Below are 55,352 nucleotides of genomic sequence, written 5' to 3' on the forward strand. Positions count from 1 at the left end.
TCGACCCCGGGGGGTCAGACGCTGCCCGACCGTCTCCCCTCGGGCGACCCTCGCGACCTCGTCGTCCTGCTCGACGAGCAGCACCTCCCCGTCGGGACCGCTCCCCGCGAGGACGTGCACGGCACTCACACCCCGTTGCACCTGGCCTTCTCCTGCTGGCTCCTGGACGGCGCGGGCCGGGTGCTGATGACCCGCCGCGCCCTGGGCAAGCGCTCCTGGCCGGGCGTGTGGACCAACTCCTTCTGCGGCCACCCCCGCCCCGACGAGGCGGTGGTGGCCGCCGTACGCCGCCACGGCCGCGCCGAGCTCGGCCTCGAGGTCACGGGCGTCACCCCGCTCCTGCCCGACTTCTCCTACCGCGCGGTCGACGCCTCGGGGGTGGTGGAGAACGAGTTCTGTCCCGTCTTCCGCGCCTTCGCCGCCGCGCCCCCCGAGCCCGACCCCGACGAGGTGGTCGAGCACGCCTGGGTCGAGGTGGACGACCTGCGGACCGCGCTCGCCGCCGCCCCGTGGGCGCTCAGCCCGTGGCTGCGCGAGCAGGCGGCCGCCCTCGACGCCGCCGACTCGTGGTCCGCGCTGATCGCCCCCCGCACCGAGCCCGACCCGGACCCGGACCCGCCCACCCAGGAGACCGACCGATGACCGTCCAGCGCGAGATCGACCGCCTCCTGAGACCGGCCCGGCAGCTCCAGGGGCTTCCCCGCGACCGGGCCGCGCTGGCCGCCGCCCTCGACCTGGGCAGCCAGGGCGGGAAGCGGTTCCGCCCGTGGATGCTCACCAGCGTGCACGAGGCGCTCGCCCGCGACGAGGTGACCGCCTCGCGCTCCGCCGTGGTCGACCGGGTCGCGGCGGCCGTCGAGCTGCTGCACACCGCCTTCGTGATCCATGACGACGTGATCGACAACGACGACACCCGGCGGGGGCGGCCGAGCGTGCCGGGCTGGTTCCGGGCCGACGCCCGCGCCCTCCCCGGCGAGCGCCGGGCGGGGGACGACGGCACCGCGGGCGACGACGTCTACGCCCGCGCCGGCGCGGTGCTGACCGGGGACCTGGCCCTCGCGGCCTCGGTCCGCGCGGTCGCCACCTGCGGGGCCGAGCCGGCGGTGGTGACCCGGCTGCTGGACCTCCTCGACACCACCCTCCTCGTCTCGGCCGCCGGAGAGCTGGCCGACGTCCGGCTCGCCCACGGCGCCGGTGCCAGCGCCCCGGAGGAGGCGCTGGTCGAGGCGCTGGAGATGGCGGAGTACAAGACGGCCGCCTACTCCTTCGTGCTCCCGATGCAGGCCGGCGCCGTGCTGGCCGGCGCCGAGGAGCACGTCGTACGGGCCCTCGGCGAGGTCGGGCGGCGTCTGGGCATCGCCTTCCAGCTCCTCGACGACCTGCAGGGGGTCTTCGGGGCGGGCGAGGTGACCGGCAAGGACCCGCTCGGCGACCTGCGCGAGGGCAAGCGCACCCCCCTGGTGGTGCACGCCGCGCGGAGCCCGCACTGGCCGCGGGTGGCACGCCACCTCGGCGACCCGGCATTGACCGAGGCACAGGCCGCCGAGATCCGCAGCGCCCTGGTCGAGGCAGGCTCGCGCGACTTCGTGGAGTCGCTGGCGGCGGAGCACCTGGACGCGGCCCGCGCCCAGGCCAGCGCCTTCGACCTCCACGAGCGCCTGGTCGACCCGCTGGTGCAGGCGTGGTCGCCCCGGCCCGCCGCACCGCACGCTCACCCGCCGACCGTGGCGGTGGCAGCCGCGGGGGCGGCATGAGCGCCGCGACGAACCCACCGCTCCCGCACGGACCCGGGCCGGACGGCGCAGGCGGCCCGCCCGCGCCGTACGAGCTCTACGACCAGGTCGCCGAGGCCACCTCGGCGCTGGTGATCAAGCGCTACTCGACCTCCTTCGGGATGGCCTCGCGCCTGCTCACCGAGCCGGTCCGCACCCACGTGTGCAACGTCTACGCCCTGGTGCGGGTCGCCGACGAGATCGTGGACGCGCCCCGCCCCGACGGGCGCCGCGCCCACCAGGCGCTGCTGCTCGACGGGCTGCAGGCCGACGTGCACGACGCGCTGCGCACCGGGCACAGCGCCAACCTGGTGGTCCACGCCTTCGCCCGCACGGCCCGCACCTGCGGCGTCGGGCCCGAGCTGATCGACCCGTTCTTCGCCTCGATGCGCACCGACCTCTTCCGCGAGGAGCACGACGAGGAGAGCTTCGCGGAGTACGTCTACGGGTCGGCCGAGGTCGTGGGTCTGATGTGCCTGCGCGCCTTCCTGGTCGGGCGTCCCGGTGCCGAGCGGGAGTACCTCGAGCTCCGCGGCGGCGCCCGCCGCCTCGGCGCCGCCTTCCAGAAGGTCAACTTCCTGCGCGACCTGGCCTCCGACTGCGACGAGCTGGGGCGCAGCTACTTCCCCGGCCTCGACGTGGAGGCCTTCGACGCGGCCGACCGCGACCGGCTCCTCGACGACATCGACGCCGACCTCACGGCGGCCGCCGCCGTGGTGCACCGGCTGCCCACCGGGAGCCGGCGTGCCGTCGCCGCCGCCCACGCGCTCTTCGCCGAGCTCTCCCGCCGGCTCCGCCAGACCCCGCCCGAGGAGATCCGCACCCGCCGGATCCGGGTGCCCGGGGCGCGCAAGGCGCAGGTGATCGCCCGCGCGGTGGCGAGGGGCGTCTCGTGACCGAGCCCCTCGCAGCCGGCGGCGCCGAGAGCGCCCCGGACCGCCGGCGCGTCGCGGTGGTCGGCGGCGGCATCGCCGGGCTGGCCACCGCCGCCCTGCTGGCCGACGACGGCTGGTCGGTCGACCTCTTCGAGCAGCGCGACGAGGTGGGCGGCCGGGCGGGCAGCTGGAGCAAGGACGGGTTCCGCTTCGACACCGGCCCGTCGTGGTACCTGATGCCCGAGGTCTTCGACCACTTCTTCCGGCTGCTCGGCACCAGCGCCGAGGAGCAGCTCGACCTGACGCTGCTGGATCCGGGCTACCGGGTCTTCTTCGAGGGGTACGACGAGCCGCTGGAGATCCACACCGACCGGGACCGGAACCTCGCCACCTTCGACTCCGTGGAGCCGGGCGCGGGCAAGCGGCTCGCGGAGTACCTGGCGTCGGCCTCGGACGCCTACCGGATGGCGGTCGACCACTTCCTCTACACCAGCTTCGACTCCCCGCGCTCCCTGCTCCACCCCGAGGTGCTCCGGCGCACCCCGACGCTGCTCGGGCTGCTCGGCCGGTCGCTGGAGTCGCACGTCGCCGCCCGCTTCACCGACCCGCGGCTGCGCCAGGTGCTGGGCTACCCCGCCGTCTTCCTCGGCTCCTCCCCGGCCAGGACCCCGTCGATGTACCACCTGATGAGCTCCCTCGACCTCGCCGACGGGGTGCTCTACCCCCAGGGCGGCTTCAGCCGGCTGATCGAGGCGATCGCCGACCTGGCGCGGGACCGGGGCGTCCGGATCCACACGGGGGCGACGGTGACCTCGCTCGACACCGCACCGGCCGGACGCCGCGGGCGGACCCGGGCCCGGGTCTGCGGGGTCGCCTGGCGCGACGCCTCCGGGGCGGAGCACCGCCAGCCCGCCGACGTCGTGGTCGGGGCGGCAGACCTCCACCACCTGGAGACCGAGCTGCTCCCCCGCGACCTGCAGACCTACCCGGAGTCCTGGTGGCGACGGCGCGACCCCGGTCCCGGCGCGGTCCTGGTCTACCTCGGCGTGGCGGGCGCGCTGCCGGAGCTGGAGCACCACACGATGTTCTTCACCAGCGACTGGGACCGGAACTTCGGCGACGTCCTCGGCCGCCCAGGGCGGGTCCCGGACCCGGCCTCCTCCTACGTCTGCCGCCCCTCGGCCACCGACCCCTCGGTGGCCCCCGAGGGCAGCGAGAACCTCTTCATCCTCGTCCCCGTCCCGGCCGACCCCGGGCTGGGACGCGGTGGCACCGACGGGGCCGGCGACGCGGGAGTGGAGAAGGTGGCCGACGCCGCGATCGCCCAGGTCGCGGAGTGGGCGGGCGTCCCCGACCTCGCGGAGCGGATCGTGGTACGCCGCACGGTCGGCCCCGGCGACTTCGCCGCCGACCTCAACGCGTGGTCCGGCGGCATGCTCGGCCCCGGCCACACGCTGCGGCAGAGCGCCTTCCTGCGGGCCCGCAACGCCTCCCGCCGGGTCGAGGGGCTGCTCTACGCCGGCTCGAGCACCATCCCGGGCGTCGGGCTGCCGATGTGCCTGATCAGCGCCGAGCTGGTGCTCAAGCGACTGCGCGGCGACCGCTCGACGGGACCGTCGGCCGAGCCGGACGCGCTTCCCCGGCCCCGGCACCGGGGCCGGCCGCGGGGGGCCGTGTGAGCCTGCTCTACCTGGGTTTCGTGGTCGTCTCCACCCTCTGCATGGGCCTGGTCGACCACCGCTGGCGGCTCTTCCTCTTCCACCGGCCGCGGGTGGCCCTGGCCGCGGTGGCCGCCGGCTTCGTCCTCTTCCTGGTCTGGGACCTGGTGGCGATCGAGCTGGCGCACTACAGCAAGGGCGACTCCCCCGCGATGACCGGCCTCGAGGTGGCCCCCGAGCTCCCCGTCGAGGAGCTCTTCTTCATCGTCTTCCTCAGCTATCTCACCGGGGTGCTGCACGGGCTCTTCCGGATGCTGCTCACCCCCCGCACCCCGGAGGGCCCCGGGGTCTCCAGCCACCAGGAGGGCGCGCCGTGACCTACCTGGGACTGGCCGGCCTCTTCCTGGCCGCGACGCTGCCGGTGCTCCTGCTGGCGGTCCTGCTCCGCCGCCCCGACCGCTACTGGTGGGCCGCCACCGCGGCGACCGCCCTCGCGCTGGTGGTCCTCACCGCCGTCTTCGACTCGCTGATGATCGCCGCCGACCTCTTCCGCTTCGACGAGAGCTCCCTCTCCGGGGTGCACGTGGGTCTGGCGCCGCTGGAGGACTTCGCCTGGCCGCTGGCGGCGGCGGCCGTGGTGCCGTCGGTGGTGCTGCTGCTCTCCCCCGGCCGCCGGGGCTCGCGCGGAGGCCGGGTCGCCCAGCTGCTCGCCTCCTCGCGCCCCCTGTCGTGGGTCAACACCGCCTTCCCGTTCGGTGCCGCCTACCTGCTCGCCGGCGGCGGCCTCGACGCGGCGTTCTGGCTCGGCTGCCTGTGGTTCCTGGTCCCCTACAACCTGCTGATGTACGGCGTGAACGACGTCTTCGACTACGAGTCCGACCTGCGCAACCCCCGCAAGGGCGGCGTGGAGGGGGTGGTCCTGGACCGGGGGCTGCACCGCGCCACGCTGTGGGCCGCGGGGCTCTCCAACCTGCCGTTCGTGGTGGCGCTGCTGGTGCTCGGGTCGCCGACCTCGGCACTGGTGCTGGCGGTGAGCGTCTTCGCGGTGGTCGCCTACTCCGCGCCCGGGCTGCGCTTCAAGGAGCGGCCGTTCCTCGACTCGGTGACCTCGAGCACCCACTTCGTCAGCCCGGCCGCCTTCGGTCTCGCGCTGGCGGCCGCCCGCGGCGCCGACGTCACCCTGGACGGGACCGTGCTCGCCGCCCTTGGCGGGTTCTTCGCGTGGGGTGTGGGGTCGCACGCCTTCGGGGCCGTGCAGGACGTCGTCGCCGACCGCGCGGGCGGGATCGGCTCGATCGGCACGGTGATGGGCGCCCGGACCACCACCTGGTTCGCCCTCGGGGCCTACCTGCTGGCGGGCCTGCTGCTCCTGCTGCTGCCCTGGCCCGCGCTGCTCTCCGCGGCGCTGGTGCTGCCGTACGTCGCCAACGTGGCGCCGTACCTGTCGATCACCGACGAGGAGTGCGAGCGGGCGAACGCCGGGTGGCGCCGCTTCCTCCTGCTCAACTTCCTCACCGGCTTCCTGGTCACCCAGCTGATGATCTGGATCGCGCTGCGCTGAGCCGGCGCTCCCGCAGGCTGGCCTGCCACCGCTCCCACGGCGGCTGCACCGCCCAGTTGAGCCGGAGCGTGGTGACGGCGCGCGCCATCCGGCGGCGCAGCTGCGGCAGCCCGCGCACCGACCGCCCGGAGACGCCGACCCTCATCCCGGGCACGAAGCGGATGAGGGCGCGGGGGCCGAGGACGAAGGCCAGGTCGAGGTCGTCGTGCACGTCGGCGGTGGTGTGCACCCCGGCGCGGACGCGCTCCCAGGCGCGGCGGCGCACCGCCATGCTCGAGCCCCACAGCGGCAGGTGCCCCAGGGCCAGGTGGGTGAGCGCGAAGTAGGAGCCGAGGTAGACCAGGCCGGCGAGCTGGCGCAGCCCCGGGGGGAGGTCGTGGAACCGTCCCCCACCGGTGACGGCGTCGACCCGCGGGTCCGCCATCGCCCGCGCGACCTGGGCCACCCAGTCGGGGCCGGGGCGGGAGTCGGCGTCGAGCCGCCCGATGACCTCGCCCCGAGCGGCGTCGTAGCCGGCGGCGGCGGCGGGCGGGATTCCCGCCCGCGGCTCGACCACCACCCGGGCGCCGTGCGCCCGGGCCACGGCCGCGGAGTCGTCGCTCGACCCGTTGTCGACCACCACGACCTCCAGGGGCGGCACCGTCTGGTCCGCCAGCAGGCGCAGGCACGCGGCCAGCTCGACGGCGTCGTCGCGCACCGGGATGACGACCGAGACCGTGGGCCGGCTCACCGGGCACCTCGTCGCGTCGTGAGCCCGCCGGCACGCGGGAGGGTCCGCGCCACCAGCAGGCCGGCGACCACGGCACCCAGGACGCCGGCGGCGAGGTCGCCGACGGTGTCGTCGTACCCGACCTGGATCCGGGGGTCGATCCAGGTGTGCCCGACCCACTCCCCGATCTCCCAGAGGCCCGCCAGCGCGGCTGCCAGCGCGGCGGTGACGACCACCGCCCCCAGTCGCGGACGGGCCATCGTGTCACCGGCCCGCTCGGGGGACGGGAGGGCGCCGACCCGCACCAGCAGCTGCCAGCAGAGCACGCCGATCAGGCCGGTGGCCAGGGCGTGGACGACGAGGTCCAGACCCATGACGGTGACGTACCAGTCCAGCTGGGCGGCCCACGCCCCGACGAGCAGCACCAGGCAGAAGAGGGCGTCCAACCAGGCCGGCGTGCCCAGCGCGCGGGGCAGCATTACCCCGCCGAGCACGAGGAAGAAGAGGGCGAAGCCGAGCCAGCCGTAGAGCACCGTTCCGGCGACCACGCTCACCAGGGTCGCCAGCCGCACCAGGTCCGGAGCGGTCAGGGGCATGGGACGAGCCTAGAGGGTGAACTGGCTCACCCCCTCAGTGCCGGGCCACGCCTGGAAGCGGCGGGCGCGACACGCCCGACTCGTTGACGATTGGACAACGACGGGGGGGTGTGTGTTGTCGTGGGCGGGTCGCGGCGGTGCAGCTGAGCTCCCGAAATCGTCGAGGCGCCTCCCCATCGCGAGGCGCCCGCGCCGTGACCTCGATGCCCGGCAAGGCGGCGTCGCGTCCGAGCGCCAGGGCATCCCCCGTCACCGGCGCAGAGCCCGAATGAGGAAACACTTGCGCGCACACATCCGCACCACCCCGTCGCGTCGCGGCTTCGGCCGCGTCGTCCCCGGCGTCGTCGCAACCGGCACGGCCGCCCTGGCGCTCACCCTGTCGACGGGCCTGGTCCCCGGCACCGTCCAGGCCGCGCACGCCGCGCCGGACCTGGCCGACGGCCAGGTCGCCGTGACCGTCGACGTCCCCCAGCGGCCGCTCTTCCAGGTGGCCGCCGACTCCCGCACGTGGCCGGCCGAGATCCTCGAGGGCTCCGGCATCGAGGTCGACGGCAACGACCTGGTCAAGGTGGTCCGCAAGGGCCGCTTCGTCAGCGGCACCGGCAAGAAGGTCCGCCAGGGCGACCGCGTCAAGCTGATCGACGTCCGCAAGCGCACCCAGGTCAAGCGGGTGCGCATCAAGCCCCGCACCGTCGAGGTCTCGACCACCAAGATCGACCCCGGCAAGCGCAAGGTCGTCCAGCAGGGCAAGCCGGGCGTGCAGCGCGTCAAGGCGCGCCGTACGACGCACAACGGCAAGCTCGTCGAGTACGACGTCGTGCAGCGGACCACCCTGAAGAAGGCGACCCCGCGGCGCGTGCTGGTCGGCCGGAAGGCGACCACGGTGCCCGGCACCGGCGGCCTCAACTGGGCGGCGCTGGCCCGCTGCGAGTCGGGCGGCAACCCCCGCGCCGTGAACCCGGCCGGCTACTACGGGCTCTACCAGTTCAACGTCGGCACCTGGAACAGCGTCGGCGGCTCCGGCATGCCGCACCTCGCCTCGCCGGCCGAGCAGACCTACCGGGCCAAGCTCCTCCACCAGTCGCGCGGCGCCCAGCCGTGGCCGTACTGCGGCCGCTTCCTCTGAGCCGCCTCGCCTCGCGGACGTCATACGGAGGGCGGGCGTGCGCCGCCCCTTCGTATGACGCCCCGCAGGGGCTCGGATAGTCCTGCCCCGCGGAGGTGGGTGGGGCGTTCGAAGGGTTCGTGGGGCATGCAGGCCCCACGAACCCTGTGGTTCCCCGCCCAGGCGGGGAAACCGGCGAGAAACGCCGCCAGGTCAGGTCCCCGGGACCCCGTGGACGGCGACGGTGAGCAGCACCGCGGCGTCCTCGACGGCCTCGAGGTCGTGGCGGGTCGGGGGGATGAGCAGGTACTCCCCCGGCCCGCCCTCCCACGTCTGGTCGCCGGCGTGCAGCCGGACCCGGCCGTGCAGCACCTGGAGCGTGGCCTCTCCCGGGCTGTCGTGCTCGCCGAGCCGGTGATCGGCCAGCAGCGCGATCAACGTCTGGCGCAACGCGTGCTCGTGCCCGCCGTGCAGGGTGTGGGCGCTGCGGCCGGGTCCGCTCTCACGAGCCTTGGCGAGATGCTGGTCGACGAGCTCGGTCAGGGACGTGCTCTCCATGGATACTCCGTCGGATCGGGGTGGCTGTCCTGCCCACGTACCCCATCTCAGGCTGAGGACTCAGACCTCAGGCTCGGCGCCCGCCCCCAGCACGGCGGCGGCCACCTGGAGCGCCTGTACCCGGATCTCCGGGATCGCGGTGCTCTCCCACAGCTCGCCCCGGCGCAGCGCGCCCAGCACCCATACCGGCAGCGCGCCGTCGACGCCGAGCAGCTGTCCCTCGCGACTCCGCAGGCCCAGGCCGAGCTCGTCGGTGCCGGCGACGGGGTCGCCGCCGCCCACACCGAGCAGGCTGTCCAGGACCGGGTTGCCGAGGGTCCGCAGGTCCTGCCGCGGTCCGGTGCAGTTGACGACCCAGCCGACCCGGAGTCGCTCCCCGTCGGCGACGGTGACGACGAGCGCGTCGCCGTCGGCGTCGACGGCCGTGATCTTCCCGGCCCGCACCTCCAGCCGGCCCGCGGCGCGGTGCTGGGCCAGGGCGGTGTCGCTGGCGGGCGGGATGCGGTGGCGGTGCACCCCCCACTCACCGGCCACGTCGCGCAGGAACGACCGGCGGTCCGCGACGGCGAGGCGGTTCCACAGCTCCGCCACCCGGTAGCGGATGCCGTCGATCGCGGGTCGCCAGTCGCCGTTGAGCTGGGCGACCGCGGAGACGTGGGCGTGGGCGGCGGCGCGGATCTCGGGCAGCGTCGTCCCCCAGGCCCGCACGTCGGGGACGACCTCACCCAGGTAGGAGGAGGCGTGCGGCTGGGGCAGCCGTCCGTTGCGGGAGAGGGCGACGACCCGTCGCCCGGGCGCCGTGGCGAGGACGCTGAGCGCCACGTCGACCATGGTCAGGCCGGTCCCGACGACGAGCACGTCGCCCCCGCCGTCGCCCCCGCCGTCGCCAGCGGCCGCCAGCTCCGCCAGCATCGGGTCGAGGGCACCCGGGCGCCAGGGGTCGGCGATGTAGCGGGGCTCACCGGAGAGGTCGCGCGGGGCCCAGGCGTCACCCACGCTGGGCAGGCCGGTGGCCAGCACCGCCCGGTCGGCGTGGAGCTCGGCGCCGTCGTCGGTGGTGACGGTGACGCCCTGGGGCGTCGGTACGACGGCCTGAGCGAGGCGGTGCACGTGCGAGACGGCCACCCGGTCACCGGCCGCGGCCAACGCCTGCAGCCAGCGCTGGCGCAGGTAGCGCGCCCACTCGCGGCGGGGAGCGAACCAGTAGCTGGCGTCGTCACCCGCGACCAGACCCTGCTCGGCGCACCAGGTGGCGAAGTCGAAGCGGTCGTCGGGGTCGCACGACATCCCGGCGGCGGGCACGTTGAGCAGGTGCTGGGGGTCGGTGGTGGAGAACGCGGCACCGGCGACGAGCTGTGGAGAGGGGTCGACGAAGGTGATCGCGAGCCCGCCCGCGCCGGAGGCGCCCTGTCGCACCAGGTTGAGGGCGACCAGCGTGCCGGCGGCGCCGGCACCCACGATCGCGATCCGCAGCGCACCGTCTGCAGGGGACATCACCGGCTCCTCACCGAGCAGCCGCCGGAGGAGTCACGGCGAGAACTCACGTTAGTACACATTGTTAATGCAGTTTAGGGTGTCGCACTCGAGGACGTGAATCCGGGAGCCCCGCGCCGAGGTCCGGCGGGCGGGCCACCCCTGAGGGAGCCGGCCGGGGCTGGAATGCCGACAGGGCCCCGCCGGACGAGTCCGGCGGGCCCTGCTCAGGAGCCGGCTACTTCTTGACCTTCTTGGCCTGGGTCTTCGTGACCAGCTTCGGGTAGCCCGGCGCGGTGACCGTCACCTTCGCCTGGATCTTCTTGCCGGCGTACTTCTTGGCGATCTTGAACTTCGACTTGGTCGCCTTCTTGATCTTCTTGCCGTTGACGAACCACTGGATCTTCACCTTGGCGCTCGAGGGCGTCACGGTGCCGACGACGACCTTCAGGGTGCGACCGACCTTGGCCGAGCCCTTCGCGGCCGGGACGCCACCCGGCGTACCGAGCCCGATGGCCGGCGCCGGCGCGGGCGCGGTGGGCGCGGGGACCGGCTGCGCGGGGACCTGAGGCTCGGGGCCCGGCGTGAGCACGACCGGCGGAGCCGGGGCGGGCGGGGCCGGGACGGGCTCGTCGGTGGCGGGGGGCGGGGTGTAGTCGTCCTCCTCCTCGTCGAGCATGACGTTGATGTCGGCCGTGGTGTCGCCGGTCGTGACGGTCACGTCCGTGGCGGTCTGCACGGTGGCGGCGTCGAGGTAGTACTCGGTCTTGTGGGAGTGGTGCTCGAACTCGAGACGGACCGTGCCGGCCAGCAGCTTCGGGATGTCGTAGCGACCGTCCTCGTCGGTGTAGTCGCTGTACTCCCCACCGGTGGTACGCGGCTGCCACGAGCCCCCGACCAGGTCGTAGACGGTCACGCTCGCGCCGCGCAGCGGGTCGCCCCACGCGTCGGTCACCTGTCCGGTGACCGACGCGGCGAGGTCGAGCTCGAAGTCCTCCAGGGCGACGTCGGCGCGCTCGACGACATCGATGTCGTCGGCCTGCTCCACGGTCGGCGCGTTCGAGTAGTACTCCGTGGCGTAGACGCCGCTCCAGTCCTGGAAGCCGAGACGGTAGGTGTCGTCGGCCAGGTTGTCGAAGGTGTAGTCACCCTCGTCGTTCACGAACGCCCAGTCGAAGCCGTCCCAGCTCTCGGTGCGCGCGTCCCACCGGTAGAGGTACAGGGAGTCCTCGATGGGGTGACCCTCCACCACCGTCAGGTGGCCGGAGATGCTGCCTCCCTCGACGAGCTCGACGTTGTTGTCGACCTCCGCGACCCCACCCTCGGCCACGGTGATGTCCTCGGCGTGCTCGACGTCGAGCACGTCGTCGTAGTACTCCTCCACCAGGTTCTGGTGGCTGAACCCCAACCGGTAGGTGCCGGCCTTGAGGCCGTTCACGTCGTAGGTGCCGTCAGGCCGGACGTAGACGGCGGACTCGTTCTGCCACTCCGAGTAGTCGTCGCCCCCGACGTCGACGAACGCCTCCACCCTGACGTCCTCCGGCGCGAAGCCGTCCGGCACGGTGACGGTGCCCCGGATGTGCGCCGACTCCTCGAGCTCGGCGTCGATGTCCACGACGGGTACGCCGTCCGGCACGACGACGTACGTGGCGTCGGCCCGCCGGGCCACGTCCTCGTAGTACTCGCCCGCCAGGTCGTGGGTGTCGTCGAGCACGTCGCCGAACTCGACCACGTAGTCGTCGGCCGGCAGGTCGTCGATGGTGTAGGTGCCATCGGGCCGGCTCACCGCGTAGTAGTAGTCGCTCTGGTCCGTGCTGGCCCACACCTCGACGGACTCGAGGGGCTCGCCCAGGGGGCCGGTGACGGCGCCGCTGATCGAGCCTCCCGGCGCGGCGGACGCACCGGGCGCGATCAGCACGGTCGCGGCCGAGGCGAGGAAGAGTGATGTTGAGGCAACGAGCAACTTGCGTGGCGACGGGCGCACAAGACCTCCAGGTCCATAGCCGCCAGCACGTCCAGCGGTCCTTCAGCAGGCTGTCACCGAAGCACCGCCAGCGAGGGCGAACAGCGGAACTCCTGCTCCTGGTGCCCCAACGTCCCAGGTGGGGAGAGACGCGAGGAGCCACGTGGGGAGCCACCTGAGGAGCGCAGCGTGCCGGGACGGCCTGGGAGTCACCCTCGCCCCGGCTCTGACAGAATGACGCCGCGGCCGTGGGGTTGTCCGGGGGTTCGTCGGACGAGGATCCCCACGTCCCGGGCCTCTAGCTCAATTGGTAGAGCACCGGACTTTTAATCCGTTGGTTCAGGGTTCGAGCCCCTGGAGGCCTACCACTCCTGCCGCCCGTCTCCTCCGGACACCACCTCCGTGTCCTGGGGTTACTGAAGAGTTCTCAAGTGGGGGCTTGGGGGAGGAAACGCGTGGTCTTCCTGTGGATCGCCGCTCCGTAGCGTTTCTTCCATCAACCGGGCTGGTCGGCACAAAGCTGGCAGTCAAGAACCCCAGGAGCAGAAGATCATGCGCAACACCAAGAAGGTCCTCGTCCCGCTCGCCACCCTCCTCGCCGCCGGCGCCATCGCAGTGGGCTCGGGCGCCTCCTTCAACTCGACCTCCAGCAACACCATCAGCTCGGTCACCTCCGGCACCCTGACCCAGGAGAACTCGAAGCAGGGCCAGGCGATCTTCGACCTGACGGAGATGAAGCCCGGCGACACCCTCAACGGCTCGCTGACCCTGACCAACACCGGGTCGCTCGATGCCCGGTTCGGCCTCACCGAGGTCTCCTCGAACAACGGCTTCACCGGTGAGAACCTCACCCTGACGATCAAGAACACCACGACCGGCACCCAGGTCTTCACCGGCACTTTCGGCGCTCTCATCGACGGGGAGAAGCAGGGCCTCGGCGTCATCGAGGACGGCGACTCCAACACCTTCGTCTTCACCGTGGCCCTCGCCCAGGCCACCGGCAACGACGACCAGGGCAAGTCCGCCAACGCCGTCTACGCGTGGGACTCCGTCCAGCTGGACGGCCAGACCACCGACCAGTGATCCCCGCTCCGGGCTCCCAGCAGGGTTGATACGGCGGGGCGCCCCTGGGCGCCCCGCCACCCCCCTGTGCGGCCCCGGGCCGACACACCGCACCCAGCACTCGGCACCCCAGACCAGGAGTCACCGTGAACACGCTCGTCAAGGCCCTCCGCAGGCCGGTGCGACTGCTCAACACGCTGCTGCTGGTCGCCGTGATGGCCGGGTGCGCCGCCTATCTCGTCCCGTCGTTCTTCGGCTACGAGCGCTACATCATCACCGGCGGCTCCATGGCCGGCACCATCGAGAAGGGCTCCGTCGTCTTCGAGAAGGAGGTGCCGGTGGACGAGCTGGCCGTCGGCGACGTCATCACCTACGTCCCCCCGGCCGACAGCGGCGTGACCACCCTGGTCACCCACCGCATCAGCGCCGTCGGGACCGACGAGAAGGGCGTCCCGGTGTACCGCACCAAGGGCGACGCCAACCCCGACGTCGACCCCTGGAAGTTCAGCCTCCTGGCTGACACCCAGCCCGTGGTCGCCTACGACATCCCCTACCTCGGCTACCCCTTCATCTACCTCGCCGACCCCGCCAACCGGATGCTCGTCATCGGCATCCCGGCCGCCGGCATCGCCCTGATGGCCCTGCGCGACCTGGTCCGCGCGCTCCGTCGCACGGACGACGACCCCGCAGACCACGACCCCCGGGACAGCCGGGACGACGCTTCCCCCGCGTGCGACGGCGCGTGCTGCGACGAGACGCGGCCCTCCGCCCCCAGCACGGCCGCGTAGCAAACCGGGGAGCTCCTGAGGCCCTTCTGTGGAAGAGCGGTGGCGGAGTGCGCGATAGCGTCGAACCGACGCGACACCTCACCGCGCCCCACCCCACCCGCACCCGGTCCACCCGAGAGGAGGACGCCCGATGAAGAGCCCACGGTTCCTGAACCTGGTCGGCGTCGTCCTGCTCGCCGGCGCCCTGACCATCGCGTTCCCCGGTCTCTCCTCCGCGGTCTTCACCGCGAGCACCCAGAGCACCGCCAAGGTCAGCGCGGCGAACGACTGGACCCCGCCGACGGTCTCCGTCACCAGCCCCGGCGCCTTCGTCCGCGGTGCCGTCCCCGTGGTGAGCACCGCCCACGACACCAGGTCCGGCGTGGCGAAGGTGACCGTGGAGCGCCAGGCCCCGGGCACCACCGGCTGGTCGCTGCTCTGCACCGCGACCGCCGCTCCGTACTCCTGCTCCTGGCCGACCGCCCAGGGCGTCGACGGGCAGCACGCGCTGCGCGCCACCGCGCTCGACCGTGCGGGCTACCAGGCCACCTCGGCCGTGGTCCGCTCCACGGTGGACAACACCGCGCCGACGGTGACCATGGTCGATCCGGGCAGCCTGCTGACCGGCCGCGAGACCTTCTCCGCCCGCGCCACGGACACCACCTCCGGAGTCGCGCGGGTCGTCTTCCAGTACGCCCCCACCGGCACCACCGCCTTCCAGGACCTGTGCACCGCCGCCACCGCCCCGGCCACCGGCACCACCTGGAGCTGCGCCGCCACCGTCGCGATGGGCGAGGGACGCTACGACCTCCGCGCCGTCGCCACCGACCGGGCAGGCAACCTGAAGACCTCCGCCTCGCTCGCCAACCGGACCGTCGACGACGGTCCCGCCCTGGCCGGAGCCGACATCCAGACCGCGAACGGCGCCGGTGCCCTCCACCAGATCGACCGCGGCGACGTCGTCACCTACACGTTCAACCGCCGGGTCGACCTCGCCAGCATCACGTCCGGCTGGGACGGCAGCCCCCGTACCGTCCCGGTGAAGTTCGGCCTCGGCTTCATCACCGACGACACGATGGAGCCGGTCGGCGTCCACCTCGGCCGGGTCAACCTCGACATGAACTACGTCCAGCTCCTGCCGTTCACCCTGAACGCCACCATGACGGCCACCACGGACACCTCCACCGGTCGCCCCCGGACCGTGGTCACCCTCACCCTCGACGAGGAGCCGCCGTCGGGCCGGGTCCGGACGGTGGACCAGAGCAGCAGGCTCGTGTGGACCCCCTCCGGCTCCGTCACCGACCTGCTCGGCAACCGCTCGTCGACCTCCGACGTCGCCGAGCTCGGCCCCTCCGACAAGGACTTCTGATGACCAGCCACCACCCCACCCTGGCCTCACGGCTCGCGGCCGTGGCGATCCTGCTCGTCGGGCTGCTCCTGGTGCCTCCGATGCTGGCCGGGCCGACCACCACCGTCCTCCTGCTGGAGGGGATCGGTCTCGTCGTGTCCGTGGTCGCCGCCGTCGCGATCTGGCTCACCAACTCGTTCGAGTCGCGATTCTTCGCGGTGCTGCTCTCCCTCGCGGTCCTGGGTGGCGTCGTGCTGACCCTCACCCTGGGCATGCCCGGTGCCTCCGGACCGGAGGACCTGAACGTCGCCCGCATCCTGCTGGTGACGGCCTGCGTGCTCGGCCTCGTGCTGCTGGTCGTGGACTCCCGCATGCGCCGGGCCCAGCGGCAGTCGACGCGCCGCCCGTACTCTCTGTGACCATGCCCACCCACGTGCTCCTCGTCGAGGACGACGACAAGATCGCCGCGCCCCTGGTCCGCACCCTCGAGCGCGAGGGCTACCACGTGGAGCGGCTCGCCGAGGGCCTCCCCGCGCTCCCCCGCCTCGCCAGCGGCGAGATCGACCTGCTCCTGCTCGACCTGGGCCTCCCCGACGCCGACGGGCTCGACGTCTGCCGCCGGGCCCGCGAGGAGGGCTTCGGCGGCGGGATCATCATCCTGACCGCCCGTGACGGCGAGCTCGACCGGGTCGTCGGTCTCGACGTCGGCGCCGACGACTACCTGGCCAAGCCCTTCGGCCTCGCCGAGCTCCTCGCCCGGGCCCGCGCCCTGCTGCGCCGCAGCGGCCACGGCTCCGAGACGGCACCCGCGCAGCCCGCCGCGCAGGCCCCCGGCTTCCGCGTCGACGTGCAGGCCCGGCGCATCTGGCTCGCCGACGGCGAGCTCGCGGCGACCTCCAAGGAGTTCGACGTGCTGGCCATGCTCGACGCCACCCGCGGTGCCGTGGTGGGGCGCGAGCAGCTGATCAGCCAGGTCTGGGACGAGAACTGGTTCGGCTCCACCAAGACGCTGGACGCCACCGTCGGCCGCCTGCGGCAGAAGCTCGAGGAGGCCTCCGCCCCGGTGGAGATCACCACGGTGCGCGGAGTCGGGTTCCGGCTCGAGGACCGCCCGTATGCGTGAACGGCTCATCGCCGGCTTCGTCGGACTGACGGTCGCGGTGGTCCTCCTCTACGGGGTCCCGCGCGCCTACCTCGTGGCCGACATGGTCCGGGAGCAGGAGACGAGGATGCTCACCCGCTCCGCGGAGCTCTTCGGCCTCGTCATCGCCGAGCGGTCGGCTCACGGCGAGCCGATCGACGAGGAGTTCCTCGACGAGCACCGGCTGCCGGACATCACCATCGACTACGTCGACCCCGCGGGCCGGAGCTTCAGCGCCGGACCGGTGAGGACCGACGACGACATCACCTCGACCCAGCCCGTCCCCAGCGGCGGCACTCTGACGTTCTCGCGCTCCGACGCGCTGGTCGACGAGCGGATCTCCCAGGCCCTGCTGCCACTGGCGCTGATCGGTCTGGGCCTGATCTCGGGTGCCGGGGCGATCGCGTACTTCCTGGCCCGCCGTCTCTCCCGGCCGTTCGGCGAGCTCGCCCTCGCCGCCGAGCACCTGGGCCGCGGCCGGTTCGACGTGCACTTCCCCCACTACCGCATCCCGGAGGCCGAGGCGATCGGCGAGGCGCTGCGCCGGGGCTCCACCCAGCTCGACGAGCTGGTGCAGCGCGAGCGCGAGTTCGCCGCCAACGCCTCGCACCAGCTGCGCACCCCGATCACCGCGCTGCGCCTCCAGCTGGAGGACCTCTCCATGTGGCCCGAGACCCCGAGGCAGGTCGCCGACGAGCTGACCAGCTACCTCTCCGAGCTCGACCGGTTGAGCAGCTCGATCACCGAGATCCTGGAGCTGGCCCGCGGGCGCCGCCTGGGGGACGCCGTCGAGCTCGACCTCGACGTCCTGCTGGAGGACGTGGCGGACCGCTGGCGGCGCCAGGTGGAGGAGCAGGGCCACACCCTGGTCCACGAGAAGTCCGGCCCCACCCCGGTCAAGGTGGTGCCGGGCCCGGTGATCCAGGTGCTCGACGTGCTCATCGAGAACGCCTGCTCCCACGGCCGCGGCCGGATCACGCTGAGCCTGCGGGACCGGGGAGACTTCCACCAGCTGCTGGTCTCCGACGAGGGGCCGCGGACCATCGACGACCGCGTCTTCCGCCGGGGCGAGACCTCGTCCAAGGGGGAGGGCCAGGGGCTCGGCCTGGCCATCGCCGCGGATCTCGCCTCCTCCCTCGGCGGACACCTCGCGCTCGTCGACCAGCCCACGACCACCTTCGGGCTCGCATTGTCCAAGAGCGCGGGCTGACCCGCGCCTAGACTCCGCGCATGCACGGGTACCAGCACGAGGACCTCTCCCCCGACGAGCTCGCGCGCCGCGAGGCGCTCTACGGCCCGTTCACCCAGAGCGTGCGCGAGCTGGCCGACGCCACCTTGCGCACCACCGTCGCCGAGGAGGAGATCCGTCGCGCCCAGGCGGAGATCGAGGAGATCACCGCGCGGCTGCGCACCAGCCGGCTCGACGGCCCGTTCGGCGTCCACTACAGCAGCGACGGCACCACCCGCGCGTGGGGCAACGCGGTCGTGGGCCTGCGGAACCCGGTGGCCCCGCCGCTGGGCTTCGCCCGCGACCCCGAGGGCCGCGCCACCTCGGAGTTCGAGCTCGGGGCCACCTACGAGGGCCCGCCCGGGTTGGTGCACGGCGGCGTCAGCGCCCTCATCCTGGACCAGGCGCTCGGGGAGGCGTGCGGTGCCGGCGGACGGCCCGGGATGACCGGAGGACTCACCATCCGCTACAAGCGCCCCACCCGGCTCGGCACGCTGCGCTGCGAGGCGTGGATCGCCGAGCGCGACGGCTACAAGACGGTGGCGCGAGGCACCATCGGCGACCACGACGGTCCCACGGTGGAGGCCGAGGGCGTCTTCATCGTGCCGAAGTGGGCACGCGGGCTCTTCGACGCTGCGAACGCCGAGCGGCCCGACCGCTTCGAGTAGGGCCTCAGACCCTCGTCCGGCTGGGCGAGGCGACGCCGCGCTCCCCGTCGTCGGTGAGTCGCGCCTCCTCGCGGGCCTGCTCCTCGAGCTCGCTGCGCCGCCGCTCCTCGGCCTCGCGCCGCGAGGCGTCGTAGTCGCCCGGGTCGGAGACCAGGCCGGCCGCCCCGCGCTCGAGCCGGGCGAGCGCGGTGCGCGCGAAGATCTGCTGCTCGGTGGTGGTCCGCTCCTGGCGACCGCGGCCCACGAAGGAGATCGCCCAGTGCAGCAGCGCGGTGAGTCGGTTCTTGAAGCCGGTGATGTAGAAGAGGTGGACGAAGAGCCACATCAGCCACGCCAGCACCCCGGTCAGCCGGAGCCGACCGACCATCGCGACGGCGTTGAAGCGGCTGATGATCGCCATCGACCCCTTGTCGAAGTACCTGAACGGCCCCTGCGGCGCCTTGCCGCGCAGCCGCCCGTCGATCTCCTTGGCGGCGTACTTGGCACCCTGGATGGCCACCTGGGCGACACCCGGGAGGTTGTCCAGCGAGATCATGTCGCCGACCACGAAGACCTCGGGGTGACCGGGCAGCGTGAGGTCGGGGTTGACCTGGATCCGCCCGGCGCGGTCGAGGCCGGCGCCGGTCTGCTCGGAGAGCTGCTTGCCCAGCGGGGAGGCCTGCACGCCGGCCGCCCAGATCTTGGTGACCGCGTCGAGCTGGTGGGTGCGGCCGTCCTTGTACTTCAGCACCAGCCCGCGCTCGTCGACGTCAGTGACCATCGCGCCGAGCATGACCTCGACCCCGAGATCCTCGAGCTCGCGGCGGGCGTTGTCGCCCAGCTTGGCGCCGAACGGCGGCAGCACCTGCGGGGCGGCGTCGACCAGGATCACCCGGGCCTGCCGGGTGTTGATGGAGCGGAAGTCCTTGCGCAGGGTGCGGTGCGCCAGCTCGGCGATCTGGCCGGCCATCTCCACCCCCGTCGGGCCGGCACCCACCACCACGAAGGTGAGCAGGTGGTCGACCGACTCACCCCGCTTGGCGCCCAGCTCGGCGAGCTCGAAGGCGCCGAAGATGCGGCCTCGCAGCTCGAGGGCGTCGTCGATGCTCTTCATCCCGGGCGCGTGCTCGGCGAAGTGGTCGTTGCCGAAGTAGGACTGGGCGGCGCCGGCGGCCACGATCAGGGAGTCGTACGGCGTGACCGACTGGCGGCCGAGCACCTGGGAGGTGACGGTGCGGGCGGTCAGGTCGATGTCGGTGACCTCGCCGAGCAGCACCTGGGCGTTGCGCTGACCGGCGAGGACCTCGCGGGTCGGCGGTGCGATCTCGCCCTCGGAGAGGATGCCGGTCGCCACCTGGTAGAGCAGGGGCTGGAAGAGGTGGTGGGTGGTCTTGGCCACCAACGTGATGTCGACGTCGGAGCGACGCAGCGCCTTGGCACCGAAGAGCCCGCCGAACCCGGAGCCGATCACCACGACCCGGTGGCGGTGGTCGGACGCGCTCTCGGCGGAGGCGTGGGCGGGAGACTCGTGGGTGGACACGGCGTGACCTTCCTGGGGAGGTGTTGAGACACGGACGTACCCATTGTCCCGCGCGAGGGCCCGCCACCGAAACGTGGGACGAGTCTCGTCGCTCACAGCGGACGGAGAGCACAGCCGTTATGTTGAAACTTGCAACACGGGGTTTCCACTCTCGATGTTTGCGCGGCACGCAACACGGGTAAGCGCGCCATGCTTGGCTCCACACCACTCCCTGCTGCCCCTCGAGGATCCACCACTTGCCCCTGAACAAGGATGCACTGCCTCTTGACTCGGCACCGAGCGCCGTCGCGGACGCTCGGCGCTGGGTTCTCGGGCTGTGCAGCGAGCTGGGGCGCGACGACCTCCTCGACTGTGCCGAGCTGGGTGTCTCCGAGCTCGTGACCAACGCGATCCTGCACGGGCAGGCACCGATCAACGTGCGCGTGCGGGGCACCCGGGAGCATCCCCGGATCGAGGTCTTCGACGGATCCCGTCGACCACCGGTGATGGGCGAACCCGCGATGGACAACGCCGGTGACACCGACCTCGACGAGTTCCTCACCACCTTCGGCCGGGGCCTCTCCATGGTGGCGATGTCGTCGGTGGCCTGGGGGGCCTCCATCGAGCGGGACGGCAAGGTCGTCTGGTTCGAGCCGGCGTCGACCCTCCAGGAGGGCGGGGCGCGCGAGGGCGTCATCGACATGGTCGACGACCTCGACACGCCGTGGCGGCCGCTGCCCGACTCGGTCACCGTGCAGCTGCTCGACGTCGACCTCAAGCTCTTCCTGAGCGTGCTCACCCAGTACAACAACCTGCGCCGCGAGCTGCGGCTCCTCGCGCTCGCCCACGAGGCCGACTACCCGCTGGCCCGCGACCTCTCGCACATGTTCTCCACCTTCGAGCGCCAGTTCCCTCCCGCGATGCTCGAGCGGGTCGGCACCACCCTGCGCTCGGGCGACCGCCGCGCCGACCTCACGTTCGAGGCCTCTCCGGAGTCGGCCCAGATCTTCGGCACCATGCTGGAGATGTTCGACCTGGCCGACGCCTTCTGCCGGGCCCAGCGGCTCCTCTCCCTGGCCCGGTCCGCCGAGCAGCGGAACCTGCAGGAGTGGCTCCTCGACCAGTTCACGCGGCAGATGCGGGGCGAGGCGCCGGTCCCGTGGACCGCTCAGATCGCCCCCGCCGCCAACAGCCACGTCTCCTGACCCGACTCGGGGGCTGGCCCTCTCCACCGCGGCCCACGTCGTGGCGGGCAGCGTCGTGGCGGGCCGTGCTCAGGCGTAGCCGAGCTCGTGGAGCCTGACGTCGTCGATGCCGAAGTGGTGGGCGACCTCGTGCACCACGGTGATCCGGATCTCCTCGACGAGCTCAGCCTCGTCGACGCACATGTCCAGCAACGGGCCGCGGAAGAGCAGGATCCGGTCGGGCAGGGCGGCGGCGTGGTTGGCCGGCCGCTCGGTCAGCGCCACCCCGTCGTAGTAGCCGAGCAGGTCGGGGTCGTCGTCCGGCGGCTCGTCCTCCACCAGGACCACCACGTTGTCGATCAGCGCGGTCAGCTCGGCGGGGATCTCGTCCAGCGCCTGCTCCACCAACGAGTCGAACACGTCACGGGAGACCTGCATGCCACCCACCCTACGCGGGACGACAGATGCCCCGGACCAGATGGTCCGGGGCATCGATGGCGACCCTGACGAGACTCGAACTCGCGACCTCCGCCGTGACAGGGCGGCGCGCTAACCAACTGCGCTACAGGGCCATGCTGTGTAGTTTTCGCCTCCTTGCGGAAGCGGGGAAACTCTAACCCATCCCCCGGTGGGACTCACAATCGAGGCCGACCCGGGGTCTGGACCGCACCCCCAACGGGATTCGAACCCGTGCTACCGCCGTGAAAGGGCGACGTCCTAGGCCGCTAGACGATGGGGGCCAGCGCGCGCACGCCATCCTAGGGCGCACTCCCGGGCCTGCCCAAATGTCGCCCCCCTGGTTTGCGCGGGGCGCGAGGCCCTGTTGTAGGCTTCCCTGCGCTTGGGCAGGTAGCTCAGTTGGTACGAGCGTCCGCCTGAAAAGTGGAAGGTCGGCGGTTCGACCCCGCCCCTGCCCACAAGCACACGAAGCGCCCGGTTCACGTCCCGAACCGGGCGCTTCGTCGTCCCGGGCGACCAGCCGGCCGGCGTCGCTGCCATGATGACCGCGTGCTGCCGCCCCTGGAGATCGTCGCGCGGGAACGACCGTTCGCACTCGTCTCACCCGCCACCTCGCAGCAGCGCTTCACCGCCGGCACCTCCTCGCGGTTCGCCACCCCGCGTCCCGCGCCCTACGTCGCCGTCCAGGCCGAGCTGCGCGACCCCGGGCACCGGGCGGAGCGGGTGGAGCTGAGCATCGACTCCGGCGGCACGCGGCTGTGCGGGTGGTACGCACCCGACACCGGTGACGTCGGGCTGGACGTCACCGACCGGGCGCTGCGCCTGACCACCCACCGCAGCCGCCGCCACGGCAGGGTCGCCTGGCGGCCCTCCGCCCTGGCCCTCACCCTGACCGGCCTCCACCTGACCCTCTTCTGCCTGGAGGACGACCGCTGGACGGCCCGGGCCCGGGTGGACCTGACCGGACGTCTCGACACCCACGACGAGACGTGGCTGGGCGCGATCCGCCTGGGGCACCGCTCCGACAGCGCCCTGGTGACCCGGATCCGCAGCGGGGGCTTCGGCCACCTCGGCCTGCGCGACGTGCGCCTGGTCACCGAGGCCGACGGCCGACCCGTGCGCCACCGTGGCGACTGGCTGCTGACCGCGACCTCGGCCGGGCCGGGGTTCTTCGACACCGCCCACACCAGCGTGTGGCGGCTGGCCCCCGACTCGTCGCACCTCACCCACAGCGCCGACCTCTACTTCCGGCGCCCGGACCGGCCCGGGGTCTTCGGCGACCACGCGGTCCACCTGGTGCGCGACGGCGCCCGGTGGCTGGTGGCCACCAGCACCTGGGGCGACTTCGACCGCGAGCGGAACCCGTCGGTGCGGTGCACCCTCGCCGAGACCGAGGCCGACGTCATCGACGGCGAGCACGTGCTCGACACCCGCGAGCTCCCGCTGCCCACCGACGGACTCACCTCGGTGGGAGTCTGGGACCCGCACCTGCTGCGCGACGGCGACGAGTGGCTGGTCGGCTACGCCAGCGCCCGGAAGTTCTTCCGGTTCCACCCGTGCCTGGCGACGGGGCCCTCCCTGGACCGCCTCACCCTGCGGGCCGCGGCCACCGACCGACGAGCCACCGAGGGGGTGACGCTGCTGCGTCTCGACGGCCGCGACGGGCCGGTCCGGGTGCTGGCCAGCGACGGCCGCGACAACCGGCGCGAGCACCGTGCCCGCTTCCCGGTCTTCGACCTCGACCTCACCGAGATCGGCGAGCTCGACGCGCCCTACCCGACGAACCTCCCGTGGCCCACCCTGGTGCCGGGCGAGCGGGGCTGGCGGATGGTGACCTTCAACGGGCAGGGGGCCGGGGGGCCGCTGCTCGGCTACGGCACCCACGGGGACGTGGTGGTCATGGCGGAGTCCGGGCCCCGGCGCACCCACCGTGAGGAGCGGAGCTGAGCCGCCACTAGGCTGGTGACGCAGGCCACACCACCCGCGTGGCCCGCGACCGCCAGCGCCACACCACCCCCGTGGCCACGACAGACCGGCCCAGCCGGAGGAAGTGGGCAGCACCGTGAGCAAGCGCGTGACCAGCACCGATCCCGCCCCCGCCTCCCCCGGCCTCGGCCTCGGCCTCGGGGGCAGCCTCGACGTCTTCGCCGAGGGCAGCGCGCACGAGCAGGTCGTCTTCTGCCACGACCCCGCCTCCGGCCTCCGTGCGGTGATCGCGCTCCACTCCACGGTCCTGGGACCCGGCCTGGGCGGCACCCGCTTCCACCCCTACGCCTCGACCGACGACGCGGTCCGCGACGCGCTGGCCCTCTCCCGCGGCATGACCTACAAGAACGCCCTGGCCGGGCTCGACCACGGCGGCGGCAAGGCGGTGATCATCGGCGACCCCCGCACGGGCAAGTCCGAGGCGCTGCTGCGGGCCTACGGGCGCTTCGTGCAGTCGCTGCACGGCCGCTACCTGACCGCCTGCGACGTGGGCACCACCTCCGAGGACATGGACCTCATCGCCCGGGAGTGCGACTTCGTCACCGGCCGCACCGTCGCCCACGGCGGGGCGGGCGACTCGTCGGTGCTCACGGCGTACGGCGTCTTCCAGGGCATGCGTGCCAGCGCCGAGCACGCCTGGGGCTCCCCCTCCCTGGCCGGCCGGACCGTCGGCATCGCCGGGGTCGGCAAGGTCGGCCGCCACCTCGTCGCCCACCTGCTCGAGGACGGGGCCGAGGTGGTGGTCACCGACGTGTGGGCCCCCGCCGTCGACCGGATCCGGCAGGAGCACCCCCAGGTGCGGGTCGTGGCCTCCACCGCGGCGCTGGTCGTCGAGGAGCTCGACGTCTACGCCCCGTGCGCCCTCGGCGGCGCGCTGGACGACGAGGTGGTCGAGGTACTCCGGGCGCGTGTGGTCTGCGGCGCGGCCAACAACCAGCTCGCCCACCCGGGGGTGGAGAAGTCGCTCCAGGAGCGCGGCATCCTGTACGCCCCCGACTACTGCGTGAACTCCGGCGGGGTGATCCAGGTCGCCGACGAGCTCGAGGGCTTCTCCTTCGAGCGCGCCAAGCAGCGCGCCACTGGCATCTACGACACCACCCGCTCGGTCTTCGAGCTCGCCGCACGCGACGGCGTGCCGCCGGCGGTGGCCGCCGACCGGCTGGCCGAACGACGCATGCGCGACGTCGGCCGCCTGGGCGGCATCCACCTGCCCTGACCGACGGGTCAGCGACCCGCCGCGCCCTCCTGACCGCTCAGCGACCGACGGAGGGCGTCAGTCAGTCGCGTCGCGGCGGGTCCGCGTAGTCGGACCAGTCGTCGAGGTAGTCCGCCTCCGCCTCGTCCGTGCTGGCGGTGCTACTGCTGTCCGGTTCACCATGCAGCTCCTTCGCCAACGCCCCGAAGTCCGTCTCGTGAGTCCGGTACTTCAGGTCGCGGGCGACCTTCGTCTGCTTGGCCTTCGCTCGGCCGCGCCCCATAGGGTCCGACCCCCTCGCACGCTTGGCCGGGGCTCTTGGCGCATACGCCGCGGCGCCCGGTCTCTTGACTGGATACTCGTGGGGATCACGCTACCCGGTGGTGGGGGCATCTCGCACACCCGCCCCGGCGTTTGAGCGCGGCCGAGGGCGAAAGTTCGCTGCCAGCGCAATCCCGGGGGCGCCTCACCAGCCGGGGTGCTGTCCCTCCATCAGGACTCGGCCCGCCTCGCCCGAGCCCTGGGCGGCCCGCACGTCGCCCGCGATCCAGGCGCGCACCCCGTGCTGCGCCAGGGTGGCCACCGCCGCGTCCACGTCGTCGGGGTGGACCAGCGCGATCATCCCGACGCCGCAGTTGAGGGTCGCCTCGAGGTCGGCCTGCGAGACCTGGCCCACCCGGCGCACCAGGTCGAAGACCGGCTGGGGGGTCCAGGTGGAGCGGTCGACCCGGGCCACCAGCTCCTCGGGCATCACCCGCTCCAGGTTGGCGGCGAGACCGCCGCCCGTGACGTGGGACATGGCGTGGGTCCGCGTCGCGCCGGCCAGGTCGAGACAGGCCTTGGCATAGATCCGGGTGGGGGTGAGCAGCTCCTCGCCCAGGGCGCGCCCCAGCTCGGGGACCTCCCGGTCGAGCTGCCATCCCGCGCCGCCGTCGGCCGGGGCGCCCAGCAGCACGTGCCGCACCAACGAGTACCCGTTGGAGTGGAGACCCGAGGCCTCCATGGCGACCACCACGTCGCCGGGGCGCACCCGGCCCGGGCCCAGCAGCAGGTCGGCCTCCACCACCCCCGTGGTGGCCCCCGCGACGTCGTACTCGTCGGGTGCCAGCAGGCCCGGGTGCTCCGCGGTCTCCCCGCCGATCAGCGCGCAGCCGGCCTCCACGCACGCCTCGGCGATGCCCTTGACGATCGCGGCGATCCGCTCAGGCACCACGCGCCCGGTCGCGATGTAGTCGGTCATGAAGAGCGGCTCGGCACCGCAGACGACCAGGTCGTCGACGACCATGCCCACCAGGTCGTAGCCGATCGTGTCGTGGACGTCCATCGCCTGGGCGATCGCCACCTTGGTGCCGACCCCGTCGGTGGAGGTCGCGAGCAGCGGACGGGTGTAGCGGGTCAGCGCGGAGGCGTCGAAGAGGCCGGCGAAGCCGCCGAGCCCGCCGATCATCTCCGGTCGCCGGGCCTTCTCCACCCACGCCTTCATCAGGTCGATCGCGCGGTCGGCCGCCTCGATGGAGACGCCGGCGGCGGCGTAGGCGTTCTGCCCGGGGGTGGGCTGGGCGTCGGTCACGGCGTACTCCTGGCGGACGGGGCTGGGCAGAGGAGGGGGCTGGGAGTCACGGGTGGCGCAGGGAGTCGGCCGCGCCGGCTCCGCTCAACGACGCCGAGAGCCCGTCGACGTCGGTCGGGCCGGCGATCGCGAAGCCGCCGCAGCTGTCCGCCGCGTTCTCGAGCACGCCCTTGCCGCGCAGCGCCGGGGCGGGCAGCGGGATCGGGTAGTGACCGTCGAAGCAGGCGCGGCAGAGGTCGTCCTTGGGCACCGTGGTCGCCTCGACGAGGGTGTCGAGCCCGATGTAGCCCAGGGAGTCGGCGTCGATGGAGCGCTGGATCTCGTCGGTGGTCAGCCCGTTGGCGATCAGCTCGGCCCGGCTGGCGAAGTCGATCCCGTAGAAGCAGGGCCACTTCACCGGCGGGGACGAGATCCGCACGTGGACCTCGCGGGCGCCCGCCTCCCGCAGCATCCGGATCAGGGCCCGCTGGGTGTTGCCGCGGACGATGGAGTCGTCGACGACGACCAGGCGCTTGCCCTCGATGACGTCGCGCAGCGGGTTGAGCTTGAGCCGGATGCCGAGCTGGCGGATGGTCTGCGAGGGCTGGATGAACGTCCGGCCGACGTAGGAGTTCTTGACCAGGCCGACCCCGTACGGGATGCCGGACTCCTCGGCGTACCCGATGGCGGCCGGGGTGCCCGACTCCGGCACCGGCATCACCAGGTCGGCCTCCGCGGGGAACTCGCGGGCCAGCCGCCGGCCGATGTCGACCCGCACGCTGTGCACCCGCTGGTCGTTCATCAGGGTGTCGGGACGGGCCAGGTAGACGAACTCGAAGAGGCAGTGCTTGGGAGCGGCCTCGGCGAACCTGCGCGTGCGGAGCCCGCCCTCGTCGACGACGATCAGCTCGCCCGGCTCGATTTCGCGGATGAACGAGGCGCCCACGATGTCCAGGGCTGCGGTCTCCGAGGCGACCACCCAGCCGCGCTCCAGCCGGCCGAGCACCAGCGGCCGCACACCCTGGGGGTCGCGGGCGGCGTAGAGGGTGTGCTCGTCCATCCAGACGAACGAGAAGGCGCCCTTGACCTGGGGCAGCAGCTCCATCGCCCGCTCCTCGACGGTGGAGTCGGGGTGGTGGGCCAGCAGGGCGGTGACCACGCTGGTGTCGTTGGTCGAGACCGGGACCCGGACGTCGAGCAGCCCCTCCAGCTCGCCGGCGGTCACCATCTCGGCGAGCTCGGCGGTGTTGATCAGGTTGCCGTTGTGGGCCAGCGCGATCGAGCCGCTCTCGGTCGGGTGGAAGGTCGGCTGCGCGTTGTGCCAGGTGCTGGCCCCGGTGGTGGAGTAGCGGGCGTGGCCGATGGCCAGGTGGCCGCGGAGGGACTCCAGCGTCGACTCGTCGAAGACCTGGGAGACCAGGCCCATGTCCTTGTAGACGAGGATCTGGCGACCGTTGCTCACCGCGATGCCGGCCGACTCCTGGCCGCGGTGCTGCAGCGCGTAGATGCCGAAGTAGGTGAGCTTGGCGACGTCCTCGCCCGGCGCCCAGACCCCGAAGACGCCACACGCGTCCTGGGGACCCGGCTCCTGCGGGTCGAGGGCCTGGGAGAGACGACCGTCCCCACCCTTGCGCGTGCTGCTGGACTGGGCCACGGGAGCCAGTGTACGGCGGGTCGGAGGTGTCTCACGACACAGCGCCATCTTGCGATCAACGGGGTTGGGAACGGCCCCTGAGGGGCACAACAAGGCCTGGCGATCAATGTCGGTAATCGACCGCCCGCTCTCGGGAAGCGCACTTACTATGAAGTAGGCATCATCGCAAGAGCCGTACCCATGGCGCCGAGACCGGGAGAGCCAGCCGCATGAGCGAGACACACGCTGAGGCCGTGTTCGTCGACGCCCTGCAGAACATCGCCGTCGGCGTGACCGAGGTGGTCGGCTTCGAGGTCGCAGCCATCAGCGTGGCGCGCGAGGACCGGACCCTGGAGATGGTCGCCGTCGCCGGCAGCACCGAGGCGCGCGAGCAGCTGCTGGGTCACCGCACCCCGATCGACGAGATCGAGCTGGAGCTGGCGACCTCCGAGGAGTGGGGCGCGCTGCGCTTCGTCCCGCAGGAGCGGATGAGCCTCGACATCGAGACCCTCGGCTGGGTGCCGGACCTGGCGGTCCCGAAGGACCCCGAGATGTGGCACCCGCTCGACCTGCTGATGGCGCCCATCTACGACGACGAGGGCGTCCTGCGCGGCCTGCTCTCGGTCGACCTGCCGCTCGACCGCCGTCGTCCGGGCCCGGAGAAGCGCGAGGAGCTGCGCCGCTACGCCGAGCAGACCCGGCGCGCCGTCCTCACCGCCTTCGAGCGCGCCGAGCTCGCCGAGCAGGTGCGGCTCGCCGACGCGGCCCGGATGATCGTGCGGGAGGTGAGCTCGGAGCTCTCCATGGACCGGATCATCGAGGTCTCCCAGCCCGCGCTGACCACCGCCTTCAACTCCTTCGGCATGTGGATCCAGACCTTCGACGAGGACGGCGAGGGCAGCGGCGCGGTCTACGCCTCCAACGGCGCCGAGATCCGGCTCGAGGACGAGCTGAAGGAGATCGCCCGCGCCTCGGCGCGGATGCTGTGGAAGGTCCAGGACGTCGCCGTGCTCAACGACGTCATCCCGGCACTGGGGGTGATGACGCCCGAGCAGGAGCAGCACATCACCGACTTCATGCGGACCATCGACGTCACCTCGATGCTCTTCGTGCCCCTGGGCGCCGGCCCCGAGTGCCTGGGCAACCTGGTGCTGACCCGGCGCGGCGGGCGGCTGGACTGGTCGCCCATCGAGAAGCAGGCCGCCCTCGACATCGGGCACGACCTGGGTCGCGCGCTGCTCAACGCGCGCACCTTCGAGCGCGAGCGGCGGCTCATCGACGAGCTCCGCGAGCTCAACGGCTACAAGAGCCGGCTGATCGCCACCATCGCCCACGAGCTGAAGAACCCGCTGACCTCGATCCTCGGCCACGTGGAGATGCTGGAGTCGGTGCCCGGCCTGGACGGCCAGGTGCGCAGCTCCATCTCCTCGATGGAGCGCGGAGCGGTGCGGATGCAGCGGCTCATCGACGACCTGCTGCTCCTCGCCCAGGTCGGCGACCCGCACGTGGAGTTCAAGCCGGTGCCGGTCAACGTGACCGACATCGTGCACGACGTGCTCGACCTGCTCCGGGTGACCCTGGAGCGCAAGGAGCTCAAGGTCGTCGTCGACGCGCCGCGGGAGCCGGTGCTGGCCCTGGCCGAGGAGTCGGGGCTCGACCGGATCTGCGCCAACCTGATCAGCAACGCCGCCAAGTACACCCCCGAGGGCGGCACGGTCACGGTCTCGCTGGAGGCCAAGCGCCGCATCGTCGAGCTCAAGGTCTCCGACACCGGCCTCGGCATCTCCGAGCAGGACCAGGAGCAGCTCTTCCAGGAGTTCTTCCGCTCCACCAACCCGACCGCGGTCGCGCAGCCCGGCACCGGGCTGGGCCTGACGATCGTGCAGCGGATCGTGGAGCGCCACCGGGGCCGGATCACCTTCGACTCCACCCTCGGCCAGGGCACCACCTTCACCGTCACCCTGCCGCTGGCCCGCTGAGGCGTCGCCGCGGCATGGGCCCGGCGGCAGGGCGCCGGGGCCCGCTCAGTCGGCGAGCTTGGCGAGCAGCAGCGCCTCGGCCAGGACCACGCGCTCGAACTCGGCCAGGTGCAGGCCCTCGTTGGCGCCGTGCGCGCGGGTGTCGGGGTCCTCGACGCCGGTGACCAGCACGCTGGCCTCCGGGAAGGTCTCCAGGAACTCGGCGATGAACGGGATCGAGCCGCCCACGCCCATGTCCACCGGGGCGGTGCCGTCCCACGCCTCGGCGAAGGCGGCGCGGGCCGCGTCGTACGCCGGACCGGTCGCGTCGATCTGGGTCGCCTCGCCGGTGTCGACCACGGTGAAGGTGAGCTCGGCACCCCACGGCACGTGACGCTCCACGTGGGCACGCAGGCACTCGACCGCGTTGGCGCTGGTGTCGCCCGGCGCGATCCGCAGGCTGATCTTGGCGCGCGCGGCGGGGACGAGCGTGTTGGAGGCGCCGTCGACCTGGGGCGCGTCGAGCCCGGTGATGCTCAGCGCCGGCTTGGTCCACAGGCGCTCCACGACCGAGCCCGAGCCGATCCACCCGATGCCCGGGACGGCGCCCGACTCGGCGCGCAGCCTCTCCTCGGGATAGTCGACGTCGGCCGCCGGGCCGGAGTGCAGCCCCTCGACGGCGACGTTGCCCTCGTCGTCGTGGAGGCTGGCGATCACCCGCGAGAGGGCGATCAGCGAGTCGGGGACGAGGCCGCCCCACATGCCGGAGTGGACCGCGTGGGTCAGGGTGCGGACCTCGATGTCGGCGCGGACCAGGCCGCGCAGGCTGGTGGTGAGCGCCGGCACGCCGACGTCCCAGTTGCCCGAGTCGGCGATCACGATCACGTCGGCCGCCAGCTCGTCGGCGTGCTCGCGCAGCAGCGGCACCAGGGTCTCGGAGCCGACCTCCTCCTCGCCCTCGATGAAGACGACCACGTTGACCGGGAGGTCGTCGCCGAAGATCCGCAGCGCGGCCAGGTGGGCGACGATGCCGGCCTTGTCGTCGGCGGCGCCGCGGGCGTAGAGCCGGCCGTCGCGCTCGGTCGGCTCCCACGGCGGGGAGTCCCACTCGGCGTGGTCGTTCTCGGGCTGCACGTCGTGGTGGGCGTAGAGCAGCACGGTCGGGGCGCCCTCGGGCCCGGCCTTGTGAGCGATCACCGCGGGGCCGCCGTGGTCGATCCGGACGATCCGGGCCTCGCAGCCCTCGGCCGCGAAGAGCGCCCGCACCGCCTCCGCGCTCCGCTCGACCTCGGCCGCGCGGGCCGGGTCGGCGCTGACCGACTGGATCCTGACCAGGTCCTCCAGATCGCGGCGGAGACCGGGCAGGACCTGCTGGACCTTGTCACGCAGCTGAGCACTCATGGCGCCCACGATACGGTCAGGGCAGCTGCTCGAGCTCGGTGGTCTGCTCGGTCCCCTCGAAGCCCAGTGACCGGTAGAGCCGGATCGCGTCGTCGGCGTCGTCGGCGACGATGACCAGCGTCCGGGCGCCCAGCTCGGTCAGCCCGTAGGTGCCGACGCGGTGCACCAGGGTGCCGGCCAGGCCCTGCCGGCGGAAGTCGGGGTGGGTCTCCACCACCTGGTAGCGGGCGAGGTCGTCCACCGCCCGGTAGACCGCGGCCGTGGCCACCAGCCGGTCGTCGAGGAAGGCTCCCCAGCGCTGGCCGAGTCCCTGCCGCTCGAGGGCGCGCTCGGCGGCGACGCGGCCGCGGGCGTAGGGCTCGACGGTGCGGCGCGACAGCTCCGTGACCGCGAGGGTGAGCGCGACCCGCTGCTCCCAGTCGTCGTCGGAGGCGAGCGGGCGCAGCACGGCGTCGGCGTGCGGGTGGGGCGGCGGCACCAGGGCGGTGGCGGTGAGCGCGACGGAGGTGCTCGCGGTCATCCCGGCCTCCACGAACTCAGCCAGGACCGGGTCGTCGCCGAGCGGCTCGGTGAGGTCGAAGGTGATCGCGCGGTGCCGGGAGCGCGGGAACTCGGTGAAGCAGGCACCCATCACCTCGCGCGCCCCGCCGGGGACCGGCAGGCTGCGCAGCAGCAGGAAGTTGCCCCAGTGGAAGTCGGGGTTGGCCGGTGTGCGGACCACCAGGTGGGTGCCCCGGTCCTCGACCTCGCTGCCGCCCTGCTCGAGGAGGGCCAGCTCGGTGCGGAGGTGCAGGGAGCGCACGGAGAGCACGGCCCGGGACGGCCGGCTCCCGGTGGCCGGCTCAGTGGCGGTCGTCGACATGGCTCAATCCTCCACCAGGGGCAGGTAGGGCGCGAGGTCGGCCCGCTGCCCACTCGCACGCAGGGAGCCCGCCGCCTCGGCGTCCGCCCAGTGGAGCCTCCCGGTCGCGAGCGCCACCCAGGTGCCGGCGTCCATCTCGACCACCGCGGGCGGGGTGCCGCGGGTGTGCCGGACGCCCGGGATCACCTGCGCGGCGGCGTACGGCGGGACCCGCACCTCGACGGAGTTGCCGGGCGCCCGCTCGCTCAGGACCGCCAGGAAGTGCTTGGTGAGCAGCTTGAGGTCGGCCGGCGCCGGCTCACCGGCCTCCCCGGCTTCGTCGATCGCGCTCATCGCCCGGGCCAGCTCCGCCGGGTCCGCTCGTCTCAGTCTCGGCGCCACCCGCCGCACGATAGCCCGGCGCGCGACAGCCCGGTGCGCGACAGCCCGGTGCGCGAGCCCGGAGGGGCGACCGGTGGAGGATGGCCCGGTGACCGCCTTCCTCGCCTGGACCTCCGAGCCGCCCGACGAGCTCGACGGACCGTGGCTGGAGGCCCGGCCGATCGCGCCGGGGCTGCTGGCGATCGAGAGCACCGAGTCGCTCTCGGTCGTCTACCACGCGCTGAAGTGGTCCCTGCCCCAGGACGCGGCCCTCATCGTCGTGCCGGTCCCCCAGACCCCCAAGTCACGCGGGATGACACCCGGCACCACGACCTGGTTCCGGGAGCGGACGACGCCGCCCGACAGGCCAGGCTCCTCGTCGTGATCACGGCGGTCGGCGGAGCCGTCGTCAGCTCGCCCACGGCATCAGCACGCCCTCCCGGACCAGCATCCGCTCCACCCGCTCCCGCTCCAGCTCCCGCTCGGGACCGGGCGGCAGGTCGCTGAGCCGCTCCTCGAGGTCGAGGGCCCGGCAGGCGGTGACCAGCACGTCGTCGTACGCCGCGACCCACCCACGCATCCGGGCCACCGGCATCCCCCGCGGCGCCTGCCTGATCTGGGTGCGGATCCGTTGGGCGTCGGCGGCGATCCGCTCGATCGGCGGACCGGCCGGCTCGACCGGCTCGGGCTCGGCGAGGTGGAGTGCGCGGCCCGCCCGGAGCAGCCGGTCGCGGTGCTTCGACCAGTCGGGCAGCACCCAGAGGGCGACCAGGACGGTGGCCACCACACCGATCTGGACGACGAGCCCTGCGTCCGTGCCGAACTCCATCCCACGATGATCGCCGCTTGTGCGGCCGCCCGACAAGACACGCTCAACGCTGCCGGTGAGCAGGCCGATCCGCAGCGCCGGCGAGACGCTCGTGGTCCAGGAGCACGGTCGGGGTGCGGCACCATGCACTGCCCGACGGCAGTGGCGGAGCTCTGCGGAAGGGGTTCGAATGTGTGTCCACATAGTGGCAGGAACGGGCTGTTCTGAGCGTAAGTTGTCGGTGGCGCCTGGTTGACTTGTCACATCGGTCGGAGCCCGGTTCGGGGTGGCTCCGGTCGCTGGTGACGGGGGGTTCGGGATGTACGTCGACGACACAGTGGGTGCGGGGACGGGGACGCATCCGATCAGCCGTGCCTGCCTCGTGATCTCGGCCGCGTTGGACGCCACCGTCGAGGTCGATCCGATGTACCTGTCTACGGTCGCGCACCGGGAAGCGTTGTTGGAGCTGACCCGGTTGGGTGACCGGTTGGAGTCGTTGCGGATGCGGGTCCTGCACACCGCCGGTGCACCTGGTGGCATCGCTGAAGCGGACGGGGCCCGGTCACCCGCGGCCTGGTTGGCGGCACGGACCCGGTCGGGGTTCGGACCCGCCCGGGCCGCGGAGAAGCTCGCCGACGCCCTGACCACCCGCTGGCAGCTCGTGTCCGTGGCCCTGGAGGACGGGCGGGTCACCCTCCCGCAGGCGCGGGTGATCGCCAAGGCCCTCGATGCGTTGGTCACCGACCCGATCCCCGGCGAGGAGATCCCCACCGAGGTGCTGGCCGCGGCAGAGGCGCACCTGGTGGAGGCCGCGGCGATGTTCGACCCGGTCCACCTGGAACGGCTCGGTGCGAAGATCCTCGAGGTGGTCGCTCCCGGCACCGCAGACGAGCACGAGAAGAGGGCCCTGGACCGGGCCCAGCACCGCGCGAACACCGCGACCCGGTTGACCTTCCGCAAGCGGGGTGACGGCGCCACCGACCTCCACGCCCGGGTCCCCGACGCCATCGCCGCTCGACTCCGGACGGTGCTGGACGCGTGGACCTCACCCAAGCAGGACGCCGGGAAGGAGACCGGGGCGGCGACCCCGTTCGGGGGGTTCGCCCAACGCGACCCCGCCACCGGGATCCGGCTGCCCCAAGAGCGGTTGCACGGGCAGGCGTTCCTGGCGTTCTTGGAAGCCGCCGACCCCAACCGGATGCCGATCCACGGCGGTGGGGCGACCCGGGTGGTGGTCACCATCGACCTCGCCCAGCTCCGCGAAGACCTGGGGATCGGGACCATCATCAGCAACGGTGACCAGGCCACCCCGATCACCGCCTCAGAGGCACGCAGGCTGGCCTGTCAGGCGGGGATCATCCCCGCCGTTCTCGGCACCGACGGGGTCCCGCTGGACATGGGGAGGTCGACCCGGTTCTTCACCCCACAGCAGCGGCTCGCGAAAACCCTGACCCACCGGGTCTGCGCGACCGAGGGGTGCACGGTCCCGTCGACGTGGTGCGAGGCCCACCACGGGCGTGATCCCTGGGGCCACGGCGGCACCAGCGACCTCGCCGACCTGACCTTCCTCTGCCCCTGGCACCACCACCGCGCCCACGACACCCACTTCACCACCCACACCCTCCCGAACGGAGACGTCAGATTCACCAGGCGCACGTAGACCCTCATCGGGAGAGCCGGCTAAACCGCTCCCCCACCTCGGCGACGGCCTCGACCAGCTCCGGGGGCGTCTCGACGGTGAAGTCGGCGCCGGTGGCGGCGAGCACCATCACCGGCCAGTCGAGGGAGTCCGTGCTCATCTCCATCACGCACCCCCCGTCGGCCTCGCGCACCTCCGCCCAGCGCCCCACGTGAGCCACCACCTCCGCGGGAGGCGCCGCAATGCGCACCCGCACGGCGTACCGCTGCGGCATGCTCCGAATGCCGGCCTGCACGAACGAGAGCGCGTCGTCGGCCGGCAGCTCACGGCCACGGAAGCGCTGCCCCGACGGCAGCGGCTGGGAGATCCGGTCGATCCGGAAGCTGCGCCAGTCGTGCCGGTCCCGGTCGTAGGCGACCAGGTACCACCGGCTGCCGAGGGAGACGAGGCGGTGCGGCTCTACGAGGCGGTGCGTGACCTCGGCGTCGCGCGCGGCGTAGTCGAAGCGCACCGCCTCGCCGTCCCGGCAGGCCTGCGCCAGGGTGGTCAGGACCGCGGCGTCCACCGCCGGCCGACCCGACCACGGGCCGGGGGCCTCGGTCTGGGTGGCCAGCGCGTCGATCTGCCGACGCAGCCGGGGCGGCATCAGCGCGACCATCTTGGTGAGCGCCTGGACCGACCAGTCCTGCATGCCCCCGACCGCCCCGGCGGCTGCCGTCCGCAGCCCGACGGCGATGGCCACCGCCTCCTCGTCCTCGAGCAGCAGCGGCGGCAACGAGCCACCCGCCCGCAGCTGGTAGCCGCCGGCGGCGCCGCGGACCGCGTCGACCTGGTAGCCGAGGTCGCGCAGCCGCTCCACGTCGCGGCGCAGGGTCCGCTCGCTGACCTCCAGGCGGCCGGCCAGGTCGCCGCCCGGCCAGAAGCGCCGTGTCTGCAGGAGGGAGAGCAGGCGCAGCATCCGTTCACTCGTGCTCATGCCTCGAGGATAGTTCTCATTCAGGCCAGAACCTGACCGGAATGACTCCTAGCGTCGTCGGTATGACGAGAGACCACAGAGCACACAGCCAGTCCGGACCGGTGATCGTGACGCGGGGACTCACCCGGCACTTCACCGCCCGGTCCACCACCAAGAAGGAGACGGTCGAGGCCGTCAAGGGCCTCGACCTGGAGATCGGCCAGGGCGAGCTGGTCGCCTTCCTCGGCCCCAACGGCGCGGGGAAGTCGACGACCCTGCGGATGCTCACCACCCTCATCCCACCGACGTCTGGCACCGCCACGGTCGCCGGCCACGACGTGGTCCGCGGCCAGCGCGAGGTGCGCCGGGCCATCGGCTACGTCGGCCAGGGCAACGGGGCCGGGCACCAGCAGCTGGGCCGCGACGAGCTGGTCAGCCAGGGCCGGGCCCACGGGCTCTCCCGGGCCGCCGCCAGGGCGAGGGCCGAGGAGCTGGTCGCCGACCTCGACCTCGGGTCGGTCGCCACCCGCAAGGTCTCCTCCCTGTCGGGAGGGCAGCGGCGGCGGCTCGACATCGCGATGGGCCTGGTCCACCTCCCGCGGGTCCTCTTCCTCGACGAGCCCTCCACGGGGCTCGACCCGCAGAACCGGGCCAACCTGCAGGGGTTGGTCGAGCGGCTGCACCGCGAGACCGGCAGCACCATCGTGCTGACCACCCACTACCTGGAGGAGGCCGACGCGCTGGCCGAGCGGGTGGTGGTGATCGACCACGGGCGGATGGTCGCCGACGACACCGCCTCCCGCCTCAAGGAACGCCTCGGCGACCGGGTGACCCTCACCCTGGCCGACGAGACGGCCGCCGCGACGGCTGCCGAGCGCGCCGCCCGGCTCGCGCCCGGCGCCCGAGTCGAGCGCACGGGGGCGGAGGTGGTCGTCCGGGCGCCGGGTGCGCACACGCAGGCGCCGGCGCTGGTCGTCGACCTGCACGCGGCGGGGGCGCCGGTCCTCCGCCTCGAGGTGGCCAGGCCCACCTTGGACGACGTCTTCCTCGACCTGACCGGTCGCAGCCTGCGCGAGGCCCACGAGGCGGCCGGCGCCGAGTCCGACGTCCCGCACGACGAGCGAACCGACCAGCGAACCGACGACGCGCGAGAAGGAGCAGCAGCATGACGACGTACGACGCAGGCCTGACCGCCAAGGGCGGATTCTTGGCCGACACCCTCAACGTGATGACCCGCGAGCTCAAGCCCGTGTGGCGCGAGCCGATGTCGGTGCTCTTCGCGATGGTCCAGCCCCTGGTCTTCCTCGGCCTCTTCGCCCCGCTCCTGCCCGAGCAGGCCGGGGGCGGCTCGGCGCTGCAGTGGTTCGTGCCCGGCATCGTCGCCATGACCTGCCTGATGGGCGCCTCGTTCACCGGCTCCAACCTGATGGAGGAGATGCAGACCGGGTCCCACGAGCGGCAGCTGGTCTCGCCGCTCAGCCGCTCCTCGCTGCTGGTCGGCCGCGCGCTCAAGGAGGTGGTGCCGATGCTGATGCAGACGGCCGTCATCCTCGCCGTGGTGACCCCGTTCAGCTACGACCTGCACCTCGGCGGGGTGCTGGTCGGGGTGCTGGTGCTCGCGCTCTTCAGCGTCGGGGTCGGCGCTCTCTCCTTCGCCCTGGCACTGGCGTCGAAGGGGCAGGACTGGATGTTCTGGACCGTCCAGCAGACCTTCCTCTTCCCGGTGCTGCTGCTCGCCGGGGTGCTGCTCCCGGTCGAGGACGCTCCGCGGTGGCTGCGGATCGCCTCCGACCTCAACCCGCTGACCTACGTGGTGGAGGCGGTGCGCGCCCTCTTCGGCGGCACCTTCCCGGTCGACACCGTCGCCGCCGGGTTCGCGGGCGCGGCGGTCGTCGCCGCCCTCGGCGTGCTGGTGGGGGTGCGGTCGATGCGCCGCTCCAGCTGAGCGACGAGACGGTGGCCGGGGTGCCTAGCGGGCGTCCCGGCCACCAGGCTCAGGACGCAGCGGGGTCGTGAACCACGTTGCGCAACGGTTCCCCCGCGACGTACGCCTCGATCTGGGCGCGCGCCAGGGCAGCCATCCGGGGCAGCATCGCGGTGGTGCCGCCGGCGACGTGCGGGGTGATCAGCACCCCGGGCGCCTGCCAGAGCGGATGCTCGGGGGGCAGCGGCTCGGGGTCGGTCACGTCGAGGGCGAAGCGGAGCCGCCCCGCGTGGGCCAGCACGGCGTCGGTGTCGAGCAGCGGCCCGCGGCCGACGTTGACCACGAGCGCGCCGTCGGGCAGGCGGGCGAGGAACCCGTCGTCGACCATGTGCCGGGTGGTGTCGGTGAGCGGCAGCACCACGACCACCACGTCCTGGGCCGGCAGCAGCTCGGGCAGCTCCTCGACGCCGTGCACCTGGCCGAGCAGGTCGTCGGCGCGCGGGCGGCTCGCCACCCCGGTGACCACCGCCTTGCACGCGAGCATCCGCTCGGCGATCGCGCGGCCGATGGAGCCGTAGCCCAGCACCAGCACCCGGCTGTCGGCCAGCGAGCGGCGGCGCAGGTCGCGGTGCCACTGCCCGGCGGTGCGGACCGCGTCGTCGATGCCGCGGAGGCTGGCGAGGGTGAGTCCCAGGGCGAGCTCGGCGGTGGCGTCGTCGTGCACCCCGGTGGCGTTGCAGAGCACCACCCCGGCACCGTGCGGCGGGGAGGGCAGCTGCGCGACCATGCCGTCGTACCCGGCGGACTGCACCTGCACCACCCGGAGGGCGGGGAGGCCGGAGAGGTCCGGGAGCCCGCCGGTGTCGTAGGGCGCCACGACCAGCTCGACCTCGTCGGCGCGCGGCGGCGGGTCACCGCCGGCCCAGACGACCAGCTCCGCGCCCTCGACCGCGCCCACGGCGTCGCGCAGGGCGGCGGTGGGGAGCACGACGACGGCCACGGGACCCGACCGCCTCAGCCGAGCACTGCCGGGAGGGTCGCCGCCCAGGCGTCGCGGAGCTGCGAGACCGGCACGCTGAACTCGCCGTCCACGACCAGCTCGGCGCCGCCGGTGAGTCCCAGGCCGGTGAGCGGCACGCCGTGCCGGTGGGCCAGCGCCAGCAGGGCCTCGGCCCGGTCGGCCGGCACCGTGACCAGCGCCCGGGCCGCGGACTCGGAGAAGAGCGCCACGAACGGGTCGCCGTCCGCGACCTTGGAGAGCGCCACCTGCGCACCGATCCCCCGGCCGAACGTCGCCTCGGCCAGCGCCTGGGCGAGGCCGCCGTCGGAGAGGTCGTGCGCGCTGCTCAGCACGCCGCCGCCGACCGCCTCGGCCAGCAGCGCGGCCAGCGCCCGCTCGGCCGCCAGGTCGACGCGGGGCGGGGTGCCGCCGAGGTGGCCGTGGACGACGTGGGCCCACTCCGAGCCGGAGAGCTCCTCGCGCGTCTCGCCGAGCAGGAAGATCTGCTCGTCCTCGGCCGCGAAGTGGCTCGGCACCCGCTTGGTGACGTCGTCGACCACGCCGAGCACCGCCACCACCGGGGTCGGCAGGATCGCCGTCTCGCCGGTCTGGTTGTAGAGGCTGACGTTGCCGCCGGTGACCGGGATCCCCAGCTCCAGGCAGCCGTCCTTGAGGCCCCGGCAGGCCTCGGCGAACTGCCACATCACGTCCGGGTCCTCGGGGCTGCCGAAGTTGAGGCAGTCCGAGACCGCGGCCGGGCGGGCCCCGCCGGTGGCGACGTTGCGGTAGCTCTCGGCGAGCGCCAGCTGCGCCCCGGCGTAGGGGTCCAGCTTGGTGAAGCGGCCGTTGCAGTCGGTGGAGACCGCGACACCGAGGTTGGTGTCGGGGTCGATCCGGATCATCCCGCTGTCCGACGGCTGGGCGAGCACCGTGTTGCCGCGCACGTAGCGGTCGTACTGGTCGGTGATCCACGACTTGTCGCAGAGGTTGGGGCTGGCCACCATGCGCAGCAGGGTGTCGCGGAGCTCCCCGCCGCCGAGGGGCCGCGGCAGCCTCTCGGCGCCGTCGGCCTGCAGCGCGTCCTGCCAGGACGGGCGGGCGAAGGGGCGCTGGTAGGTGGGGCCGTCGTGCGCGACGCTGCCCGGGGGGACGTCGACCACCCGCTCGCCGTGCCAGTCGATCGCCAGCCGGCCGGTGTCGGTGACCTCGCCGACCACGACCGCCTCGACGTCCCACTTGGCGCAGATGGCCAGGAAGGCCGCGACGTCGCCGGGCTCGACGACGGCCATCATCCGCTCCTGCGACTCGCTCATCAGGATCTCCTCCGGCGCGAGGGAGGAGTCGCGGAGCGGCACCCGGTCGAGGTGGACGTGCATCCCGCCGTCGCCGGCGCTCGCCAGCTCGGAGGTGGCGCAGCTGAGCCCGGCGCCGCCGAGGTCCTGGATGCCGGCGACCACGCCGGCGGCGAAGAGCTCGAGGGTGCACTCGATGAGCAGCTTCTCCATGAAGGGGTCGCCCACCTGGACGCTCGGTCGCTTGGCGGGGCCGGAGCTGCCGTCCTCGTTGGCGTCGAAGGTCTCGCTGGCCAGCACGCTGACCCCGCCGATGCCGTCGCCGCCGGTGCGGGCGCCGTAGAGGATGACCTGGTTGCCGACGCCGGAGGCGTTGGCCAGGTGCAGGTCCTCGTGGCGCAGGACGCCGACGCAGAGCGCGTTGACCAGCGGGTTGCCGGCATAGCTGGGGTCGAAGACCGCCTCGCCGCCGATGTTGGGCAGCCCCAGGCAGTTGCCGTAGCCGCCGACGCCGGCCACGATCCCGGGGAGCACCCGGTGGGTGTCGTCGGCGTCCAGGGGACCGAACCGCAGCGGGTCCATCACCGCGACGGGCCGGGCGCCCATCGCCAGGATGTCGCGGACGATGCCGCCGATGCCGGTGGCCGCTCCCTGGTAGGGCTCCACGAACGAGGGGTGGTTGTGGCTCTCCACCTTGAAGGTGACCGCGTAGCCCTGGCCGATGTCGATGACGCCGGCGTTCTCGCCGATGCCCGCGAGCATCTTGCCCGCGGTGGTCTCCTGGGGCAGCTCGCCGAACTGCTTGAGGTGGACCTTGGTCGACTTGTAGGAGCAGTGCTCGCTCCACATCACCGAGTACATCGCCAGCTCGCTGCTGGTCGGACGGCGGCCGAGGATCTCGCGGATGCGCGCGTACTCGTCGGCCTTCAACCCGAGATCGGCCCACGGCTGGGCCCGTTCGGGGTCCTGTGCGGCAACGGAAACGGTGTCGAGGTTCTCGAAGGCAGCGGCCACGCGCCCACCCTAGGCGACCTGGGCGGGGTCACTCGCACGAGCCCAGAAGCACCTTCCAGGTCTCCCGGTCGATACGGCCGGTCGGCGGGAGCCCCACGTCACGCTGGACGCCGCGGACCAGGCGCTCGGTCTCCGGGCCGAAGAACCCGTCGACCGTCACCTCGAGGCCCACCCCGCTGAGCAGCACCTGGACGTCGGAGACCGCGACGCCGCGCCCCAAGCCCGCTCCCGCGACGCCCCCCGGTCCCAGGTCGGGCAGCTTGCGGGGGGCGATCAGGCAGGCGCAGGCCACGCGCGGACCGGCGTCCCGCGCCAGCTGGCGCACGTGGACGTCGCTGCCGCCGATCTCGTCGCGCCGGCGGCACGCCACCCGGGAGCTCTTGAAGGGTCCCTCGTAGGCGGCGGCGACCGCCCCGCCCGTCGCCGAGGCTTCCGCCAGCGCCGCCGCGAGCGCCTCGCAGCCCCGGGGTACGGCGGTCGCGGCCGGCGTCACCAGCACGTACTCACCGGTGCACTCCGCCGGGACGGGCTCCTCCGCCGGCCCGCCGTCCTGCTGCTCCGACTCGGGCTGCTCCGACTCGGGGCGCGACTCCTTGGACCCGGAGTCGGACCCGGAGTCGGACCCGGACTCGGACTCGGCGGTGGCGGCGGGCCGCCCCCCGCCGGGCTCGGCCACGCGGGCGGCCGGCTCCCCCGCGAGGAAGCGCCAGCCGCCGACCACCAGGGCCAGCACGACCGCGGTCACGCAGAGCGCGCCGAGGATCCTCAGCCCGCGGCGTCCCGGCCCGGCAGCCCGCACCCGTCCGGTCGTGACACCCGGCGCACCACCGGTCCCACCCGGGAGATCCGGCGGCTGCCCGTCGGGCGTGCCCGCGTGGTCGCGCACCACCGGGCGTTCGGAGACGTCGGAGAGCCCCGGGTAGACACGGTCGGCGGTGTCCTCGACCTCCTCGGGGACCGGGGTCTGGAACCACAGCAGGGCGCCGCAGGTGGCACAGGTGGGCGCGAGCTGCTCGGGTCCCCCGCAGTGCGGGCACACCGTCGACAGCCGCTCCATGGTTCCCCCTCGTGCCGCGGCACGGCGCCGGAGATGGCACCGCTCCAGGCGCGCCCGCCCTCACGGACGCTCGCGTCAGCGTAGGTGAGACCGGAGCGCCCGAGCCGCTCCGTTCCACGACCTGAGGCGTGTCGGGGAACTACCCAGATGTAGTTCGCCGTGATCCCTGTGACCAGTGTGATTGGTGAGGTTAGGGTGCCAGGACTTCCCTCGCTCTGGAGACTCTCATGCGCCCCACCCGTCGTCCCCGCCTGCTGACCGCCGCCCTCGCGGCGCTCACCCTCACCGCCGGCCTGCTGGCCTCGACCTCCGCGGTCGCCAGCGGCGACCCCGGCGAGGGAGCCGCGGCCCGCAAGGCCAAGCAGAGCATCGTCACCCCCGGCGACTTCACCGGCTACGGCTTCGACCAGTGCGTGGCGCCCACCCAGGCGGCGATGGACACCTGGCTCGAGCACTCCCCCTTCCTGGCGGTCGGCATCTACATCTCCGGGGACTCGCGCGCCTGCCGCACCCAGCCCAACCTCAACCCCGCCTGGATCTCCACCCAGCTGGCGAGGGGGTGGCGCCTGCTGCCGATCGCGCTGGGTCCGCAGGCCTCCTGCCAGCCCCGGTTCCCGCGCTACAAGGACGACTTCAAGATCTCCCCCGCCCCGGGGGACGGCACCTACCCGACCGCCCGCGCTCAGGGAGCCACCGAGGCCGACAAGAACGCCGACGACGCGGCCGGCTACGGCCTCGCGCCGGGCAGCACCCTCTGGTACGACCTCGAGGGCTTCGACTACACCAACACCCACTGCCGCGAGTCGGCCCTCGCCTTCATCCACGGCTGGGTCGAGCGGATCGAGGCGCGCGGCTACGTCAGCGGCGTCTACTCCAGCGCCAGCTCCGGGATCAAGATGCTCGACGACGCCCGGGTGAGCCGGCCCGGCCAGTTCCGCCTTCCGCAGCAGATCTGGATCGCGCGCTGGGACGGGCTCGCCAACACCTCGACCACCTACATCGGCGAGGAGGGCTGGCGCCCCGGCGGCCGGATGAAGCAGTACCTGGGTGGCCACAACGAGACGTGGGGCGGGGTCACCATCAACATCGACAGCAACTTCCTCGACCTCGGTCGCGGCAGCGTGGCCGACCCCGAGACCCGGTGCAGCGGGATGCGGACGACCTACCCGCGCTACCACCTGCTCAAGCCGAAGAAGGCGAACGCCAAGCGGGTCAAGATCCTGCAGTGCACGCTGGCCGAGCAGGGGCACTACGCCCACCGGATCAGCGGGAAGTACACCAAGCGGACCCGGGTGGCGGCTCAGGCGTTCCAGCAGGCGCACGGCCTGACGCCCTCGCCGAAGTTCCGCAAGCGCCACTGGGTGGTGCTGCACGCGGCCGGGGAGACGCCGGTGCTCAAGGTCGGCTCCGCCGGCGCGGCCGTCTTCCGGCTGCAGCGGGCCCTCAACGCCGCCGGTGCCGGCAAGCTGGCCGGCACCGGGGTCTACGACCTCGCGACCGAGGCGGCCGTCAAGGCCTACCAGGCGCGGCGCAAGCTGACGCAGAGCGGGATCACCGGCGCGAGCACCTGGAAGCAGCTGCAGGCCGGGCGCTTCTGAGGATGCTGCGGGTCAGACGGGCGGACCCGCCAGCATCGCGCCGGCGAAGAGGACGGCCACCAGGGCGAGCCCGACGGCGAGCCCCTGCCCCGGCTTGCGGACCAGCCAGGCCGCGGCCTTCTCCGGGATCCCGGCCGGAGCGTCCGTGCGCAGCCGCCACCTGTCGTCGAGCAGCCCCTGCCGCTCGGCGTACCGCTCGAACCAGACGGTGACGAACGGCGGCACCGCGCAGGCCAGGCCCAGCAGGAAGCGCTTGGCCGGCCAGCGCTGGTCGACGGCGACCAGGACGGTGGTCACGCAGTAGGCCAGGAAGACCGCGCCGTGCAGCATCCCGCCGATCCGCACCCCGATCTCGGTGGTCTCGGTGACGTACTTGAGGAACATCCCGGCCAGCAGCAGGGCCCAGGTGATCGCCTCGGCGGTCGCGACGAGACGGAAGAGGCGCCGCGGGGTCATGCGAACACCTGCTCGGCGAGGCTGGTGAAGAAGCCGAGCCCGTCGGTGCCGGGGCCGCAGAGCTCCTCCACCGCGTGCTCGGGGTGGGGCATCAGGCCGACCACGTTGCCGCGCTCGTTGCAGACGCCCGCGATGGCGCGCATCGAGCCGTTGGGGTTCTCCCCGAGGTAGCGCGCGACCACCTGACCCTCGCCCTCGAGCCGGTCCAGGGTGGCCTCGTCGGCGATGAACCCGCCCTCGCCGTTCTTGAGCACGATCGTCACCTCCTGGCCGGCCTCGTAGGCCGCAGTGAACGGAGTGCGGTTGTTCTCGATCCGCAGCCGCTGGTCGACGCAGCTGAACTTGCGGTGGTCGTTGCGGATCAGCGCGCCCGGCAGCAGGTGGGACTCGCAGAGGATCTGGAAGCCGTTGCAGATGCCCAGCACGGGCATCCCCCGCCCCGCCGCCGCGACGACCTCGGTCATCACCGGCGAGAAGCGCGAGATCGCGCCGCAGCGCAGGTAGTCGCCGTAGGAGAAGCCGCCCGGCAGGATGACCGCGTCGACACCGCGCAGGTCGGCGTCGCCGTGCCACAGCGCCACCGCCTCGTGACCGCCGATCCGGACCGCCCGCTGCGCGTCGACGTCGTCGAGGCTGCCGGGGAAGGTGACGACACCGACCTTCATCGGGCCTGCTCCGAGCCCGCGCCCGCGGCGACCTGGGCGACCGTGCGCTCCTCGACGTGGACCTCGAAGTCCTCGATGACCGGGTTGGAGAGCAGCGTCTCGGCCATCCGGCGGACGTCCTCGAGCACCGCCTCGGTGATCTCGCCGTCCACCGTCAGCTCGAACCGCTTGCCCTGGCGCACCTCGCTGACCCCGGAGAAGCCGAGCCGGGGAAGGGCGCCGTGGACGGCCTTGCCCTGGGGGTCGAGGATCTCGGGCTTGGGCATGACGTCGACGACGACTGTGGCCACGGGGCAGCTCCTGGTCAGCGGGGAAAGTCCACCCTCGAGTCTATCGGGGACCCTTGGCCGCGACGTAGACGAGGGCGACGCCCAGACCCGCGAGCGCGGGGCCGAGCGTGGCCCGGAAGTCCCGCTCCGGCGTCTCGCCGATCCAGCCCAGTCCCTGGGCGGTCCACAAGCCCCCGGCCACGACCATCAGCACCCCGAGCGCCAGCGCCATCCCGCGACCCATCAGTCGAGCTCGCGCTTGAGGATCTTGCCGGTCGCGGTCATCGGCAGCGAGTCGCGGAACTCCACGATCCGCGGGTACTTGTAGGCCGCCATCTGCTCCTTGCCCCAGGCGACCAGCTCGTCCTCGGTGACGGTCGCCCCGGGGTTGAGGATCACCACGGCCTTGATCTCCTCGCCGTGGCTGTCGTGGGGGACGCCGATCACCGCGGCGAGGGAGACGTCGGGGTGGGTCAGCAGGACCTCCTCGATCTCGCGCGGGTAGACGTTGAAGCCGCCCCGGATGATCATGTCCTTCGACCGGTCGACGATGTAGTACCAGCCGTCCTCGTCGACCCGGGCCAGGTCGCCGGTGCGGAACCAGCCGTCCTCGAGGGCCTCGGCGGTGGCGTCGGGACGGCCGTAGTAGCCCTTCATCACGTTGGGGCCCTTGATCGCGATCTCGCCGATGTCGCCCTCGGCGTCCTTCCACACCCCCGGCTCCGGGTCGATCAGCCGCATCTCCACGCCCGGGATGGCCGGGCCGATCGAGCCGACCCGGGCCGGCTGGCCGTAGACCGAGAAGCTCGCCACCGGCGAGGTCTCCGAGAGCCCGTAGCCCTCCAGGATGGTGACGCCGAAGCGGCGCTCGAACTCCTTGTGCACCTCGACCGGGAGCGCCGCACCGCCGGAGATCGCGACCCGCAGGTTGGCGGCGAGCTCGTGGACGTCGACACCGGCGTCGTCGAGCGCCCCGAGCAGCCCCCAGAACATGGTGGGCACCCCGGCGAAGAAGGTGACCTTCTCCTTGGCCATCAGCTGCAGCGCGGCCTCGGCCTCGAAGCGGGGCAGCATCACCACGGTGCCGCCGTAGGCGAAGGCGCCGTTCTGGATCACCGTCTGGCCGAAGGAGTGGAAGAGCGGCAGGACGCACAGGTAGGTGTCGGGCCGCTCGGGGTCGGCGTTGAAGAGCTCCTTGCCGGCCAGCGCGTTGGAGAGCATGTTGCTGTGCCGCAGCTCCGCGCCCTTCGGCTGGCCGGTGGTGCCGGAGGTGTAGAGGATGACGGCGGTGTCGTCGTCGTCGACCTCCACGGCGGCGAACTCCGGGGACTGGCTCATCATCGCCTGGGCCATCGTCTCGACGCCCGCCACGGGCGAGTCGGCGCCGAGGTCGGCGGTGATGACGAAGAAGTGCTCGCACCCGTCGGTGGCCTCGAAGCCCTCGTGGCCCGCCTGGGCCATCGGCAGCTCCGGGGTGCCCTCGAAGCAGAAGTAGGCCTTCGCGTCGGAGTCGGCGAGGTGGTAGGCGACCTCGCGACCCTTGAGCAGCACGTTGAGCGGCACGACGGTCGCGCCGGCCTTGAGGATGCCGAAGTAGACGATCGTGAAGTAGGGCAGGTTCGGGCAGCTCAGCGCCACCTTGTCGCCCGGCCGGATCCCGCGGGAGACCAGCAGGTTGGCGCACATGTTGGCGAACTGGTCGACCTGTGCGTAGGTGAGCCGGGTGTCGCCCAGCACGACCGCGTCGCGGTCGGCGTACTTGGCAACGGAGTCCTCTAGAAGGGTCGCGAGATTCGTCATGTCCCCAACCTAGGGGATCTTCTCCCCTCGGTGAGACGACCACGGGGGCGCGGCCGTGGACTCCTCGTCACCGCCCCCCTGGTTCTGCCACTGTGCATGGGCGAGGGGTCATCGGGGTCCGTCGCAGGGAGGGTGAACTCATGTCACACAAGCGCGCGCTGCGCATCTTCGCAGCGCTCACCTCGACCACGGTTGCCGCTATCGCCGTCCAGGGACCGGGTGTGCAGGCCGCACCGGTGTCCGAGCGGACGGTCGCGTGGACCACCACCGACCACCGCACCGCCTTCACGGTGCAGCCGGCCAGGTTGGGCCACGGCACGCAGCTCGCCGGGCACCCGCTCGACGTCGCCCTGGACAGCAGCGGAGCCGCCTGGACGCTCGGCGAGTTCGCGATGCAGCTGGGCCGCTCGACGGCGGCCAGCGCCACGATGAGCACCCTCAACGTGCCGCTCAAGACCTACGTCCAGAACGGGACTCTGCTGGGCTGGACCCAGCCGTTCCAGAGCACGTGGGGCGGGTATACCTCGGCCAGCGAGCTCGGTGAGTCCGTGATCGCGACCCCGACCAGCGTGTGGGCCGCACTGGGTGGACGCCAGGGCAAGGACGGCCAGTTCAACCATTCCCTGCTGGTCCGCTACTCCACCACCGCGCCGTACACCGCCTGCGTGGTGCCGTTGCCGGGTGACGACAACCAGGTCATCGGCCTGGCCCACGACACGAAGCGGAACCGGATCTGGTTCGCAGAGTCCCAAGGCGATCACCTCACCAGTGGGCTCGCTCCCGGGACGTACTCCACGATCGGTTGGGTCAAGGAGGCCGGGCTGGGCAGCAACTGCCAGAACAACCTGGAATTCGGTGGCGACCCGCGGCTCAGCGAGAACGACAACAGGTGGAGGCGGGCAGTCACCATGGAGACCATCAAGGCTCTCCAGTGCACGAGCACCCAGGAGGCCGATGCCAGTGCGAACTGCGTCCACCGTGGCTCCAGCGCGATCCCTCCGGGTGCCACACACCTTGCCTACGACGCCGGCCTGGACACCCTGTGGTTCACCAACTGGGCGGACCGCAAGCTGCGCCGCTTCAACCCCGCCACCAACACGCTGACGGCCACCCACGACGCTCCCGACTCCCCCCTGCCCGCGTTCGGCGCGGTCGCCTGGCAGATCGCCACGGACAGCCGAGCGGTCTACTTCAACGAGTACGAGGGGAACCGGGTGCTCCGGTTCGACAAGGCCGCCCAGAGCTGGAGCTCGATGCGGACCACCACCGACGACAGCCTGGAGACGCACTCCATCACTGTCTCCGGCAAGTGGTTGTGGTTCACGCTCTCCGACGAGGACTTCAACTCGCGGGCGCGGATCGGCAGGGTCGACCTCGACACCTGGGCAGCCGGGGGCACCATCGCAGCCACCGTCTATGACAAGTGGGAGACGTTGGCCATGTCGGCAGGCGCGCCGGCGAGCAACCGCCACTCGTTCCGGGGCATCGACGTGCGGAACGGCAAGATCGCGGTGACCGACCACGGGGACATGCAGACCCTGGTCCTCACCCCCAAGTGAGGTAGTCGAGCTCAGCAGAGCCGGGCGGCCCGCCGGAGGTCGTGGCGAGCGGCCCCTGGACCCACCAGGTCCAGCCCTCGCCCCAGCCTCCGGCGCCAGCCGCTGGCAGTGGTCACCCCCGTGGTCACCGTGGTGGCCCGGACCCGGGTGCGGTGCTCGTCCAGCGGCGTGAAGAGCAGGTCGAGGGTGACCTCCAGGCCACGCCACCGGCCGAGCTCGACCCACCGCAGGTTCTGCTCCCAGGCGGTGATCTCCATCAGCGGGCGCAGCCCCACCCAGGTGAGGTCGTACCAGCGCGTGCCGACGCCCGGATCCCCGTCGGTGCGCAGCTCGACGGCGCGCAGACTAGCCTGCCAGGCTGGACGATTCCGGGGGTCGGCCAGGTAGTCGAAGACCCGGTCGACGGGGCGGTCGAAGTCGTGGCTGACCGTGAAGCCCATGGGACTAGAACCGCTCCCCGGTCAGGCGCTCGTAGGCCTCGACGTACCGCGCCCGGGTGTGCGCGACCACCTCGTCCGGCAGCGGCGGGGGCGCCTCGCCCGACGCGCGGTCCCACCCGGAGTCGGGGCCGGTGAGCCAGTTGCGGACGATCTGCTTGTCGTACGACGGCTGGGTGCGGCCCGGCTGCCACGCGTCGGCAGGCCAGAAGCGGGAGGAGTCGGGGGTGAGCACCTCGTCGCCGAGGACCGTGACCCCGGCGTTGCCGGCCGGGCCCCCGGCGGCCCGGCGGCCGAACTCCAGCTTGGTGTCGGCCAGCACGATCCCCCGCTCCCGGGCGACCTGCTCGGCCCGCGCGTAGACCCCCAGAGTCAGCCGCCGCAGCTCGGCGGCGGCCTCGTCGCCGATGGTGGCGACGACCGCGTCGTAGGAGACGTTCTCGTCGTGGTCGCCCAGGGCGGCCTTGGTGGCGGGGGTGAAGACCGGCTCCGGCAGCCGCGAGCCGTCCTCGAGGCCGTCGGGCAGCGCGATGCCGCAGACCTCGCCGGTGGCCCGGTAGTCCGCCAGACCCGAGCCGGTCAGGTAGCCGCGCGCCACGCACTCCACCGGGAACATCTCCAGCGGCTCGCAGACCACCGCACGGCCGGCCACCGCGGCCGGCACCTGCGTGGAGACCACATGGTTGGGCACCAGGTCGGCGAGCTGGTCGAACCACCACAGCGACATCCGGGTGAGGATCTCGCCCTTGTCGGGGATGGTGGTGTCCAGGACGAAGTCGTAGGCCGAGATCCGGTCGCTCGCGACCATCAGCAGGTTGCCGGCGTGCTCCCCGGCGTCGATCCGGTAGAGGTCGCGCACCTTGCCGCTGTGCAGGTGCGTGAACCCCTCCAGGAGGGGGGCGGCGGGGATGCCAAGCGTCTGGGAGATCTCGGAGTCGGCCACGGGACGGAGCCTATCCGTCCCCCTCCGCACCGCTCTGCGCCTGACTGATCCGGACCCGCATGATCCGCGTCTCGCTGGCCTCCACCACCTCCAGGACCAGACCGTCCACCTCGACCCGGTCGCCGACGACACCCAGCCGGCCGAGGCGGTCGACCACGTAGCCGCCCACGGTGTCGTAGGTGGCGGAGGGCAGGTCGAGTCCGGTCAGCTCGCAGAACTCCCCGATGTTGAGGGAGCCGTCGACGGTGACCGTGTCGCCCTGCTCGAGCATCGTGTCCTCGGGGTCGTAGCCGGTGTCGTACTCGTCGTAGATCTCACCCACCAGCTCCTCCACGAGGTCCTCCAGGGTGACGATCCCCTCCGTGCCGCCGTACTCGTCGACGACCAGCGCCAGGTGCTGCTGCTCGCGCCGCATCTGGGCGAGCGTGCCGAGCACCAGGTTGGTGCCGGGCAGCACGGCCAGCGGCCGGGCGATGCTCGCCAGCGGTCGCCCCTCCTGCTCCGGCGTCGCGGTGTAGAGGTCGCGCAGGTGGACGAAGCCGACGACGTCGTCGACGTCCTCGCCGAGCACCGGGTAGCGGGAGTAGGAGGAGTCCGCGACGTCGGCCCGGGCCTCGGCGATCGTGTGGTCGCCGTGGAGGAACGTGACGTCGGGACGGGGGGTCATCACGGCGGTCAGCCGCCGGTCGCCCGAGCGGAACACATCGGTGAGGATCCGCCGGTGGTAGGGCCGCAGTCCGCGGTGGCCCTCGACGGTGTCGCGCAGCTCGTCGGGCGTCATCTCCTCCTCGACCGCGTCGGGGTCGCCCCCGAGCAGCCGCACCACCACGTCGGTCGACCTGGAGAGCAGCCAGATCACCGGCCGCACGAGGGTGGCGAAGACGTTGAGCGGCGGGGCCAGCACCGTGGTGAAGCCGACCGCCCGTTGCATCGCCAGCCGCTTGGGCACCAGCTCGCCCAGGACCAGCGACAGGTACGCGATGAGCAGCGTCATGAGGAGCAGCGCGACCGTGTCGGCAGCCCCCTCGGGCAGGCCCCAGCCGGCGAGCACCGGGGCCAGGTCGGGCGCGATCGTCGCGCCGCCGTACGCCGAGGAGAAGAACCCGGCCACCGTCACCCCGATCTGCACCGCGGAGAGGAAGCGGTTGGGGTCCTCCACCAGGTCGGCGGTGCGGGCGCCCCGCGCCCCGCTCGCCCGGATCCGGCGCACCTGACCCGGGCGCAGCGAGACGATCGCCATCTCGGTGCCCGCGAAGACTCCCCCGACGAGCACGAAGACGAGCACGAGGAGCAGGTTGGTCAGCGTCGTGGTGTCCACGCCTCTCACGCTAGCGAGCGGGGGGTTTGTAGGCTCGGAGCATGTCCGTCGTGAAGATCAATGCCATCACCGTCCCCGAGGGCTCCGCGGAGGAGCTGGAGCGGCGCTTCGCAGCCCGCGCCGGCTCGGTCGAGAAGTCCCCGGGCTTCCTCGGCTTCCAGCTGCTCCGCCCCACGGGTGGGGACCTGCGCTACTTCGTCCTCACCGAGTGGGCCGACGAGGAGTCGTTCGTCGCCTGGCGCGACGGGGACGCCCGCACCGCCCACGCCGGCGAGCGGGCCAAGCCGGTCGCCACCGGCGCCGACCTGCTGGAGTTCGAGGTCGTCCTCGACGTCCGGCCCAAGAGCTGACCGACCCACTTCGTCCCCGCACCCTGACCTGAGCGCTCAGCCCGACCTGCTCGGGTGCGAGGTCGGGTGGGCCGTCAGGTCCGCGAGCCAGGCGAGCCAGCCCCCGTACGCCGTGACGTCCCGTCCCGCGGCCACGGCGTCGTGGGCGGCGCCGAAGCCGACGACCCACCGGCCGTCGGCCAGCTCCACCCGACCCAGCAGCATGGGGCGGGGCAGGTCAGCCAGGAACCGACCGAGCGCCCCCTTCGAAAGGGTCCAGAGACCGCCCTCGATCGCCCGCCCGCCGTCACCGACCCGGGTGAGCCCCGGCTTGGGCGGGGTGGTGTCGAGCGCCGTCAGGGTGTACGCGGGGGCGGTGCGGACCGATCCCGTCCAACGGGCGCCCAGCCGGCGCAGCTCCCCCTCCAGCGGCTGACCGGGGAGGTGGGCGCCGACGACGAGCAGGTCGACGGCCGGCACCAACGGATCCTGCCCGGCACCGACGGCCACCGCCGGCCACGGCAGGGCGGGCGCGGGCAGCGGTCCGGCCGCCGGCCGGGCGTCCACCGGCGCTGCGGTGGGCAGCGCGACCCGCCGCGCGAGGTCGAGGGCGACGGCGTCGTGGAACGCCGGCGCCACCACCGTCACCCCGAACTGGGCGTGCCCGGCCGGGCCTTCGTCCACCACCCCGGACGGCACCGCGACCGCGGCCAGGTCGAAGAGGTTGCAGAAGTTGGTGAACGTACCGACCCGGGAGTTGGCGGCCACCGGCTCGGCGGCGACCTCGGCCACGGTGGGGTGGAACGGTGCCGTCGGGACGAGCAAGGCATCGAAGCCGGTCAGCGCCGCCATCGAGACCTCCCGCAGCTCCGCCAGCCGCGCGGTGTCGCGTACCAGCTGGGAGCCGCTCACCCGGCCGGCCGCGCCGATGATCGAGGCGACGACGGGGTCGAGCCCGGCCGCCGGGTCCTCGAGGTGGGCATCGACGAAGTCGCCGACGGCGCCGTGCCGCTCGGCCACCAGACCGCCCTCGTAGAGCAGCCTGGCGGCTGCGAGGAACGAGCCGAACGGGATGGGCTCGACCGTGCAGCCGTCGGCCCGGAGCCGGTCAGCCGCCGCGTGGAACGCCTCGGTCCAGCCCGGCGCCATCGACGGCAGCGTGTCCGGGACCGCCACCTTGGCCGTCGGCGGGGCGGCGAGCGGCGCGTCGCCGGGCCACGGTCGGGTGCCGGGCCCTCCCGCCATCACGGACATCGCCACGTCGGCGGTGTCCAGGTCCCGGGCGAAGATCGTCACCGCGTCCCAGGACCGGCAGGCAGGCACCACCCCGGAGACCGAGACGACACCCAGCGTCGGCTTCACCCCGACGATCCCGTTGAACGCGGCCGGGACCCGCCCCGAGCCGGCGGTGTCGGTCCCGATCGCGAGGTCCGCCTCGCCCAGGGCCACGGCCACCGCGGAGCCAGAGCTCGAGCCCCCGGAGACGTGGCCGAGGCGGTGCGCCGAGCGGACCCCGCCGTACGGGCTGCGCTGGCCGACCAGGCCGGTGGCGAACTGGTCGAGGTTGGTGACCCCGACGACGGTGGCCCCGGCGGCGCGCAGCCGGGCCACCGCGACAGCGTCGGTCTCGGCCGGGCCGTCGCCGAAGCCGGGACAGCCGGCGGTGGTGACGAAGCCGCCGACGTCGACGTTGTTCTTCACCGCCAGTCGGAGACCGGCGAGCGGCCCGGAGGCGGCGGCGAGCTCCCGCTCGACCTCCGCGGCGGCGCGCCGGGCGAGGAAGACCTCGGGTCGGGCGCTCATGCTGCTCCCTCCTCCGGCGCCGGGGCGAGCACGGCGACCGCGTCGCCGGGGGCGACCTGCACCCCGGGCCCGACCGGCAGCGCCACCACCACCCCGCCCACGGGAGCGGTCACGGCCGTCTCCATCTTCATCGCCTCCAGCACGACCAGCACCTGTCCCGGCTCGACCACGTCACCGACCTCCACTCCGAGCTTCCACACGTTCGCCACGAACGGCGCGTCCACCCGGGTGCCACCCTCGGGCAGCTCGACCTCCGTCGGCTCGGGCAGCACGGCTGCCTCCGCGGCCGCCGCCCGCTCCAGCTCGCCCGAGGCGACCCAGGCCGCCCGCTCCGCCTCGAAGGCGGCGGCCTGGGTCGAGCGGAACCCGGCGATCGACTCGGCGTGCTCGGCCAGGAACCGCTGGTGCTCGGCGAGCGAGAACGTCCCCTCGGTCGCCTCCAGCGTGGAGCGGCCGGCGGCCAGGTCGGCGCGCAGGTCGAGCAGCTCCTCGGGGGCGACCGGGTACCAGCTGATCCGGTCGAAGAACCGCAGCAGCCACGGGTCCTCGCCGGGCCGCGGATGGGTCCGCCACACCTGGGTGGTGCGGCCGACGAACTGGTAGCCGCCGGGGCCCTCCATGCCGTAGATGCACAGGTAGGCCCCTCCGATGCCCACCGAGCTCTCCGCGGTCCAGGTCCGCGCCGGGTTGTACTTCGTGGTGACCAGCCGGTGGCGCGGGTCCAGCGGGGTCGCGACCGGGGCGCCGAGGTAGACGTCCCCCAGGCCGAGCACCAGGTACGAGGCGTCGAAGACGGTGTCGTAGACGTCCGCCACCGAGCCCAGCCCGTTGATCCGGCGGATGAACTCGATGTTCCACGGGCACCACGGCGCGTCGTCCCGGACCCCCGCCATGTAGCGCTCGATCGCCTCCCGGGTGGCCGGGTCGTCCCAGCTGAGCGGTAGTCGCACCTCGCGGCTCGGCACCACCAGCTCGGAGACCGGCGGCAGCTCCGCCTCGACCTCGAGCAGCAGGCCGAGCAGGTGGGAGGTCGGCAGCACGTCCGGGTCCACGTGCACCTGGAGGGACCGGATCCCGGGGGTCAGGTCCAGGATCCCGGGCAGCGCCCGCTCCGCCAGCGCGGTGTGCAGCGCGTGCACCCGGGCCCGGAGCGCGAGGTCCAGCACCGGCTCGCCGTACTCGACGAGGATCGCGTCGTCGCCCTGCCGTCGGTAGGTCACCGCCGGCCCGCCGGTGTGCGAGCCGTCCAGCCGACGCAGGACGCCGTCGTCGGCGTCCCGGGACGGGACCAGGTCGACCAGGTCCAGCCCGCGGGGCGGTGGCGCGTCCACGCCCCGCACCGGCACGAACCTGACGGTGTCGCCCGGCCGCAGCTGCCCCAGCTTCCACCGGTCGCCGGAGACGACGGTGAGCGGGCAGACGAAGCCCCCCAGGCTCGGACCGTCGGGCCCGAGCAGGATCGGGGTGTCGCCGGTGAAGTCCAGGGCGCCGACCGAGTACGGCACGTCGTGGATGTTCGAGGGGTGCAGGCCGGCCTCTCCCCCGTCGCTGCGTGCCCAGCTGGGCCTGGGACCCACGAGCCGGACCCCGGTGCGGGCGCTGTTGAAGTGCACCTCGTAGGTGGCCGCGTAGAGCTGGTCGACGTCGGCCCGGGTGAAGAACTCGGGAGCGGCGTGCGGCCCCTCGGTGACCGCCAGCTCCCAGCTGCTGCCGAAGTGGGCACGCCGGGCCGCCGGGACGGGTCCGCCGACCGGACCGACCGCGGGGCCGGGTCGCAGCACGTCACCGGGTCGCAGCGCCCGGCCTCCGTGCCCGCCGAACCCCCCGAGGGTGAAGGTGCTGGCCGAGCCCAGGTACGCCGGGACGTCCAGGCCGCCGGCCACGGCGAGGTAGGTGCGCAGCCCGGCGGTGGCGTCC

The 55,352-nt window shown here is 72.9% G+C and carries 53 protein-coding genes and 4 tRNA genes (2 of these 57 running past the window's edge); 27 read left to right on the top strand and 30 right to left on the bottom strand.

The annotated features are described in order from the left end of the window. The 6 genes in view from idi to AC3X7R_RS02980 are tightly spaced (each overlapping or abutting the next) and all read left to right on the top strand, a layout consistent with a single transcriptional unit that may run on beyond the window. A protein-coding gene (gene idi / locus AC3X7R_RS02955) for an isopentenyl-diphosphate Delta-isomerase (RefSeq protein WP_489964063.1) crosses the window boundary here: on the top strand, nt 1-642 show its 3' portion. It extends 39 nt beyond the left edge of the window; only the last 642 of its 681 coding nucleotides appear in the window; the start codon falls outside the window, past its left edge; it ends in the stop codon at nt 640-642. Beyond that, nucleotides 639-1,754 carry a polyprenyl synthetase family protein gene (locus AC3X7R_RS02960; protein WP_489964064.1) on the top strand — a complete coding sequence of 372 codons (1,116 nt, stop codon included), beginning with the start codon at nt 639-641 and terminating at the stop codon, nt 1,752-1,754. The genes idi and AC3X7R_RS02960 overlap by 4 nt, the downstream gene beginning before the upstream one ends. Next, the gene (locus AC3X7R_RS02965; RefSeq protein WP_489964065.1) at nt 1,751-2,668 is read left to right on the top strand and encodes a phytoene/squalene synthase family protein; all 918 of its coding nucleotides are present in this window, start codon (nt 1,751-1,753) and stop codon (nt 2,666-2,668) included. Before AC3X7R_RS02960 ends, AC3X7R_RS02965 begins: the two co-directional genes overlap by 4 nt. Then, nucleotides 2,665-4,326, top strand: coding sequence for a phytoene desaturase family protein (gene crtI, locus AC3X7R_RS02970; protein ID WP_489964066.1), 1,662 nt, complete (start codon nt 2,665-2,667; stop codon nt 4,324-4,326). Before AC3X7R_RS02965 ends, crtI begins: the two co-directional genes overlap by 4 nt. Next, nucleotides 4,323-4,682 carry a lycopene cyclase domain-containing protein gene (locus AC3X7R_RS02975; RefSeq protein WP_489964067.1) on the top strand — a complete coding sequence of 120 codons (360 nt, stop codon included), beginning with the start codon at nt 4,323-4,325 and terminating at the stop codon, nt 4,680-4,682. Before crtI ends, AC3X7R_RS02975 begins: the two co-directional genes overlap by 4 nt. Further along, nucleotides 4,679-5,866 (top strand): prenyltransferase, encoded by a 1,188-nt coding sequence (locus AC3X7R_RS02980; RefSeq protein ID WP_489964068.1) that lies wholly within the window; start codon nt 4,679-4,681, stop codon nt 5,864-5,866. The genes AC3X7R_RS02975 and AC3X7R_RS02980 overlap by 4 nt, the downstream gene beginning before the upstream one ends. Here AC3X7R_RS02980 and AC3X7R_RS02985 read toward each other — a convergent pair. Both AC3X7R_RS02985 and AC3X7R_RS02990 read right to left on the bottom strand, forming a co-directional pair. Next, entirely contained in the window at nt 5,832-6,596 is a 765-nt protein-coding gene (locus AC3X7R_RS02985; RefSeq protein ID WP_489964069.1) for a glycosyltransferase family 2 protein, read from the bottom strand. The two genes, AC3X7R_RS02980 and AC3X7R_RS02985, sit on opposite strands and share 35 nt — an antisense overlap. Continuing rightward, nucleotides 6,593-7,171 carry a DUF2238 domain-containing protein gene (locus AC3X7R_RS02990; RefSeq protein WP_489964070.1) on the bottom strand — a complete coding sequence of 193 codons (579 nt, stop codon included), beginning with the start codon at nt 7,169-7,171 and terminating at the stop codon, nt 6,593-6,595. Before AC3X7R_RS02990 ends, AC3X7R_RS02985 begins: the two co-directional genes overlap by 4 nt. Before the next feature lie 280 nt (nt 7,172-7,451). On the opposite strand from AC3X7R_RS02990, the gene AC3X7R_RS02995 reads away from it, so the two are divergent. Continuing rightward, nucleotides 7,452-8,297 (top strand): resuscitation-promoting factor, encoded by an 846-nt coding sequence (locus AC3X7R_RS02995; protein WP_489964071.1) that lies wholly within the window; start codon nt 7,452-7,454, stop codon nt 8,295-8,297. Between the two features lie 192 nt (nt 8,298-8,489). Here the strand turns inward: AC3X7R_RS02995 and AC3X7R_RS03000 are convergent, their stop codons facing one another. The 3 genes from AC3X7R_RS03000 to AC3X7R_RS03010 form a co-directional block, all read right to left on the bottom strand. Then, nucleotides 8,490-8,834 carry a cupin domain-containing protein gene (locus AC3X7R_RS03000; RefSeq protein ID WP_489964072.1) on the bottom strand — a complete coding sequence of 115 codons (345 nt, stop codon included), beginning with the start codon at nt 8,832-8,834 and terminating at the stop codon, nt 8,490-8,492. A 60-nt stretch (nt 8,835-8,894) separates the two neighbouring features. After that, nucleotides 8,895-10,328 carry an FAD/NAD(P)-binding protein gene (locus AC3X7R_RS03005; protein WP_489964073.1) on the bottom strand — a complete coding sequence of 478 codons (1,434 nt, stop codon included), beginning with the start codon at nt 10,326-10,328 and terminating at the stop codon, nt 8,895-8,897. 217 nt (nt 10,329-10,545) lie between these two features. Beyond that, nucleotides 10,546-12,270 carry a carboxypeptidase-like regulatory domain-containing protein gene (locus tag AC3X7R_RS03010; protein WP_489964074.1) on the bottom strand — a complete coding sequence of 575 codons (1,725 nt, stop codon included), beginning with the start codon at nt 12,268-12,270 and terminating at the stop codon, nt 10,546-10,548. 292 nt (nt 12,271-12,562) lie between these two features. Here AC3X7R_RS03010 and AC3X7R_RS03015 point away from each other — a divergent pair. The 8 genes from AC3X7R_RS03015 (at nt 12,563) to AC3X7R_RS03050 (ending at nt 18,484) form a co-directional block, all read left to right on the top strand. Beyond that, nucleotides 12,563-12,638 (top strand) — tRNA-Lys (locus tag AC3X7R_RS03015). A 184-nt stretch (nt 12,639-12,822) separates the two neighbouring features. Further along, the gene (locus AC3X7R_RS03020; RefSeq protein WP_489964075.1) at nt 12,823-13,353 is read left to right on the top strand and encodes a TasA family protein; all 531 of its coding nucleotides are present in this window, start codon (nt 12,823-12,825) and stop codon (nt 13,351-13,353) included. A gap of 125 nt (nt 13,354-13,478) precedes the next feature. Continuing rightward, complete coding sequence (locus AC3X7R_RS03025; protein WP_489964076.1) at nt 13,479-14,120, top strand: signal peptidase I; 642 nt, start codon at nt 13,479-13,481, stop codon at nt 14,118-14,120. A gap of 130 nt (nt 14,121-14,250) precedes the next feature. Continuing rightward, nucleotides 14,251-15,468, top strand: a complete 1,218-nt coding sequence (locus AC3X7R_RS03030; RefSeq protein ID WP_489964077.1) for an Ig-like domain-containing protein — start codon at nt 14,251-14,253, stop codon at nt 15,466-15,468. Further along, entirely contained in the window at nt 15,468-15,866 is a 399-nt protein-coding gene (locus AC3X7R_RS03035) for a hypothetical protein (RefSeq protein WP_489964078.1), read from the top strand. Before AC3X7R_RS03030 ends, AC3X7R_RS03035 begins: the two co-directional genes overlap by 1 nt. Nucleotides 15,867-15,868: 2 nt before the next feature. Beyond that, complete coding sequence (locus AC3X7R_RS03040; RefSeq protein ID WP_489964079.1) at nt 15,869-16,570, top strand: response regulator transcription factor; 702 nt, start codon at nt 15,869-15,871, stop codon at nt 16,568-16,570. After that, on the top strand, nt 16,563-17,798 hold the full coding sequence (locus tag AC3X7R_RS03045; protein ID WP_489964080.1) for a sensor histidine kinase: 1,236 nt from the start codon (nt 16,563-16,565) through the stop codon (nt 17,796-17,798). Before AC3X7R_RS03040 ends, AC3X7R_RS03045 begins: the two co-directional genes overlap by 8 nt. Nucleotides 17,799-17,818: 20 nt before the next feature. Beyond that, entirely contained in the window at nt 17,819-18,484 is a 666-nt protein-coding gene (locus tag AC3X7R_RS03050) for a PaaI family thioesterase (protein WP_489964081.1), read from the top strand. 4 nt (nt 18,485-18,488) lie between these two features. Here AC3X7R_RS03050 and AC3X7R_RS03055 read toward each other — a convergent pair whose 3' ends face one another. Beyond that, nucleotides 18,489-20,003: an NAD(P)/FAD-dependent oxidoreductase gene (locus tag AC3X7R_RS03055; protein ID WP_489964082.1), complete on the bottom strand. Its 1,515-nt coding sequence runs from the start codon at nt 20,001-20,003 to the stop codon at nt 18,489-18,491. A gap of 236 nt (nt 20,004-20,239) precedes the next feature. On the opposite strand from AC3X7R_RS03055, the gene AC3X7R_RS03060 reads away from it, so the two are divergent. Further along, nucleotides 20,240-21,187 carry an ATP-binding protein gene (locus AC3X7R_RS03060; RefSeq protein WP_489964083.1) on the top strand — a complete coding sequence of 316 codons (948 nt, stop codon included), beginning with the start codon at nt 20,240-20,242 and terminating at the stop codon, nt 21,185-21,187. A gap of 69 nt (nt 21,188-21,256) precedes the next feature. On the opposite strand, the gene AC3X7R_RS03065 is transcribed toward AC3X7R_RS03060, so the two are convergent. The 3 genes from AC3X7R_RS03065 to AC3X7R_RS03075 form a co-directional block, all read right to left on the bottom strand. Beyond that, entirely contained in the window at nt 21,257-21,604 is a 348-nt protein-coding gene (locus tag AC3X7R_RS03065; RefSeq protein WP_489964084.1) for a metallopeptidase family protein, read from the bottom strand. 57 nt (nt 21,605-21,661) lie between these two features. After that, a tRNA-Asp gene (locus AC3X7R_RS03070) sits at nt 21,662-21,738 on the bottom strand. Between the two features lie 95 nt (nt 21,739-21,833). Next, nucleotides 21,834-21,906: transfer RNA gene (locus AC3X7R_RS03075), tRNA-Glu, on the bottom strand. Nucleotides 21,907-22,009: 103 nt separating this feature from the next. Here AC3X7R_RS03075 and AC3X7R_RS03080 point away from each other — a divergent pair. The 3 genes from AC3X7R_RS03080 (at nt 22,010) to AC3X7R_RS03090 (ending at nt 24,827) form a co-directional block, all read left to right on the top strand. Beyond that, nucleotides 22,010-22,083: transfer RNA gene (locus AC3X7R_RS03080), tRNA-Phe, on the top strand. 91 nt (nt 22,084-22,174) lie between these two features. Beyond that, nucleotides 22,175-23,572: a hypothetical protein gene (locus AC3X7R_RS03085; protein WP_489964085.1), complete on the top strand. Its 1,398-nt coding sequence runs from the start codon at nt 22,175-22,177 to the stop codon at nt 23,570-23,572. 115 nt (nt 23,573-23,687) lie between these two features. Then, on the top strand, nt 23,688-24,827 hold the full coding sequence (locus AC3X7R_RS03090) for a Glu/Leu/Phe/Val dehydrogenase dimerization domain-containing protein (protein ID WP_489964086.1): 1,140 nt from the start codon (nt 23,688-23,690) through the stop codon (nt 24,825-24,827). Nucleotides 24,828-24,888: 61 nt separating this feature from the next. Here AC3X7R_RS03090 and AC3X7R_RS03095 read toward each other — a convergent pair whose 3' ends face one another. The 3 genes from AC3X7R_RS03095 to purF all read right to left on the bottom strand — a co-directional run bounded on the left by AC3X7R_RS03095 (nt 24,889) and on the right by purF (nt 28,009). Next, complete coding sequence (locus AC3X7R_RS03095; RefSeq protein WP_489964087.1) at nt 24,889-25,089, bottom strand: DUF3073 domain-containing protein; 201 nt, start codon at nt 25,087-25,089, stop codon at nt 24,889-24,891. 183 nt (nt 25,090-25,272) lie between these two features. Continuing rightward, nucleotides 25,273-26,376: a phosphoribosylformylglycinamidine cyclo-ligase gene (gene purM, locus AC3X7R_RS03100; protein ID WP_489964088.1), complete on the bottom strand. Its 1,104-nt coding sequence runs from the start codon at nt 26,374-26,376 to the stop codon at nt 25,273-25,275. A 46-nt stretch (nt 26,377-26,422) separates the two neighbouring features. Beyond that, nucleotides 26,423-28,009 carry an amidophosphoribosyltransferase gene (gene purF, locus AC3X7R_RS03105; protein ID WP_489964089.1) on the bottom strand — a complete coding sequence of 529 codons (1,587 nt, stop codon included), beginning with the start codon at nt 28,007-28,009 and terminating at the stop codon, nt 26,423-26,425. Between the two features lie 209 nt (nt 28,010-28,218). Here purF and AC3X7R_RS03110 point away from each other — a divergent pair, with 209 nt between their 5' ends. Beyond that, nucleotides 28,219-29,967, top strand: coding sequence for a sensor histidine kinase (locus tag AC3X7R_RS03110; protein ID WP_489964090.1), 1,749 nt, complete (start codon nt 28,219-28,221; stop codon nt 29,965-29,967). Nucleotides 29,968-30,012: 45 nt separating this feature from the next. Here the strand turns inward: AC3X7R_RS03110 and AC3X7R_RS03115 are convergent, their stop codons facing one another. From AC3X7R_RS03115 to AC3X7R_RS03125, 3 genes are read right to left on the bottom strand one after another with little or no spacing between them, the layout of a single operon-like run. Then, on the bottom strand, nt 30,013-31,347 hold the full coding sequence (locus tag AC3X7R_RS03115) for a dipeptidase (RefSeq protein ID WP_489964091.1): 1,335 nt from the start codon (nt 31,345-31,347) through the stop codon (nt 30,013-30,015). Between the two features lie 16 nt (nt 31,348-31,363). Continuing rightward, nucleotides 31,364-32,209, bottom strand: a complete 846-nt coding sequence (locus AC3X7R_RS03120) for a GNAT family N-acetyltransferase (RefSeq protein WP_489964092.1) — start codon at nt 32,207-32,209, stop codon at nt 31,364-31,366. 3 nt (nt 32,210-32,212) lie between these two features. Further along, entirely contained in the window at nt 32,213-32,590 is a 378-nt protein-coding gene (locus AC3X7R_RS03125) for a sterol carrier family protein (protein ID WP_489964093.1), read from the bottom strand. A gap of 88 nt (nt 32,591-32,678) precedes the next feature. Here AC3X7R_RS03125 and AC3X7R_RS03130 point away from each other — a divergent pair, with 88 nt between their 5' ends. Then, nucleotides 32,679-32,954: a hypothetical protein gene (locus AC3X7R_RS03130; RefSeq protein ID WP_489964094.1), complete on the top strand. Its 276-nt coding sequence runs from the start codon at nt 32,679-32,681 to the stop codon at nt 32,952-32,954. A gap of 24 nt (nt 32,955-32,978) precedes the next feature. On the opposite strand, the gene AC3X7R_RS03135 is transcribed toward AC3X7R_RS03130, so the two are convergent. Continuing rightward, nucleotides 32,979-33,398: a hypothetical protein gene (locus AC3X7R_RS03135; RefSeq protein WP_489964095.1), complete on the bottom strand. Its 420-nt coding sequence runs from the start codon at nt 33,396-33,398 to the stop codon at nt 32,979-32,981. A 298-nt stretch (nt 33,399-33,696) separates the two neighbouring features. On the opposite strand from AC3X7R_RS03135, the gene AC3X7R_RS03140 reads away from it, so the two are divergent. Next, nucleotides 33,697-35,037, top strand: coding sequence for an HNH endonuclease signature motif containing protein (locus AC3X7R_RS03140; protein ID WP_489964096.1), 1,341 nt, complete (start codon nt 33,697-33,699; stop codon nt 35,035-35,037). A 4-nt stretch (nt 35,038-35,041) separates the two neighbouring features. Here the strand turns inward: AC3X7R_RS03140 and AC3X7R_RS03145 are convergent, their stop codons facing one another. Then, nucleotides 35,042-35,992 carry a helix-turn-helix transcriptional regulator gene (locus AC3X7R_RS03145; protein WP_489964098.1) on the bottom strand — a complete coding sequence of 317 codons (951 nt, stop codon included), beginning with the start codon at nt 35,990-35,992 and terminating at the stop codon, nt 35,042-35,044. Between the two features lie 62 nt (nt 35,993-36,054). Here AC3X7R_RS03145 and AC3X7R_RS03150 point away from each other — a divergent pair, with 62 nt between their 5' ends. Both AC3X7R_RS03150 and AC3X7R_RS03155 read left to right on the top strand, forming a co-directional pair. After that, the gene (locus tag AC3X7R_RS03150) at nt 36,055-37,140 is read left to right on the top strand and encodes an ATP-binding cassette domain-containing protein (protein ID WP_489964099.1); all 1,086 of its coding nucleotides are present in this window, start codon (nt 36,055-36,057) and stop codon (nt 37,138-37,140) included. Beyond that, nucleotides 37,137-37,916, top strand: a complete 780-nt coding sequence (locus tag AC3X7R_RS03155; protein ID WP_489964101.1) for an ABC transporter permease — start codon at nt 37,137-37,139, stop codon at nt 37,914-37,916. The genes AC3X7R_RS03150 and AC3X7R_RS03155 overlap by 4 nt, the downstream gene beginning before the upstream one ends. 49 nt (nt 37,917-37,965) lie before the next feature. On the opposite strand, the gene AC3X7R_RS03160 is transcribed toward AC3X7R_RS03155, so the two are convergent. From AC3X7R_RS03160 to AC3X7R_RS03170, 3 genes are read right to left on the bottom strand one after another with little or no spacing between them, the layout of a single operon-like run. Next, entirely contained in the window at nt 37,966-38,895 is a 930-nt protein-coding gene (locus AC3X7R_RS03160; protein WP_489964102.1) for an NAD(P)-dependent oxidoreductase, read from the bottom strand. Between the two features lie 14 nt (nt 38,896-38,909). After that, entirely contained in the window at nt 38,910-41,201 is a 2,292-nt protein-coding gene (gene purL / locus AC3X7R_RS03165) for a phosphoribosylformylglycinamidine synthase subunit PurL (protein ID WP_489964103.1), read from the bottom strand. A gap of 28 nt (nt 41,202-41,229) precedes the next feature. After that, entirely contained in the window at nt 41,230-42,258 is a 1,029-nt protein-coding gene (locus AC3X7R_RS03170) for a peptidoglycan-binding domain-containing protein (RefSeq protein WP_489964104.1), read from the bottom strand. Between the two features lie 227 nt (nt 42,259-42,485). Between AC3X7R_RS03170 and AC3X7R_RS03175 the strand changes: the two genes are divergently transcribed. Beyond that, nucleotides 42,486-43,856, top strand: coding sequence for a glycoside hydrolase domain-containing protein (locus tag AC3X7R_RS03175; protein ID WP_489964105.1), 1,371 nt, complete (start codon nt 42,486-42,488; stop codon nt 43,854-43,856). A gap of 12 nt (nt 43,857-43,868) precedes the next feature. Here the strand turns inward: AC3X7R_RS03175 and AC3X7R_RS03180 are convergent, their stop codons facing one another. The 5 genes from AC3X7R_RS03180 to AC3X7R_RS03200 are packed head-to-tail and all read right to left on the bottom strand — an operon-like array spanning nt 43,869 to nt 47,046. Next, complete coding sequence (locus AC3X7R_RS03180; protein ID WP_489964106.1) at nt 43,869-44,312, bottom strand: DUF3817 domain-containing protein; 444 nt, start codon at nt 44,310-44,312, stop codon at nt 43,869-43,871. Further along, nucleotides 44,309-44,977 (bottom strand): phosphoribosylformylglycinamidine synthase subunit PurQ, encoded by a 669-nt coding sequence (gene purQ / locus AC3X7R_RS03185; RefSeq protein ID WP_489964107.1) that lies wholly within the window; start codon nt 44,975-44,977, stop codon nt 44,309-44,311. The genes AC3X7R_RS03180 and purQ overlap by 4 nt, the downstream gene beginning before the upstream one ends. Further along, the gene (purS, locus tag AC3X7R_RS03190) at nt 44,974-45,267 is read right to left on the bottom strand and encodes a phosphoribosylformylglycinamidine synthase subunit PurS (protein WP_489964108.1); all 294 of its coding nucleotides are present in this window, start codon (nt 45,265-45,267) and stop codon (nt 44,974-44,976) included. Before purS ends, purQ begins: the two co-directional genes overlap by 4 nt. A 40-nt stretch (nt 45,268-45,307) precedes the next feature. Next, on the bottom strand, nt 45,308-45,478 hold the full coding sequence (locus AC3X7R_RS03195) for a hypothetical protein (protein ID WP_489964109.1): 171 nt from the start codon (nt 45,476-45,478) through the stop codon (nt 45,308-45,310). 11 nt (nt 45,479-45,489) lie between these two features. Further along, on the bottom strand, nt 45,490-47,046 hold the full coding sequence (locus AC3X7R_RS03200) for a long-chain-fatty-acid--CoA ligase (protein WP_489964110.1): 1,557 nt from the start codon (nt 47,044-47,046) through the stop codon (nt 45,490-45,492). A 140-nt stretch (nt 47,047-47,186) separates the two neighbouring features. Here AC3X7R_RS03200 and AC3X7R_RS03205 point away from each other — a divergent pair, with 140 nt between their 5' ends. Further along, entirely contained in the window at nt 47,187-48,605 is a 1,419-nt protein-coding gene (locus AC3X7R_RS03205; RefSeq protein ID WP_489964111.1) for an NHL repeat-containing protein, read from the top strand. 11 nt (nt 48,606-48,616) lie between these two features. Here AC3X7R_RS03205 and AC3X7R_RS03210 read toward each other — a convergent pair whose 3' ends face one another. Genes AC3X7R_RS03210 through AC3X7R_RS03220 form a run of 3 tightly spaced genes read right to left on the bottom strand, consistent with a single transcriptional unit; the run spans nt 48,617 to nt 51,303 of the window. Further along, nucleotides 48,617-49,045: an SRPBCC family protein gene (locus AC3X7R_RS03210; RefSeq protein WP_489964112.1), complete on the bottom strand. Its 429-nt coding sequence runs from the start codon at nt 49,043-49,045 to the stop codon at nt 48,617-48,619. Nucleotides 49,046-49,049: 4 nt separating this feature from the next. Further along, complete coding sequence (locus AC3X7R_RS03215; RefSeq protein WP_489964114.1) at nt 49,050-49,985, bottom strand: phosphoribosylaminoimidazolesuccinocarboxamide synthase; 936 nt, start codon at nt 49,983-49,985, stop codon at nt 49,050-49,052. A 10-nt stretch (nt 49,986-49,995) separates the two neighbouring features. Further along, a complete protein-coding gene (locus AC3X7R_RS03220) occupies nt 49,996-51,303 on the bottom strand; it encodes a hemolysin family protein (RefSeq protein ID WP_489964115.1) in 1,308 nt (435 codons plus the stop codon). Nucleotides 51,304-51,344: 41 nt separating this feature from the next. Here AC3X7R_RS03220 and AC3X7R_RS03225 point away from each other — a divergent pair, with 41 nt between their 5' ends. Then, a complete protein-coding gene (locus tag AC3X7R_RS03225; protein ID WP_489964116.1) occupies nt 51,345-51,653 on the top strand; it encodes an antibiotic biosynthesis monooxygenase family protein in 309 nt (102 codons plus the stop codon). Between the two features lie 36 nt (nt 51,654-51,689). Here AC3X7R_RS03225 and atzF read toward each other — a convergent pair whose 3' ends face one another. After that, entirely contained in the window at nt 51,690-53,435 is a 1,746-nt protein-coding gene (gene atzF / locus AC3X7R_RS03230; protein WP_489964117.1) for an allophanate hydrolase, read from the bottom strand. Beyond that, on the bottom strand, nt 53,432-55,352 hold the 3' portion of the coding sequence (uca, locus tag AC3X7R_RS03235; RefSeq protein WP_489964118.1) for an urea carboxylase. Its footprint extends 1,700 nt past the window's final position; the window shows 1,921 of its 3,621 coding nt (coding positions 1,701-3,621); the start codon falls outside the window, past its right edge — the gene reads right to left on this strand; its stop codon occupies nt 53,432-53,434. Before uca ends, atzF begins: the two co-directional genes overlap by 4 nt.

It is taken from the genome of Nocardioides sp. Z22_16 (assembly GCF_058134365.1).

Bases quoted from the DNA above. Each gene is read 5' to 3' on its own strand.
- AC3X7R_RS03065 (WP_489964084.1), bottom strand. From the start codon at position 21,604: ATGCAGGTCTCCCGTGACGTGTTCGACTCGTTGGTGGAGCAGGCGCTG.
- AC3X7R_RS03170 (WP_489964104.1), bottom strand. From the start codon at position 42,258: ATGGAGCGGCTGTCGACGGTGTGCCCGCACTGCGGGGGACCCGAGCAG.
- AC3X7R_RS03205 (WP_489964111.1), top strand. From the start codon at position 47,187: ATGTCACACAAGCGCGCGCTGCGCATCTTCGCAGCGCTCACCTCGACC.
- AC3X7R_RS03180 (WP_489964106.1), bottom strand. From the start codon at position 44,312: ATGACCCCGCGGCGCCTCTTCCGTCTCGTCGCGACCGCCGAGGCGATC.
- AC3X7R_RS03175 (WP_489964105.1), top strand. From the start codon at position 42,486: ATGCGCCCCACCCGTCGTCCCCGCCTGCTGACCGCCGCCCTCGCGGCG.
- AC3X7R_RS03210 (WP_489964112.1), bottom strand. From the start codon at position 49,045: ATGGGCTTCACGGTCAGCCACGACTTCGACCGCCCCGTCGACCGGGTC.
- AC3X7R_RS03005 (WP_489964073.1), bottom strand. From the start codon at position 10,328: ATGTCCCCTGCAGACGGTGCGCTGCGGATCGCGATCGTGGGTGCCGGC.
- AC3X7R_RS03140 (WP_489964096.1), top strand. From the start codon at position 33,697: ATGTACGTCGACGACACAGTGGGTGCGGGGACGGGGACGCATCCGATC.
- AC3X7R_RS03035 (WP_489964078.1), top strand. From the start codon at position 15,468: ATGACCAGCCACCACCCCACCCTGGCCTCACGGCTCGCGGCCGTGGCG.
- AC3X7R_RS02965 (WP_489964065.1), top strand. From the start codon at position 1,751: ATGAGCGCCGCGACGAACCCACCGCTCCCGCACGGACCCGGGCCGGAC.
- AC3X7R_RS03040 (WP_489964079.1), top strand. From the start codon at position 15,869: ATGCCCACCCACGTGCTCCTCGTCGAGGACGACGACAAGATCGCCGCG.
- AC3X7R_RS03020 (WP_489964075.1), top strand. From the start codon at position 12,823: ATGCGCAACACCAAGAAGGTCCTCGTCCCGCTCGCCACCCTCCTCGCC.
- AC3X7R_RS03050 (WP_489964081.1), top strand. From the start codon at position 17,819: ATGCACGGGTACCAGCACGAGGACCTCTCCCCCGACGAGCTCGCGCGC.
- AC3X7R_RS03000 (WP_489964072.1), bottom strand. From the start codon at position 8,834: ATGGAGAGCACGTCCCTGACCGAGCTCGTCGACCAGCATCTCGCCAAG.
- purQ (WP_489964107.1), bottom strand. From the start codon at position 44,977: ATGAAGGTCGGTGTCGTCACCTTCCCCGGCAGCCTCGACGACGTCGAC.
- AC3X7R_RS02990 (WP_489964070.1), bottom strand. From the start codon at position 7,171: ATGCCCCTGACCGCTCCGGACCTGGTGCGGCTGGCGACCCTGGTGAGC.
- AC3X7R_RS03045 (WP_489964080.1), top strand. From the start codon at position 16,563: ATGCGTGAACGGCTCATCGCCGGCTTCGTCGGACTGACGGTCGCGGTG.
- AC3X7R_RS03135 (WP_489964095.1), bottom strand. From the start codon at position 33,398: ATGGAGTTCGGCACGGACGCAGGGCTCGTCGTCCAGATCGGTGTGGTG.
- AC3X7R_RS03155 (WP_489964101.1), top strand. From the start codon at position 37,137: ATGACGACGTACGACGCAGGCCTGACCGCCAAGGGCGGATTCTTGGCC.
- AC3X7R_RS03200 (WP_489964110.1), bottom strand. From the start codon at position 47,046: ATGACGAATCTCGCGACCCTTCTAGAGGACTCCGTTGCCAAGTACGCC.
- AC3X7R_RS03120 (WP_489964092.1), bottom strand. From the start codon at position 32,209: ATGTCGACGACCGCCACTGAGCCGGCCACCGGGAGCCGGCCGTCCCGG.
- AC3X7R_RS03095 (WP_489964087.1), bottom strand. From the start codon at position 25,089: ATGGGGCGCGGCCGAGCGAAGGCCAAGCAGACGAAGGTCGCCCGCGAC.
- AC3X7R_RS03150 (WP_489964099.1), top strand. From the start codon at position 36,055: ATGACGAGAGACCACAGAGCACACAGCCAGTCCGGACCGGTGATCGTG.
- AC3X7R_RS03145 (WP_489964098.1), bottom strand. From the start codon at position 35,992: ATGAGCACGAGTGAACGGATGCTGCGCCTGCTCTCCCTCCTGCAGACA.
- AC3X7R_RS03030 (WP_489964077.1), top strand. From the start codon at position 14,251: ATGAAGAGCCCACGGTTCCTGAACCTGGTCGGCGTCGTCCTGCTCGCC.
- atzF (WP_489964117.1), bottom strand. From the start codon at position 53,435: ATGAGCGCCCGACCCGAGGTCTTCCTCGCCCGGCGCGCCGCCGCGGAG.
- AC3X7R_RS03195 (WP_489964109.1), bottom strand. From the start codon at position 45,478: ATGGCGCTGGCGCTCGGGGTGCTGATGGTCGTGGCCGGGGGCTTGTGG.
- AC3X7R_RS02960 (WP_489964064.1), top strand. From the start codon at position 639: ATGACCGTCCAGCGCGAGATCGACCGCCTCCTGAGACCGGCCCGGCAG.
- AC3X7R_RS03110 (WP_489964090.1), top strand. From the start codon at position 28,219: ATGAGCGAGACACACGCTGAGGCCGTGTTCGTCGACGCCCTGCAGAAC.
- AC3X7R_RS03115 (WP_489964091.1), bottom strand. From the start codon at position 31,347: ATGAGTGCTCAGCTGCGTGACAAGGTCCAGCAGGTCCTGCCCGGTCTC.
- AC3X7R_RS03225 (WP_489964116.1), top strand. From the start codon at position 51,345: ATGTCCGTCGTGAAGATCAATGCCATCACCGTCCCCGAGGGCTCCGCG.